The 57259-nt window shown below is 63.9% G+C and carries 53 protein-coding genes; 27 read left to right on the top strand and 26 right to left on the bottom strand.

The genetic code is table 11. The features are described from left to right. The first annotated feature begins 8 nt into the window (after window positions 1-8). Genes G513_RS26160 through G513_RS20620 form a run of 3 tightly spaced genes read left to right on the top strand, consistent with a single transcriptional unit; the run spans window position 9 to window position 2576 of the window. On the top strand, window positions 9-125 hold the full coding sequence (locus G513_RS26160; RefSeq protein WP_245563072.1) for a hypothetical protein: 117 nt from the start codon (window positions 9-11) through the stop codon (window positions 123-125). Then, the gene (locus G513_RS0100765; RefSeq protein ID WP_022974913.1) at window positions 122-1729 is read left to right on the top strand and encodes an acyl-CoA carboxylase subunit beta; all 1608 of its coding nucleotides are present in this window, start codon (window positions 122-124) and stop codon (window positions 1727-1729) included. Before G513_RS26160 ends, G513_RS0100765 begins: the two co-directional genes overlap by 4 nt. 49 nt (window positions 1730-1778) lie before the next feature. After that, window positions 1779-2576: an enoyl-CoA hydratase/isomerase family protein gene (locus G513_RS20620; protein WP_022974914.1), complete on the top strand. Its 798-nt coding sequence runs from the start codon at window positions 1779-1781 to the stop codon at window positions 2574-2576. 12 nt (window positions 2577-2588) lie between these two features. On the opposite strand, the gene G513_RS24515 is transcribed toward G513_RS20620, so the two are convergent. Beyond that, complete coding sequence (locus G513_RS24515; RefSeq protein WP_022974915.1) at window positions 2589-3491, bottom strand: helix-turn-helix domain-containing protein; 903 nt, start codon at window positions 3489-3491, stop codon at window positions 2589-2591. Window positions 3492-3640: 149 nt separating this feature from the next. On the opposite strand from G513_RS24515, the gene G513_RS0100780 reads away from it, so the two are divergent. Genes G513_RS0100780 through G513_RS0100790 form a run of 3 tightly spaced genes read left to right on the top strand, consistent with a single transcriptional unit; the run spans window position 3641 to window position 5289 of the window. Continuing rightward, the gene (locus G513_RS0100780; RefSeq protein WP_156891328.1) at window positions 3641-4417 is read left to right on the top strand and encodes a hypothetical protein; all 777 of its coding nucleotides are present in this window, start codon (window positions 3641-3643) and stop codon (window positions 4415-4417) included. A gap of 35 nt (window positions 4418-4452) precedes the next feature. Further along, window positions 4453-5010, top strand: coding sequence for a cytochrome c oxidase subunit 3 family protein (locus G513_RS0100785; protein ID WP_022974917.1), 558 nt, complete (start codon window positions 4453-4455; stop codon window positions 5008-5010). A 3-nt stretch (window positions 5011-5013) separates the two neighbouring features. Further along, window positions 5014-5289 (top strand): cytochrome C oxidase subunit IV family protein, encoded by a 276-nt coding sequence (locus G513_RS0100790; RefSeq protein WP_022974918.1) that lies wholly within the window; start codon window positions 5014-5016, stop codon window positions 5287-5289. 73 nt (window positions 5290-5362) lie between these two features. On the opposite strand, the gene G513_RS0100795 is transcribed toward G513_RS0100790, so the two are convergent. Together G513_RS0100795 and G513_RS0100800 are read right to left on the bottom strand one after the other, a co-directional pair. After that, complete coding sequence (locus tag G513_RS0100795; RefSeq protein ID WP_022974919.1) at window positions 5363-6433, bottom strand: 2Fe-2S iron-sulfur cluster-binding protein; 1071 nt, start codon at window positions 6431-6433, stop codon at window positions 5363-5365. A 128-nt stretch (window positions 6434-6561) separates the two neighbouring features. Beyond that, entirely contained in the window at window positions 6562-7095 is a 534-nt protein-coding gene (locus G513_RS0100800; protein WP_211219588.1) for a MarR family winged helix-turn-helix transcriptional regulator, read from the bottom strand. A gap of 318 nt (window positions 7096-7413) precedes the next feature. Here G513_RS0100800 and G513_RS0100805 point away from each other — a divergent pair, with 318 nt between their 5' ends. Further along, window positions 7414-8283: a ribonuclease T2 family protein gene (locus G513_RS0100805; protein ID WP_022974921.1), complete on the top strand. Its 870-nt coding sequence runs from the start codon at window positions 7414-7416 to the stop codon at window positions 8281-8283. Between the two features lie 19 nt (window positions 8284-8302). Here G513_RS0100805 and G513_RS0100810 read toward each other — a convergent pair whose 3' ends face one another. Continuing rightward, a complete protein-coding gene (locus G513_RS0100810) occupies window positions 8303-8650 on the bottom strand; it encodes a hypothetical protein (protein WP_022974922.1) in 348 nt (115 codons plus the stop codon). 113 nt (window positions 8651-8763) lie between these two features. Further along, window positions 8764-9498 (bottom strand): class II aldolase/adducin family protein, encoded by a 735-nt coding sequence (locus G513_RS0100815; RefSeq protein ID WP_022974923.1) that lies wholly within the window; start codon window positions 9496-9498, stop codon window positions 8764-8766. A 129-nt stretch (window positions 9499-9627) separates the two neighbouring features. On the opposite strand from G513_RS0100815, the gene G513_RS0100820 reads away from it, so the two are divergent. The 11 genes from G513_RS0100820 (at window position 9628) to mhpD (ending at window position 19700) form a co-directional block, all read left to right on the top strand. Further along, window positions 9628-10533: an acetaldehyde dehydrogenase (acetylating) gene (locus G513_RS0100820; protein ID WP_022974924.1), complete on the top strand. Its 906-nt coding sequence runs from the start codon at window positions 9628-9630 to the stop codon at window positions 10531-10533. A gap of 14 nt (window positions 10534-10547) precedes the next feature. Continuing rightward, entirely contained in the window at window positions 10548-11582 is a 1035-nt protein-coding gene (gene dmpG, locus G513_RS0100825; RefSeq protein ID WP_022974925.1) for a 4-hydroxy-2-oxovalerate aldolase, read from the top strand. Window positions 11583-11590: 8 nt separating this feature from the next. Then, window positions 11591-13297: an AMP-binding protein gene (locus G513_RS0100830; protein WP_022974926.1), complete on the top strand. Its 1707-nt coding sequence runs from the start codon at window positions 11591-11593 to the stop codon at window positions 13295-13297. 42 nt (window positions 13298-13339) lie between these two features. Continuing rightward, window positions 13340-14674: an aromatic ring-hydroxylating dioxygenase subunit alpha gene (locus tag G513_RS20630; RefSeq protein WP_051144303.1), complete on the top strand. Its 1335-nt coding sequence runs from the start codon at window positions 13340-13342 to the stop codon at window positions 14672-14674. Then, the gene (locus G513_RS0100840; RefSeq protein ID WP_022974928.1) at window positions 14671-15171 is read left to right on the top strand and encodes an aromatic-ring-hydroxylating dioxygenase subunit beta; all 501 of its coding nucleotides are present in this window, start codon (window positions 14671-14673) and stop codon (window positions 15169-15171) included. The genes G513_RS20630 and G513_RS0100840 overlap by 4 nt, the downstream gene beginning before the upstream one ends. 154 nt (window positions 15172-15325) lie before the next feature. Next, on the top strand, window positions 15326-16231 hold the full coding sequence (locus G513_RS0100845) for a VOC family protein (protein ID WP_022974929.1): 906 nt from the start codon (window positions 15326-15328) through the stop codon (window positions 16229-16231). After that, a complete protein-coding gene (locus G513_RS0100850) occupies window positions 16228-16989 on the top strand; it encodes an SDR family NAD(P)-dependent oxidoreductase (protein WP_022974930.1) in 762 nt (253 codons plus the stop codon). The genes G513_RS0100845 and G513_RS0100850 overlap by 4 nt, the downstream gene beginning before the upstream one ends. A 33-nt stretch (window positions 16990-17022) precedes the next feature. Beyond that, a complete protein-coding gene (locus tag G513_RS0100855) occupies window positions 17023-17337 on the top strand; it encodes a Rieske (2Fe-2S) protein (RefSeq protein ID WP_022974931.1) in 315 nt (104 codons plus the stop codon). Further along, complete coding sequence (locus G513_RS20635) at window positions 17324-18055, top strand: TetR/AcrR family transcriptional regulator (protein ID WP_022974932.1); 732 nt, start codon at window positions 17324-17326, stop codon at window positions 18053-18055. Before G513_RS0100855 ends, G513_RS20635 begins: the two co-directional genes overlap by 14 nt. After that, complete coding sequence (locus G513_RS0100865; RefSeq protein WP_022974933.1) at window positions 18052-18912, top strand: alpha/beta fold hydrolase; 861 nt, start codon at window positions 18052-18054, stop codon at window positions 18910-18912. Before G513_RS20635 ends, G513_RS0100865 begins: the two co-directional genes overlap by 4 nt. A 5-nt stretch (window positions 18913-18917) precedes the next feature. Beyond that, entirely contained in the window at window positions 18918-19700 is a 783-nt protein-coding gene (gene mhpD, locus G513_RS0100870; protein WP_022974934.1) for a 2-keto-4-pentenoate hydratase, read from the top strand. Between the two features lie 24 nt (window positions 19701-19724). Here mhpD and G513_RS24520 read toward each other — a convergent pair whose 3' ends face one another. The 8 genes from G513_RS24520 to G513_RS20660 form a co-directional block, all read right to left on the bottom strand. Next, window positions 19725-20525: an ADYC domain-containing protein gene (locus G513_RS24520; RefSeq protein WP_022974935.1), complete on the bottom strand. Its 801-nt coding sequence runs from the start codon at window positions 20523-20525 to the stop codon at window positions 19725-19727. Window positions 20526-20805: 280 nt separating this feature from the next. Beyond that, on the bottom strand, window positions 20806-21075 hold the full coding sequence (locus G513_RS0100880; protein ID WP_022974936.1) for a hypothetical protein: 270 nt from the start codon (window positions 21073-21075) through the stop codon (window positions 20806-20808). Window positions 21076-21381: 306 nt separating this feature from the next. Further along, window positions 21382-24144, bottom strand: coding sequence for a protein kinase domain-containing protein (locus G513_RS24525; protein WP_169560476.1), 2763 nt, complete (start codon window positions 24142-24144; stop codon window positions 21382-21384). Between the two features lie 185 nt (window positions 24145-24329). Then, the gene (locus G513_RS0100890) at window positions 24330-24629 is read right to left on the bottom strand and encodes a hypothetical protein (RefSeq protein WP_022974938.1); all 300 of its coding nucleotides are present in this window, start codon (window positions 24627-24629) and stop codon (window positions 24330-24332) included. A gap of 371 nt (window positions 24630-25000) precedes the next feature. Beyond that, complete coding sequence (locus G513_RS24530) at window positions 25001-27742, bottom strand: protein kinase domain-containing protein (RefSeq protein ID WP_022974939.1); 2742 nt, start codon at window positions 27740-27742, stop codon at window positions 25001-25003. A 180-nt stretch (window positions 27743-27922) separates the two neighbouring features. Beyond that, window positions 27923-28222 (bottom strand): hypothetical protein, encoded by a 300-nt coding sequence (locus tag G513_RS0100900; RefSeq protein ID WP_022974940.1) that lies wholly within the window; start codon window positions 28220-28222, stop codon window positions 27923-27925. 283 nt (window positions 28223-28505) lie between these two features. Beyond that, the gene (locus G513_RS24535) at window positions 28506-31280 is read right to left on the bottom strand and encodes a protein kinase domain-containing protein (protein WP_022974941.1); all 2775 of its coding nucleotides are present in this window, start codon (window positions 31278-31280) and stop codon (window positions 28506-28508) included. Window positions 31281-31368: 88 nt separating this feature from the next. Continuing rightward, window positions 31369-33012 (bottom strand): cytochrome P450, encoded by a 1644-nt coding sequence (locus G513_RS20660; protein ID WP_022974942.1) that lies wholly within the window; start codon window positions 33010-33012, stop codon window positions 31369-31371. 100 nt (window positions 33013-33112) lie between these two features. On the opposite strand from G513_RS20660, the gene G513_RS24540 reads away from it, so the two are divergent. Beyond that, window positions 33113-33766: a winged helix DNA-binding protein gene (locus G513_RS24540; RefSeq protein WP_169560477.1), complete on the top strand. Its 654-nt coding sequence runs from the start codon at window positions 33113-33115 to the stop codon at window positions 33764-33766. 12 nt (window positions 33767-33778) lie between these two features. Here the strand turns inward: G513_RS24540 and G513_RS0100920 are convergent, their stop codons facing one another. The 10 genes from G513_RS0100920 to G513_RS0100965 all read right to left on the bottom strand — a co-directional run bounded on the left by G513_RS0100920 (window position 33779) and on the right by G513_RS0100965 (window position 43399). Continuing rightward, window positions 33779-34219, bottom strand: coding sequence for a PaaI family thioesterase (locus G513_RS0100920; protein ID WP_022974944.1), 441 nt, complete (start codon window positions 34217-34219; stop codon window positions 33779-33781). After that, window positions 34216-34680 (bottom strand): PaaI family thioesterase, encoded by a 465-nt coding sequence (locus tag G513_RS0100925; RefSeq protein WP_022974945.1) that lies wholly within the window; start codon window positions 34678-34680, stop codon window positions 34216-34218. Before G513_RS0100925 ends, G513_RS0100920 begins: the two co-directional genes overlap by 4 nt. Before the next feature lie 49 nt (window positions 34681-34729). Continuing rightward, on the bottom strand, window positions 34730-35965 hold the full coding sequence (locus G513_RS0100930; protein ID WP_022974946.1) for an AMP-binding protein: 1236 nt from the start codon (window positions 35963-35965) through the stop codon (window positions 34730-34732). A gap of 293 nt (window positions 35966-36258) precedes the next feature. Further along, window positions 36259-37050, bottom strand: coding sequence for an anti-sigma factor (locus tag G513_RS0100935; RefSeq protein ID WP_022974947.1), 792 nt, complete (start codon window positions 37048-37050; stop codon window positions 36259-36261). Beyond that, window positions 37047-37619 (bottom strand): RNA polymerase sigma factor, encoded by a 573-nt coding sequence (locus G513_RS0100940; RefSeq protein ID WP_022974948.1) that lies wholly within the window; start codon window positions 37617-37619, stop codon window positions 37047-37049. The genes G513_RS0100935 and G513_RS0100940 overlap by 4 nt, the downstream gene beginning before the upstream one ends. Before the next feature lie 26 nt (window positions 37620-37645). Next, window positions 37646-39202, bottom strand: a complete 1557-nt coding sequence (locus G513_RS0100945) for a hypothetical protein (protein ID WP_022974949.1) — start codon at window positions 39200-39202, stop codon at window positions 37646-37648. A 106-nt stretch (window positions 39203-39308) separates the two neighbouring features. After that, window positions 39309-40409, bottom strand: coding sequence for a hypothetical protein (locus G513_RS0100950; RefSeq protein ID WP_022974950.1), 1101 nt, complete (start codon window positions 40407-40409; stop codon window positions 39309-39311). 4 nt (window positions 40410-40413) lie between these two features. After that, window positions 40414-41718, bottom strand: coding sequence for an OmpP1/FadL family transporter (locus tag G513_RS0100955; protein WP_022974951.1), 1305 nt, complete (start codon window positions 41716-41718; stop codon window positions 40414-40416). Window positions 41719-41845: 127 nt separating this feature from the next. Continuing rightward, complete coding sequence (locus G513_RS20670) at window positions 41846-42217, bottom strand: DUF2834 domain-containing protein (RefSeq protein ID WP_022974952.1); 372 nt, start codon at window positions 42215-42217, stop codon at window positions 41846-41848. Window positions 42218-42328: 111 nt separating this feature from the next. After that, window positions 42329-43399 carry a 2Fe-2S iron-sulfur cluster-binding protein gene (locus G513_RS0100965; protein WP_022974953.1) on the bottom strand — a complete coding sequence of 357 codons (1071 nt, stop codon included), beginning with the start codon at window positions 43397-43399 and terminating at the stop codon, window positions 42329-42331. A 381-nt stretch (window positions 43400-43780) separates the two neighbouring features. On the opposite strand from G513_RS0100965, the gene G513_RS0100970 reads away from it, so the two are divergent. Both G513_RS0100970 and G513_RS20675 read left to right on the top strand, forming a co-directional pair. Next, entirely contained in the window at window positions 43781-44893 is a 1113-nt protein-coding gene (locus tag G513_RS0100970) for an NAD(P)-dependent alcohol dehydrogenase (RefSeq protein ID WP_022974954.1), read from the top strand. A gap of 64 nt (window positions 44894-44957) precedes the next feature. Continuing rightward, the gene (locus G513_RS20675; protein WP_022974955.1) at window positions 44958-45728 is read left to right on the top strand and encodes a hypothetical protein; all 771 of its coding nucleotides are present in this window, start codon (window positions 44958-44960) and stop codon (window positions 45726-45728) included. A gap of 70 nt (window positions 45729-45798) precedes the next feature. On the opposite strand, the gene G513_RS20680 is transcribed toward G513_RS20675, so the two are convergent. From G513_RS20680 to G513_RS0100990, 3 genes are all read right to left on the bottom strand, one after another. Continuing rightward, complete coding sequence (locus tag G513_RS20680) at window positions 45799-46392, bottom strand: MarR family winged helix-turn-helix transcriptional regulator (protein ID WP_022974956.1); 594 nt, start codon at window positions 46390-46392, stop codon at window positions 45799-45801. 150 nt (window positions 46393-46542) lie between these two features. After that, window positions 46543-47739, bottom strand: coding sequence for an acetyl-CoA acetyltransferase (locus G513_RS0100985; protein WP_022974957.1), 1197 nt, complete (start codon window positions 47737-47739; stop codon window positions 46543-46545). Window positions 47740-47764: 25 nt separating this feature from the next. Beyond that, entirely contained in the window at window positions 47765-49204 is a 1440-nt protein-coding gene (locus G513_RS0100990) for a 3-oxoacyl-[acyl-carrier-protein] synthase III C-terminal domain-containing protein (RefSeq protein ID WP_022974958.1), read from the bottom strand. A 203-nt stretch (window positions 49205-49407) separates the two neighbouring features. On the opposite strand from G513_RS0100990, the gene G513_RS0100995 reads away from it, so the two are divergent. From G513_RS0100995 to G513_RS20685, 6 genes are all read left to right on the top strand, one after another. After that, the gene (locus G513_RS0100995) at window positions 49408-50265 is read left to right on the top strand and encodes an HpcH/HpaI aldolase/citrate lyase family protein (protein WP_022974959.1); all 858 of its coding nucleotides are present in this window, start codon (window positions 49408-49410) and stop codon (window positions 50263-50265) included. Window positions 50266-50341: 76 nt separating this feature from the next. Then, window positions 50342-51079: a CoA transferase subunit A gene (locus G513_RS0101000; RefSeq protein WP_022974960.1), complete on the top strand. Its 738-nt coding sequence runs from the start codon at window positions 50342-50344 to the stop codon at window positions 51077-51079. Beyond that, entirely contained in the window at window positions 51079-51729 is a 651-nt protein-coding gene (locus G513_RS0101005) for a 3-oxoacid CoA-transferase subunit B (RefSeq protein ID WP_022974961.1), read from the top strand. The genes G513_RS0101000 and G513_RS0101005 overlap by 1 nt, the downstream gene beginning before the upstream one ends. A 694-nt stretch (window positions 51730-52423) precedes the next feature. Beyond that, the gene (locus tag G513_RS0101010; protein WP_028474988.1) at window positions 52424-53815 is read left to right on the top strand and encodes a DUF1329 domain-containing protein; all 1392 of its coding nucleotides are present in this window, start codon (window positions 52424-52426) and stop codon (window positions 53813-53815) included. A 66-nt stretch (window positions 53816-53881) separates the two neighbouring features. Continuing rightward, complete coding sequence (locus G513_RS0101015; RefSeq protein ID WP_022974963.1) at window positions 53882-54880, top strand: WD40/YVTN/BNR-like repeat-containing protein; 999 nt, start codon at window positions 53882-53884, stop codon at window positions 54878-54880. Window positions 54881-54967: 87 nt separating this feature from the next. Beyond that, a complete protein-coding gene (locus tag G513_RS20685; protein ID WP_156891334.1) occupies window positions 54968-57070 on the top strand; it encodes a DUF1302 family protein in 2103 nt (700 codons plus the stop codon). Window positions 57071-57259 lie beyond the last annotated feature (189 nt).

Raw genomic sequence — 57259 nt, forward strand, 5'->3', positions numbered from 1 at the left:
GCATGAAGATGGAAACGACGCTGGTTGCGCCACGAGATGGCGTCGTCGCAGCCGTGAACTTTGCTGCCGGCCAGAGCTTCGATCGCGATGCCCTGCTGCTGAGCCTGGAGCCGGTCACCGCATGAAGCGCATCGAATCACAGCTCAACACCGGCTCGGCCGAGTTCCGCGCAAACGTCGCCCACAACCGGGCAATTGCCGATGACCTGAAGGCGCGCCAGCAGGCCGCGCGTCATGAGCGGCCGCAGCGCGATATCGATCGCCTGCGCGCGCAGAAGAAGCTGCTGGTTCGCGAGCGCATCGCGCTGCTGCTCGATCCGGGCACACCGTTCCTGGAGCTTTCAACGCTCGCGGCGGGCGAGGCCTACGACGGCAGCGTGCCGGGCGCCGGCTGCGTGATCGGCATCGGCATCGTTGCCGGCCGTGAAGTGGTCATCAATGCCGGCGATGCCAGCGTCAAGGGCGGCGCCTGGTATCCGCTGACGATCAAGAAGACCGTACGCGCACTCGACATCGCCATCGAGAACCGCCTGCCGGTCGTCCATCTCTGCGATTCCGCCGGCGGCTTCCTGCCCTTGCAGGCGGATTTCTTTGCCGACAAATACGCGGCCGGCCGGATCTTCCGCAACCAGTGCGCGTTATCGAAGATGGGCGTGCCGCAGGTCGCTGTGGTGCTCGGCCATTGCACGGCCGGCGGCGCCTATGTGCCGGCGCTGTCGGACTACAGCGTGATCGTCCGCGGTACGGGCGCGATCTTCCTTGCCGGTCCGCCGCTGGTGAAAGCCGCGACCGGTGAGGAAGTCACCGTCGACGCGCTTGGCGGTGCCGACATGCATACCTCGGTGTCCGGCACGGCCGACTACCCGGCCGCCAGCGAGGAGGAAGCGATCGCCATCGCCCGCGACATCGTCGGCAACTTCGCGAAAGCGGAGAAGACCAAGGTGCAGTGGCAGACGCCCGAGCCGCCGCTGCACGATCCCGAAGAGCTGTACGGCGTGCTGCCGCGCGACATCAAGCAGGGTTTCGACATGCGCGAAATCATTGCCCGCATCGTCGATGGCTCGCGCTTCCATGAATACCAGCCGGCCTACGGCAAGACACTGATCTGCGGTTATGCGCATCTCTGGGGCTACCGGATCGGCATCCTCGCCAACAACGGTGTGCTGTTCAACGACAGCGCGCTGAAGGGCGCGCACTTCATCGAGTTGTGCAACCGCGATCGCACACCGCTGCTGTTCCTGCAGAACATCACCGGCTTCATGGTCGGCCGCGAGTACGAGCAGCGCGGCATCACCAAGGACGGCGCCAAGATGATCATGGCGATGTCCAACGCCACGGTGCCGAAGCTGACCGTGATGTGTCACGGCTCGTTCGGCGCCGGTAATTACGGCATGAGCGGCCGCGCCTTCGATTCGCGCTTCCTGTTCTCCTGGCCGCAGAGCCAGACTGCGGTGATGGGTGCCGAGCAGGCCGCCAATGTGCTGGTCGATATCAAGATCCGCCAGCTGGCGCGCACGGCGCAGAAGCTTGCGCCGGAAGACATCGCGGCGATCCGCGAGCCGGTGCTCGACGAGTACAAGCGCAAGTCCAGCGCGTACTGGTCGACGTCGGAAATCTGGGACGACGGCATTCTCGATCCGGCCGATACCCGCCATGCGTTGGCGATGGCGCTGTCTGCCGCGCTGAACGCGCCGATCGAGGAAGCACGCTACGGCGTGTTCCGGATGTGATCGCTGCGGCCCCGATAACTAGAAGAACACTCAAGGAATTCTGCGAGACATGAGCGATGAAACCAGCAATCTGGTGCTGATCGAAGAACGTCTCGACGGCCGGGTCGCCCTGCTGACCCTGAACCGTCCGGATGCGACCAATGCCATCGACGATTCGATGGCGCTGGCGATCGAAGCCGCGGTGGCACGCGTCAAAGCTTCTCCGCGCGTTGAAGCAGTGCTGCTGACCGGTGCCGGCCGGGTGTTCTGCTCGGGTGGCGATGTCGGCGTGTTCAAGGCCGCGCTCGGCAGCGGTGACGACGGCGAGCTCGCGCGCTTGCTCGATCGTCTGGCCACGCGCATCCACGGCGCGCTGGAAGCTCTGGTCAACGCCGGGCCGCTGCTGATCGCGGCGGTCAACGGGCCGGCGACCGGTGCTGGCCTGGGTTTCATCTGCGCCTGCGATTTCGCTTACGCCAAGCCTTCCGCGACCTTGCGTCCCGGCTTCTCGAAGCTCGGCCTGTCGCCGGACACCGGCACCACGCAGTTCCTGCCGCGCATCGTCGGCGCCCGCAAGGCGCTGGAAATCCTGATCCGCGGCGATGCGATCACGCCGGAGGCGGCGACCCAGCTCGGTATTTTCAACGAAGTGATCGACGGCGAAGATGCCGCGTTCATCGACACCGTGCTCGAACGGATCAAGCCGCTGATTGCTTCCGGTCGCGCGGCCGGTGAAACGCGAAGGTTGATCCGCCAGACGATGTCGCAAGGCCTGCACGAGCAGCTGGCGGCGGAGCAGGCGTCGCTGGTGGCGCTGGCGTCCAGCCCGCTGGTGACCGGGCGGCTGAAGAAAGCGCTCGGGCTCTGAGGGCCGACGAGGTCAACGCTGCTCGCGGAAGCGGCGCGGCGTCGAGCCTGTCAGTGCGTGGAAGGTGTCGGTGAAGTGCGACTGGCTCGAGAAGCCGGTCTCCTGGGCGATGCGGACCAGATCGAACTCGGTGTTCTGTAGCAAGTGCATCGCCGCTGCTACTCGTCTCTGAGTCAGATATTGATGGGTGCTCATGCCGGTCGCGCCGCGGAAGCTGCGTGTGAACCCGGCGCGGCTGACGCCGGCTCGCCTTGCCAGTTCGTCGATCGGCAATGCCCGGCTCAGATTGGCTTCGACGTAAGCGAGCAGATCTGCCAGCGGTGTCGTGCCGATGCGCTGGCCGGCCGTCGCGGCGGCATCGGCGACGTGGCCCGCCGCCGGCAGCGTCTGCGCCTGTTCGGCGAGGTGGCAGAGCAGGGCATCGGCGAGTTTGGCGATGTAGTTCGGCGATGGCGGCTGGGGCGCGCGCGCCGCACGCAACAGCGCTTCCATGCTGGCGGTGACATAGGCGTCGCGGAACGCGAAGCGCGGCATCGTGTGGCTGCCCAGCGAGGGCAGGGCGCCATTGCCGGCCAGACCGTTCTGCAGCGGCACGTGCAGGGTCATGACGTCGATGCTGCCGCCGGTGTTGAAGGCGGCGCTGCGGCCGGGCGGCAGGATCGTCACCAGGCCGGGAATGGAGCAGGCGCGGCTCAGACCCCGCTCGGTCACCGCTCGGACCCGGCGCGAGCCGCCGAGATGCAGGGCAACCACCAGTTCGTCGGTCTCCGGTAGTTCGAAGCCGTCCATGTCCGGCGTGCGCCAGTCGTAGATGCCGATGGCCGATCCGTTGCCCGCTTCGGCAGCGACACCCGGCGCCACGCCGAAGGCGCTGCGGAAGGCTTCTGCGGCGTGCGGTCTGGTCGGCGTCGTCATGGCTTCTCTGCTCGAACCGTGCGTAGCCGATTCTGACATGGCAGCAAGGACGATTCTGATAGACCGCGACCGCGCCGCTGCCGAAACTCCACCTCGGGTCAGAAACCCGACCGACGCCCGGCGCCGCATTCGAACGAGGAGCAAACACGATGAATCCGACACAACCGAATCCCACTGATTACAGCATGTGGAAGCTGATGGCCTGGACCGGCCCGGTCTTCTTCATCGGCTTTTTCTGCATGTGGGGCCTGCTGGCTAGCAATTTCCCGCCGATGGCGGCGAACACCAGCGCCCAGGACATGTGGCAGCACTACAAGGATCTGCAGACGCCGATCATGATCGGCATGTCGGTGTGCATGGTAGTCGGCTCCTGCTACATGACGTTCGGCGCGGCGGTGTCTCGCGTCATGCGCCGCATCGAAGGCGGCGAAGGCATGCTCGCCAACATCGAGATGACCGGTGCAACGATCACCTATTGCCCGATCGTCATCGCCTGCGGCATCTGGCTGACCATCGCGTTGCAGATCGACGTGCTGTCGCCGGAAATGGTCCAGACGATGTACTACCTCGCCTGGATGATCGTCGATCTCGCCTACATGGTGACCAGCTGGCAGATCATCGCCGCCGCCATCGTGTTCCTGCGCGACAAGCGTGAGAAGCCGCTGGTGCCGGCCTGGGTCTGCTGGTGGGGCTTCGTCACCGTGGCCTCGTTCTTCCCGGTGAGCCTGATCCCGTTCTTCAAGACCGGTCCGTTCGCGTTCCACGGCATGTTCAACTTCTGGATCGCGTTCCCCACCTGGTACATCTGGATCGTGTCGATGTCGGTGTTCATCATCAAGGCCGTGAATCGCATCGAGATCGAGGACGGCGCCGCCAGCCCGAGTGCGGTACGTGAGCAGACGGGCTCGCTGATCGGCGCCCGCTGAGGCATTCTCGCTGCATGTCGACTTCTCCCGTTGCAGTGACCCGACGCCTTCCCGGAGTGGAAGGCGTCTGGGTGTTCGTGCTTGCCGACATGTGCTTCTTCGGCGTGCTGTTCGTGTCGTTCATGCAGGAGCGGATCAAGCAGGGCGCGTTGTTCGAAACCGCGCGCCACACGCTGAATCCGGACTTCGGTGGCATCAACACACTGATCCTGCTGACCAGTTCCTGGTTCGTGGTGCTGGCCGTCGATGCCGCGAAGCGTGACCGGATCAGCGCGATTCCGAAGCTGCTGCTGGCGGCGATGCTCTGTGGCATCGCCTTCGGGATCTCGAAGGCGATCGAGTACGGCGGCAAGCTAGCGGCCGGCATCACGCCGATGAGCAATGACTTCTACATGTTCTATTTCTCGCTGACCGGCATTCACTTGCTGCACGTGATCGGCGGTTGCGTGATGCTGACGGTGTTCTGGCTGAAGGCACGCAAGGGCGAGTTCGACAGCCGCAACCTGAAGGTGCTCGAATCCGGCGCCACCTACTGGCACATGGTCGATCTGCTGTGGATCTTCCTGTTCCCGCTGCTGTATTTGCTGAGATAGGTCATGGCGCTGCTGACGAAACCCGCGACCCTGGTCTGGCTGTTCCTGATGGCCGCGACCTGCGTGACCACCTGGGGCTTGTCGAAGGATCAGTTCACCGCCAGTGTAGCGACGCTCTCGATCATCCTGATCGCGGCGATCAAGGTGCGGCTGGTGCTGCTGCACTTCATGGAACTGCGCCATGCGCCTTTGCCCTGGCGGCTGCTGCTCGAAGCCTGGGTACTGGTGGTCACCGGCGCGATTGCCGGCTTCTACCTGCATACCGCGCCTTTGGCCTGATTGACCGATTCACTCGCTGCAACGAAAAAGGCCCGGCTGATTCAGCCGGGCCTTTTTTTGTTGCCGAATTGCACTACGGCATTTTTGCGGAATGACTTTCGTCAGTGAACTTGTCGTAGAAGATGGCATCGAGCTTCATGCCGGCTTCGGTCATGGAGGACATGCCGGCGTCGATCATGCCGGGGGGGCCGCACATATAGCCTTCGGCGGTGGACCAGTCGATATCGGGCAGGGCATCGGTGATGAACTGCGTGACCAGGCCGCGAGCACCCGTCCAGGAACTGTCCGCCGGCTCATGCGACAGCACTGGCAGGAACACGAACTTGCCATTCCAGTTCTGGGCGATCTGCTGGATCTGCTCCAGCCCATAAAGATCGGCTTGCGTCCGCGCGCCGAACAGGAAGGCACAAGGCCGCTGGACGCGATCCTTGCGGCCGGCTTCGAGCACCGATAGCAACGGAGCCAATCCCGAACCACCGGCGATGCAGACCATCGGTGCGGTGCCCGGATGAAGATGGAAATTGCCGTGCGGGCCTTCCACATCCATCGTCACCTCCTTGAACTCACCCTTGAACAGCGCCTCGGTGAACGCCCCGTTCGGCACCTTGCGGATGAAGAACGACACCTGACGGCGGCCATCGCGATCCGGCGCATCGGCAAAAGAATAATTGCGGGCCCGCTGAATGCCCGGCACCTTCAGATTCGCGTACTGCCCGGCCACGAACTTGATCGGCCGATCGAGCGCGATGGTGATCTTGACGATGTCGTGGGTCAGCGTCTCGGTCGCCGAGATCTTGCCGGTGAACGACTCCACCGGTGGCGCATCCAGCGCCTGACTCTCGACTTCCACCTGGGTCAGTGCATCCTTCGGAATCGCCTGGCAGGCCAGGATGAAACCGGCAGCGATCTCCTGCTGCGACAGCGTGTAGCCGAAGTCGGTCAGCGCTGAAACACGACCGGACTTGAGCTTGCACTTGCAGGAGCCGCAGGTGCCCACCGTGCAATTGTGCGGAAACGGCACGCCGTTCTTGAGCGCAGCCTCGAGCATGGTTTCCCCGCTCGGCACTTCGTAGCGCGCACCAAACGGCGCCACTTCCACAAACTTCGCTTCCTTCGCAGCAAACAGCGATTTCAGAAAACCCATGACGCTCTCCGCAAGGCTCCGCGCGACGGGATAGTGCAAGGGGAGCGGAGCAGATGGTATGCAGGCATACGAAGAAGCGCAACGCGTTTTTGCGGCTTTTGCCGTCGTCGACGACGGGCGGTTAACACTCAGTCCTCGTCCAGGGACTGGTTGCCGTTATCTAGGCCCATCCGCGACAGCGAATGCTTGATCTGGCCCAGCAGCCGGGACAGCGTCTGGTGATCGTCCAGGCTGAGTGCGCCGAGCGCGCGCTGGTTGAAACGATCTTCCTCGATGGTCATGGTCTTGATCAGCGGCTGCGCAGCGCGGGTCAGGTAGACGCGCTTGACGCGCTTGTCCAGCGGATCGGCGCGGCGTTCGACCCATCCGCTGTTCTCCAACTGATCGACGACGGTGCCGAGGCTGGCCTTGCCCACTTCCAGCACATCGGCGAGTTGCGACTGCATCATGCCGTCGTGGCGCGACAGATGTGCCAGCACCCACCAGCGAGCGCGGGTGATCTTCAGCGGCTTCATCAACTGGTCGTAAGCCGAACGGCGCAGACGCGACACGTCGTGGATCAGGAAGCCCAGCTTGATCCATTGCCGCGAAAGTTCTTCGCTTGGAGGATGAAGCAAGCTGGCATCGCCAGATTCTTCGCCGGGCAGCGGGGTAGAAGACATCGGCGGCTCGGCTGGGGACAGGGGCGTCGTCGAGGCTTCCGAAGCCTTCGAGGCCTCCGCTGGCGGGGCCTTGGTGTTGCGCGTCCTCATCGCAGGTTTTCCCAATTGAATCGGCAGCGCCTGATGATCCGGTGAGCGATTTCCCGCCACCTGAACTCCCGTCTGAATCATGGCCAACCGTATGGTTCAATACTACAACGGTTCACAGCTGAATCACTTTGCCGAGCGTGCATTTCAGCGTTGATTCGATTGACTTGGGGTTCGCCCCTGGCCGATTCTCCGCGGGATTTGATACGACGCCATACGACAGGAAGCTTGATGAAGTCTCGACTGCTGCTGCGCCCCATTGCTGCCACTGTGCTGACGCTCGCCCTGTCGGCCTGCGGTTTCATCCGCCCTGTTGCCGATCCTGCGACCGAGCAGGCTGCCGAATCTGTCGCTGACCCGGCGGCCAACCCGGCGATTGACGGCCCGGCTGCGGCACCGGAAGCCGCGGCTGTGGAGCCGATTCCTGGTGCTGATGCTGTTGCCACGCCTGACGCAGTGCCGGCTCCTGAAACCGCCGTGACGCCTGAAACGCCAGCGACCCCGCCAGCGGGCGTTCCCGAAACCGTGGTCATCGAAAAGCCGCCGCCGCGCGCGGGCTGGCTCGCCCGCTTCTTCTGGAGCCCGGAATATTGCGACAAGAACCGCGGCAGCAAGGAAGTGCAGTGCGGCGTGCCGCGCCAGGGTTTCGTGCTGCGCGATCTGGTCCACGTCGTCAACGACAAGGACGTCGACGAATGCCCGAATGGCTCGTTGCTGATGTCGCCGGAGATGCTGGCGCAGATGGCTCGCTTCACCAAGAACAAGGTCGAGACGCGCACATCCTGGCGCTTGTATGGCCGCTGCTCGGGACTATCGGAAGTCGATTACGCCTCGTGGTCGGAGTTCGTCGATCGCCGCATGAGCTGGCCTGAGAACCTGGTGCCCGGCGGCAGGGATGTCAGCACCACGGCAGCCGAGATCGTTGCCACGCTGGCGCAGGACAACCCCGGCCTCACCGCCGAAACCGTGGTGCTGCAGTGCAATCGCGCCTGGCTGAAATCCGTCGATCTGTGTCTCGACGAGAACTTCCATTACGACAAGGCTTCCTGCCCGCGGACCAGCAGCTGCGGCAGCAACATCAAGGTGCTTGGCAAGCCTTGATGCTGCTCGCAGCCTGTGGTTAGAACGCCGCGTTGTAGAGCAGATACAGGCCCAGTGCACCGGCGCTGCCGTGCACCGCGACCATGGCCAGCGGCGTTCTGCCCTTGAACAGCACGCGGAACAGCAGCATGCCGCCGATGAAGCCGCCGAGGAACACCACCAACGCCCACCAGGCGAGCGTCGGCGTGGCGTCGCCGCCCTTGAGGTTCGAAGTGAACAGGGTGGCCAGCGCCGCGAGTCCACCGAGGCCGTGAGCGGGCCCCAGGAAACCTGGAATGCGGATACCGAAGGCAATCATGGCCGCCATACCGATACCGCCGGCGGCAATGGCTGCGAAGAAATAGAACGCAATCTGGATCAATGGCATGGCTTGCTTCTCCCTTAGCGCGGCCCGGACTCGATGTCGGGCCTTAGTTGTGATGAAAGGTTGATGCTGGCTGCTGCTGGTCACGAATGCCCCATGCTTTCGCTGGGGCATGCTCAGGTTAGCGGTACGGCCTCCGCATCGCCAAAACTCAGGTGTTCCCACATCCGCTCGTAGACTCTTCCGGCCACTACCTGCCGGGCAATGGTTTCGTCTGCTGTCAGCAGGGTGTGGTCGCCATCCTGGCCCATCTGCATCAGGCCGGTCTCGACTCGTGCAGCTTCCTCCAGGAACCAGGACAGCGCCACCGCTTCGACGATGGTCTTGCCGACCACCACCGCGCCGTTGGCACGCATCACCAGCGCATTGCCCTGGCCCAGCGTGTCGGCCAGACGGGCGGCGGCTGCGTCATCACGCAGCAGGCGGGGGTCATCCCAGAGCACCGGGCCCTGGCCATCCGGACGCGCGAAGTAGGCGCCGAAGCCGTGCCGCGCACGCGGCGTCCGCTTCAGCAGCGCGAGCAGGCCGATCTGCGGCGGCATGATCCGGCACACCGCAGCAATCTCCGGCCGCCGGGCGTAGACCTGCTGATGGATGCGCACCTCGCCAAGCACGCCGTCCGGCAACGGGCCGCTGACCGGCACGACGGTGCCGGCATCGCTAGTCAGGATGCTGCCCATCGGCTTCGCGGCGCAGACCAGGAAATGCTCAGCATCGAGCCGCAGGCTGCAATGGCCATAAGCGTGCACGAGGCCGCCGCGCGATAGCGCGCGGGCGGCGACGCGCAGCTCGGCCTGTTGCGCGGCGCTGGCGATCGGAGCTGGAAAATTCGTTTGTGGCACAGCGGTCATAACCTTCATTTCCTTTCGGGACGGGTGCTTGTGATCGCAACTTACAATCAGTTCAGCCGGAATGTTGAAAGCGCGTCCGAAGCATAGTACGGTGCCTCACGAATTTTGACGATACGGAAGAACAGCCGCGTGAAAAAGATCCGCTGCGCGATCATCGGCCCTGGGAACATTGGGACGGACCTGCTGTACAAGCTGAAGCGTTCGAGCGTGCTGGAGCCGGTGTGGATGGTCGGCGTCGATCCGGAATCGGAAGGCCTGGCGCGGGCGCGGGAATACGGCCTGAAGACCACGGCCGACGGTGTGGATGGCCTGCTGCCGTTCGTGGCCAGCGACAACATCCAGATCGCCTTCGACGCCACCAGCGCCTACGTCCACAAGCAGCACTCCGATGCGCTGACCGCGCTCGGCGTGATGATGATCGACCTGACGCCGGCGGCAATCGGCCCGTTCTGCATCCCGCCGATCAACCTGAAGGCTCATGCCGGCAGCCGGCAGATGAACGTCAACATGGTCACCTGCGGCGGCCAGGCGACGATTCCGATGGTCTACGCCGTATCCCGCGTGCAGAAGGTGTCGTACGCCGAGATCGTCGCGACGGTGGCCTCGAAATCGATTGGCCCCGGCACCCGCAAGAACATCGACGAATTCACCCGCACCACGGCCGCTGCCGTGAAATCAGTCGGCGGTGCCGAACGCGGCAAGGCGATCATCATCGTCAACCCGGCCGAACCACCGTTGATCATGCGCGACACCGTCCACTGCCTGACGGTGGACGCACCGAAGCAGAAAGAGATCGAAGCCTCGGTGCGCGACATGCTCGCCGAAGTCCAGAAGTACGTGCCCGGCTACCGGGTCATGAACGGCCCGGTATTCGACGGCAACCGGGTCACCACCTTCCTGCAGGTGGAAGGGCTCGGTGACTACCTGCCGAAGTACGCCGGCAACCTCGACATCATGACCGCCGCGGCCGCCCGCACCGCCGAAATGTTCGCCGAAGAAATCCTCGCCGGGCGCATCACGCCCGTGGCGGCCTGAAGGAAGCACGATCCATGAATCTCAAAGGCATCAAAGTCAGAACGCATGACATGTCGCTGCGCGACGGCATGCACCCGAAACGCCACCAGATCAGCATCGAACAGATGCAGAAGATCGCCACCGACCTCGATGTCGCCGGTGTCCCGCTGATCGAAGTCACCCATGGCGATGGCCTCGGCGGCGGATCCGTCAACTACGGCTTCGCCGCCGCCAGCGACGAAGACTATCTCCGCGCCGTGATCCCGCTCCTCAAGCAGGCCAAGGTCTCGGCCCTGCTGATTCCGGGCATCGGCACGGTGGACGACCTCAAGGTCGCTGCCGACTGCGGTATCCACACCGTCCGAGTCGCCACCCACTGCACCGAAGCCGATGTCAGCGAACAGCACATCATCGCCGGCAGAAAGCTCGGCCTCGACACCGTCGGCTTCCTGATGATGGCGCACATGTCCGAGCCGGAAGCCCTGCTCAAGCAAGCCAGATTGATGGAAAGCTACGGCGCCCAATGCATCTACGTCACCGACTCCGCGGGTTACATGCTCCCGGACGACGTCAGCGCCCGAGTCGGCCACCTGCGCCAGCATCTCAACGCCGACACCGAACTCGGCTTCCACGGCCACCACAACATGGCCATGGGCATCTCCAACAGCCTCGCCGCGATCGAAGCCGGAGCAAGACGCATCGACTGCGCCTGCGGCGGCATGGGCGCCGGTGCCGGCAACACGCCACTGGAAGTGTTCATTGCGGTGGCCAACCGGATGGGCATCGAGACCGGGGTCGACCTGTTCAAGGTCACCGACGTCGCCGAAGACCTGGTCACCCCGATCCTCGACTTCCCGGTGCGCATCGACCGCAACTCGCTGACTCTGGGCTACGCCGGCGTCTATTCGAGCTTCCTGCTGTTTGCCCGAAGAGCCGAGGCCAAGTACGGCGTGCCGGCCCGCGAAATTCTCATCGAACTGGGAAGACTGAAGATGGTCGGCGGCCAGGAAGACATGATCGAAGACACCGCCATCAATATGGCGCGTGAACGTGGGTTGAGCGCCGCCTGAGCCTATCCGTGACCACGCCGACTGCCACCTTCCGCGCCGCCCGCGATCTGCTGCTGCGCCATCGCGACGACTATGCGACGGCGATGGCCGAGTTCGCCTGGCCGGTGCTGCCTGAGTTCAATTGGGCGCTCGATCACTTCGATGAACTGGCGCTTGGAAACCAAGCCTGCGCGCTGTGGATCGTCGACGAAAGCGGCGCCGAACTGCGGCGCAGTTTCGACGAACTGCGCGTCGCTTCAGATCGCAGCGCTAACTGGCTGCGCAGCCTTGGCGTGCAGCGCGGTGATCGGCTGCTGGTGATGCTGCCGAACCGGGTCGAGCTGTGGGAGATCATGCTCGCGGCGATCAAGCTTGGCGCGGTGCTGGCCCCGGCGACGCAGATCCTGTCGGCGGCCGATCTGCAGGACCGCATCGAGCGCGGCGACATGCGCGCGGTGATCTGCGATCCAGCGAGCCTTGCGAAGTTCGAAGGTATTGCCGAAGGGCGACTGAAGATCGTCGTCGGTGGCGAAGCTCCCGGTTGGACTTCGTATGTCGATGTCAGCAAGGCGTCGACGAACTACCAGCCCGATAGCGTTACCAAGGGCAATGACGCCTGTGTCCTGTATTTCACGTCGGGCACCACCTCGAAGCCGAAGATGGTGCTGCACACGCAGACCAGCTATCCGGTCGGCCATCTGAGCACCATGTATTGGCTGGGCCTGAAGCCCGGCGATGTGCACATGAACATCAGCTCGCCGGGTTGGGCCAAGCACGCCTGGAGCTGTTTGTTCGCGCCCTGGCAGGTCGGTGCGACGATCTTCATCTACAACCAGGGCCGCTTCGATACTGCGAAGACGCTGAACACGCTGGTGCGTTGCGGCGTCACCAGCTTATGTGCGCCGCCGACTGCCTGGCGCTCGCTGATCATCGAAGACCTGAAGGCTTACCCGGTGAAGCTGCGCGAGCTGACCAGCGCCGGCGAGCCGCTGAATCCGGAAGTGATCGAGCAGGTGAAGAGCGCCTGGGGCATCACCATCCGCGAAGGCTTTGGCCAGACCGAATCGACAGCGATGCTCGGCAATCCGCCGGGTCAGCCGGTGCGTTACGGCTCGATGGGCAGGCCGCTGCCGGGCTATGCGATCGACCTGCTCGATCTCGATGGCAACAAGGCGGGCGAGGGCGAGATCTCGGTGCGCCTGTCGCCGCGTCCTACGGCGATCATGGCTGGCTACGCGGGTGATGTCGCAAAGACCCAGAAGGCGCTTGGCGGTTCGCACTACGGCACCGCCGATGTCGCGTCCATCGACGCCGATGGTTACTACTGGTACGTCGGTCGCACCGATGACGTGTTCAAGAGTTCGGACTACCGCATCTCGCCGTTCGAGCTGGAAAGCGCGCTGCTTGAACATCCGGCCGTCGCTGAAGCTGCCGTGTTCGAAAGCCCGGACCCGAAGCGCCTCTGCGTGCCGAAGGCCTGCGTGATCCTGGCGCCGGGCCATGTACCGAGCGCCGATACCGCGAAGACGATCCTGCTGTTTGCGCGCAGCCGTCTGGCGCCGTACCAGAAGGTGCGCATCATCGAATTCTGTGACTTGCCGAAGACGGTCTCCGGCAAGGTGCGCCGCAATGAATTGCGCGCCACCGAAGCGGCGCGTCGTGCGGCCGGCGAGCGCGGCGAACATGAATATCTGGAAGCCGATTTTCCCGAATTGCTCGATGCAAGACGCGTCTGATGTCGAGCTGTGTACTAGCCAAGGTCTGAACTGGAACCTGCCATGAACGCACCCGCCCCCCCCAACACTAGACCGATCCCCTTGTCCGAGCTGCCGGTGGTCTGGAGCGACAAGGAAAAGCACCGTTTCAAGGTTGCGCGGCGCAGCTTCGTCGATCCCGAGATCCTCAAGGCGGAGTACGACACCATCTTCAACAAGTGCTGGCTCTATGTCGGCCACGAGTCGGAGCTGGTCAAGAACGGCGACTTCGTCACCCGCATCATCGCCAAGCGGAGCGTGCTGTTCACCAAGGACGCGACGGGCAAGATCAATGCGTTCTTCAATGCCTGTCCGCATCGCGGCGCGCAGGTCTGTCGCGAGCGCAAGGGCAACGCCAAATCGTTCCAGTGCTTCTATCACGGCTGGGTGTTCGGATCGGATGGCAAGCTGAAGAGCCAGCCGGGCAGCGAGTGCTATCCGGATGACTTCAACGCCGATGGCCAGGCCAATCTGGTGTCGGTGCCGCGCATCGATTCCTATCGCGGCTTCTGGTTCATCTGCTTCGATCGCGAAGTGCAGTCCTTGCCGGACTACCTGGCCGGTGCCAAGGAGTGGATCGACATCGTTGCCGATCAGTCGGAAACGATGATGACCCTGGTCGGCGGCACGCAGGAGTATCAGATCCGCGCCAACTGGAAACTGCTGACCGAGAACTCCATTGACGGCTACCACGCGATCAACACCCATGCGACCTATGTCGATTACCTGAAGAACTCGCAGGGCTCGATGAGCCCGGTGCCGTTCGAAGGAACCGGTTACGACCTCGGCAATGGCCATGCGGTGATCGAGTACCGCGCGCCCTGGGGCCGTCCAGTCGCACAGTGGATTCCATTGTGGGGCGATGAAGGCAAGGTCGAGTTGGAGAAAGTCCATGCCCGCCTCGTCGAACGCTTCGGCAAGGAGCGCGCGGATCGCATCGCGTTCTCCAACCGCAACATGTTCATTTTCCCGAATCTGGTCATCAACGACATCATGGCGATCACCGTGCGCACCTATTACCCGACGGCGCCGGACGCGATGCAGGTATTCGGCTGGGCGCTGGCGCCGAACGAGGAAAGCACCTGGGCGCGCAAGTATCGGCTCTCGAATTTCCTCGAGTTCCTCGGCCCGGGCGGCTTCGCCACGCCGGATGATGTGGAGGCGCTGGAGCAGTGCCAGCGCGGTTTCGAGTCGATGCTCGAAGCGCCGTGGAGCGATATCTCCAAAGGCATGAAGAAAGAGAAGGTCAACTACGACGACGAACTGCAGATGCGTGCCTTCTGGACTCGCTGGCAGGAATGCACCAAGGCCCGTGCCGCAGCCCCGAGCGTGGTGCCGAACCAGGGAGACCAGGCATGAGCCAGCTGACTCTCGCCAACGTCACGCGCGAGCAGGTCGAGGACTTCATGTTCCTCGAAGCGGAGATCCTCGACGAATGGCGTCTGAAGGAATGGCTGACCCTGTTCACGACGGATGCCACCTACAACGTGCCAGCCACCGACGTGCCGGCGAACGCCTCGCCGGACGGCACGCTGTTCTATGTCGCCGATGATCGCTTCCGCCTGGAACAGAGAGTCGAGCGTCTGCTGAAGCGCACCGCGCATGCCGAGTTTCCACGCTCGAAGACGCGCCATCTGGTCAGCAACGTGCGCATTCGCGGCCGGTCGGACAGCGAACTCGATGTCGGCGCCGCGGTGCTGACCTATCGCACCAAGATGGGCCTGACCGAAACCTACATCGGCAGCTATCGCTATCGGCTGGTGGTCGAGGAAGGCCGCCTGCTGATCCGCGAAAAGCGCTGCATTCTCGACATGGACGGCCTGAAGCCCAATGGTCGCATCAGCATCATTCTCTGAGACATGGCCATGAACCTACTGCGCTCGGCAGCTCGGCACCGTCCGGTGCTCGAAATGCTCACGTGCTGTCACGCACGCTCCGCTTTCTGCGCTCCGGGCTGCACCTACCTGCCGTCGCTCGCGACGGTTCCTGACCACGTCTGAGGCGCGCTCGATGACCATCCCCTTCCGCTACCGCCGCCTCGGCTACGTCGCGCTGAACGTCACCGATCTGGCGCGCAGCACCACGTTCTATCGCGATCTGGTCGGCCTCGATGTCAGTGATGCCACCGAACAACGGGTGGCGCTGCGTTGCGCGCGCGATCACCACGCGGTGCTGCTCTATCCGGCGGCAGCGCCTGGCTTGAAGCGGATCGGCTTCGAACTGGAGTCGTCTGCCGATCTCGCCAAGGCACGGACTTATCTGACCGAGCAGGGCTATGCGATCGAGGACGTTTCGGCCGATGAGCTGAAGGATCTGCGCACGGTCGCTGCACTCCGCTTTCGGCTGCCGGACAGCGGCCTGTGCATCGAATACTTCGTGCAGATGATGCACATGGCCACGCCGTTCGAAGCGCGCCTGACCAGGATCGAGCGGCTGGGTCATGTGGTGATCAACACCAGCAGCTTCGACACCATGCTCGGCGCGTTCCGCGACCAGCTCGGCTTCAAGGTGTCGGATTTCGTGCCGGGCTTCGCCGCGTTCCTGCGCGCCTGGCCGAATCCGCTGCATCACTCGCTGGCGGTGCTGACCGGGCCGGATCATCACCTGAATCACGTCAATTTCATGGTCAGCGATATCGACGACATCGGCCGCGCGATGAACCGCATGAAGGCGGCCAACGTCGAGATCGTCTTCGGCCCGGGGCGGCATCAGCCGTCGGAAAGCATCTTCCTGTACTTCCTCGATCCGGACGGCATGACCGTCGAATACAGCTTCGGCATGGAATGCTTCCCGGAAGACGGCGCTCGCGAAGCGCGGCTGCTGGAACCCGCACCGAAGACGCTCGATACCTGGGGCAGTGTGCCGACGCCGGCCTTCGGCAAGATCGGCCAGATCGAACAGGGAATCGAAGCGTGAGCGGTCGCTTCGAAGGCCAGGTTGCCGTTGTCACCGGCGCCGGTCGCGGCATCGGCTATGCCTGCGCGGAGCGCTTTGCCAGCGAAGGCGCGAGCCTGGTCATCGGTGATCTCGACCAGGCGCAGGTCGATGCGGCGGTTGCCAAGCTGGCGAGCGAATTCGGGGTGAAGGTTGTCGGCGTTGCCGGTGACCTGTCCTTGCAGGAAGTGGCGGAACGAACTATCGGCGCAGCGAAAACCCACTTCGGCCGTCTCGACATCCTGGTCAACAACGCCGGCGGCGGCATCCTGCGGCCGTTCCTCGATCACACGCCGGACACCTTGCGCGCCACCATCGACCGCAATCTGTGGACCTGCATCTGGTGCTGCTGGTATGCATTGCCGCTGATGCGGGTGCAAGGCTTTGGCCGCATCGTCAACCTCGGTGCCGATTCGGTGCGCAACGGTCTGTTCGACCACGCCGCCTACAACGCGGCCAAGGGCGGCATGCACGGCATGACCACCGGCCTGGCGCGTGAGTACGCGCGCGAAGGCATCACCGTGAACACCGTGGCGCCCTGCGTCGTGCAGACTCCGCAGCTCGATGAAGTCGCCAAGCGCGATCCCGAACTGGTGCGCAAGGTCATCGATGTGGTGCCGATGGGCCGGCCCGGCACGATGGACGAAGTCGCGTCGATGGTCGCCTATCTGGCCAGCCGCGAAGCGGCGTTCGTCACCGGTCAGGTGATCAGCGTCAACGGCGGCACGACGATGCTCTGATGCTGTGCACTTCTTTCATCACGTTCTGAACTCATGACCAACACCCTGGCCACCATTACGGAATCCGAACTGCTCGACGGCGAGATGAAGAGCGCCTTCCTGCCCGATGGCACGCGCATCGCGCTGTTCCATATCAACGGCGGCTTCTACGCGACGCAGGACACCTGCACGCACGAGAACGCTTCGCTGAACGACGAAGGCACAGTCGATGGTGATCGGGTGACGTGCACCTGGCACTACTGCGAGTTCTCGATCGTCACCGGCGAAGCCCTGAACTCGCCGTGCAGCGAGCCGCTGCGCACCTTCCCGGTCAGAGTGATCGACGGTGTGCTCCATGTCGATTACTGAAAAGATGCTGAAGCTGCGCAAGCCGCGTGCGACTGCTGCGCCGGCCGAGAAGGCGGTGCGAGCACCTGCAGTACGTCGTCGTACCCAGACCGAACGCTCGGACGAAATGCGCATGCGGCTGGTCGAAGCCTCGGCGATCGTGCTGCGCCGCAAGGGTTATGCGGGCTTGCGCACCGATGAAGTGGCACGGGTCGCCAAGGTATCCAGAGGCGCGCTGCAGCACCATTTCCCGAGCAAGGACAGCCTGGTCGTCGCCACTGCCGAACATCTGCTGCAGACCAGCCTGGCCCGTGGCCAGCGCCGCGCCAGCACGGCCGAGGCAGTCGACGATCCGATCGCAGCGATCATCGAGGACGGACTCGAATTCTTCCTCGGTGCCGATTTCACCGTGGTGCTCGATCTGGTGCTCGCCGGCAGCAAGAGCCGCGCGATGCGCGATCGCATCTACGAGCATGCGAAGACCAATCGCCTCGGCGTCGAGGACGCCTGGCTGGCGCTGCTGGTCGCCAAGGGCGTGCCGGTGGACAAGGCCGAAAAAGTGCTGTGGCTGACCATCAGCGTGATCCGCGGCTTCGCCGTGCGCGCGCTGTGGCAGCAGGACGACGCTCTGTTCCGCAGCCTGCTCGACGAATGGAAGCTGATCATCGTCGGCCATTTGCAGAACCTCACCAACAAGACTGGCGACAAGAACCCAACCGCATCCGGAGCAAAAAAATGAGCCTGTGGAATGATTTTGTGGGGGCGGAAATCCGTTATGTCGATACGCCGACCTACGGCCGCATCCGCGTCGCCGAAGCGGGCCCCAAGGGTGCGCCCGTGATCCTGTTCCAGCACGGCATCGGCGGTCATCTGGAGGCGTACTGCAAGAACCTGGTCGCGCTGTCCGACGAGTTCCGCTGCATCGCGTTCGACTACGTGGGCCACGCGCTGTCGAACCGCATGGTCATGGAGTACACGCCGCCGGTGCTCGCCGAGCAGGTTCGCGAATTGATGGACGCGATGGGTGTCGATTGCGCCCATCTGTCCGGCGAATCGCTGGGCGGCTGGGTGTCCGGCTTTTTCGCGGTGAAGTATCCGCAGCGGGTGCTGAAGCTGATGCTGAACACCGGCGCCGGCATTCCGATCGTTTCGGAGAAAGGCCGCGCCGACATGCTCGACCTGATGGAGCGCTCGAAGAAGGCGGCCGGCCTTGCGCCGACCTTCGAGATGGTCAAGCACCGCATCGAATGGCTGATCCATCCGAACAACCACGCGCGTCTGGTCACCGACGAACTGGTCAACTTGCGCCTGCGCTACTACCTGATGCCGGAAGGTCGTGAAGTGACACCGATGGTCAACCGCATGCTGCCGCGCCACGACGAATTCCTGGTGCCGCTCGAAGCGATCAAGGCGGAGACCCTGCTGCTGTGGACGCGCGACAACCCGATCCATGATCTGGAATGCGCGCGCGCTGCCCATTCCCGCATTCCGAACTCGACGCTGTACGTGATGGAGGCCGACGCCGCCCACTGGCCGCAGTACGAAGATCCGGAAGAGTTCAACCGCGTGGCTCGCGCGTTCTTCGCCGGTCGCTGAACACGATGAGCGACTCTCTTCATCTCGGTATCGCCCAGCGCCTGCGTGCGGCCTACCGTACCGGCGAGCCTGTGGCGCCGATCCGCGATCTGCTCGCTCCCGGCGATGTTGCTGCCGCCTACGCGATCCAGGAACTGAACACCGAAAGCTGGCTGGGCTCCGGCCGTCGCCTGGTCGGCCGCAAGATCGGCCTGACCTCGGTCGCGGTGCAGAAACAGCTCGGCGTCGATCAGCCCGACTTCGGCATGCTGTTCGCCGACATGGCGGTCTGCGATGGCAAACCGGTGGCGCCGGGCCGCGTGCTGCAGGCCAAGGTCGAGGCCGAGATCGCCTTCGTGCTCGAACGTGATCTGACCGTCGAGCAGGCCACGGTCGCCGATCTGATGCGCTCGATTGCTTACGCGACTGCCGCCATCGAAATCGTCGGCAGCCGGATCGCCAACTGGGACATCCGCCTGGTCGATACCGTGGCCGACAACGCATCGAGCGGACTGTTCGTGCTCGGCAACACGCCGTATCGACTGGCCGGGCTCGATCTGCGTGTCTGCACGATGCAGATGACACGTGGCGAAGAAACCGTATCGACCGGCGTTGGCCACGCCTGTCTCGGCCATCCACTGAATGCAGCCTTGTGGCTGGCGCGGAAGATGGTTGAAGTCGGCCGGCCGCTGCAGGCCGGCGACATCATCCTGTCCGGCGCACTCGGGCCGATGGTGGCTGCCAAGTCTGGTGAAATATTCGAGGCCCAGATCGATGGGCTCGGTTCGGTGCGCGCCGCCTTCGCGTAGGGCCGCCCTGGGAATCGCGGTGGCTTATTGCTCGGCCCCCAGCTTCGAACGATTGAACAGCAGCGCCCCCAGCCTGGCCGCTGCGTCTTCGGTACAAGGCGCCGCCAATCGCGGAACCGCTTTCCACAGGGCTTCCGTGGTGATCACATCGGCCCAGCGGGTGTGCGCCACGCAGACCGCACCCGTCGGTGACCAGCCGGCTTCGAAGCCGAAGCTCGGATCGGCCTTCGATTCGGATGACTGAATGCCGATGCGGTCGTAGACATCGATGTTGGTGCCGTTCTTGGTATGCGGCTCGCCGTCGCCGGCGTAATCCGCGCGCACCATGTGAACGCAGGCGGCGTGATACGGCGTCAGGTCTTCGCCTTTGGGGCCGAGCGCCCAGGGTTTGTAGCCGAAGCGGATGCACTTGCCGACCGCACCCGAAGCACAGGTCAGCGTGATCGCGCCCTCGCGGCCGGGGTGATGCTCCGGCAGGCTGATCGGAAAGCCCCAGGTCTCGCCGTAGAAGTTTGGCTGGCAGGCCGGCTGCCATTCGCCCTTGTCGTTCTGCACCTGGAACTCGTGACGCAGGATGTCCGGGTCCTGCGGGTCCGGCTTGATCGAGGCGAGCTTGATCGACGCCAGCTTGCCGCCCTCGATGCCCATGTGCACGACCGCCCCTTGCATCTGCTGACCCCTCAACACCCGGCCATCGGCCAGCTTCAGCACGAAGGCGGTGTGCTCGGCGCTCATGTCCGGTGCGGTCACTGTCTGTGGCGCTGCCTGGGCGGCTAAGGCCAGCAGCATCAGCAAGGAGCAGTGGCGCAGAGGATTGAAGTTCATGAGGCGCTCATCAAGGATCGTAGGTCGGTTCAAGGCCACGCAATGCGGCTTGAGTACAACAACAATGTCACCCGGCCGGAACCGAATAGGCAACCGTACCGTCGCCGCCTTTTCCGGATGGCGCGCCAGATCCGCTCCACACGCATGACGCCGCGGGCTTGAGCGACCTGCAGACGTCGGGAGCAGGTCGGTTCAAGCGAAGCGGAACCGGCAGGCACCGCCTCAACGAGAAAGCCCGTCGGCAGGCCGACGGGCTTTTGAGGGTAGGGCCGCGCAGGTTTTATTCCGGCAGCGTGACGGCGACAACGGTGCCGGCTTCGATGCCGGTATTGAAAGTACCGTTGAGGTAAAAGCCGTTCTGTTTCCTGCCATTCAAGACGAAGCCGTTCAGGACGAAGCCATTAATCTGGATGCCGTTGATCTGGATGCCATTGATCTGAATGCCATTGATTTGAATGCCGTTCGCCCTCATGCCAGCCTCGGCAGAGAAGGAAGCGATGGCGGCGGTGGCAAGGCAGAGGGCGGCGGCGAGGGTCTTGAAGGTCTTCATGGTGAGGCTCCGGTAGGGTGTTGCGAGGGCGGTTGTGTGCCGGTTCAGCCCGGCGACGAGACGAACTTTCTGCCTCGGCCCCCAGAACATCCTCTTGTCTCGTTGAAGACATTCCAATTTCTTGCACACTTTTATCAAATCCATATAAATCAATTTCTTGCGGAATCATTTGAAGACCGCTTACCGCTTTGCAGGCGGTCAGTCTGGCGCAGGCCGGTTCAAACGAAGCGGAATCGACAACTCGCCGAGGGCCGAAAGCCCGGCCGCGCCGCACGCGAAGGGACGCGGTTTGAGCCGACCCGCGGGCTACTTCAGCAGTGCCTCGGCCTGCCGGGTTCTCGGATCGTCCGGCCCGAGGGCGGCAAGCAGGATGGCGTGGCCGGATTTCAGCAGCGGCCCGGCTTCCTCTGGGTTTCCCCGGACTTGCAGGAACTGGCCAAGCAGGAACTCATCCCAGCCCACCAGCCATTCGCCCTGGGTCATCGCAGACCTGGCTTCATCGAGGTTCTGCCGCAGCAGGCGCTCGGCGATGCTGTTGTCCTTCAGCAACTGGCTGATCTGGGCCAGCTTCTCTCGCAGGCGCAGGGTTTCGTAGCCGGTGGGTTTCTGCTTCGGCTCGATCCGCGCCAGCGCCTCGCGGATGACGGTCTGCGCTTCAGGCAGGCGCCCGAGTTGAATCAGCGTGGTGGCGAGATCGAGGGCGACCGGGCTGTAGTCGATGGCCCGCAAGGCATCGCCCCGCTTCTGCCAGAGAGCCAGCAGGTCTCGTTGTTCGGGGAGTGCAGCCTCGGCATGACCGAGCAGGAAGTTGGCACGGGCGCGGCTTCGGTGGTCGATCAGGGTCAGCCGATTCTCCGGGCCGTAAATTCGAAGATCCCGGGACAGATACTTTTCGATCAGTGGCAGGGCTTCTTCGGCCAGTCCGACGCCCAGCATCGAGCTGACGAGCACGCCATTGCTCTGCGTCATCCACAGGCTGTCTTCGCCGTAGATCCGCCGCAGCCCCGCGTTCGCCGTACGCAGCATCGGCAGTGCTTCGGCGTGCCGCTCGACATGACCCAGCATGATCCCCCGGTAGAGCAGCATGCGCAGCGTGACCAGACTGTCCGGGCCGAAGCGCGCCTGAGCATCGCGATAGAGGCGGTCGATGGTCGGATCGCAACGATTGACGAACATCGCGAAATAGCCCGAGACGCAGCGCAGGATCGCAACCGAGCCCGCAGCGTCGGCCGCGATCTCGGGATGCGGAGTTCCGGCCGCTTTCTCCACGTCGGCAATCCGTTGCGACCAGATCAGCAGGTTGGGTACGTCGAGCTGATTGATATACATCTCCCGCAAGGCAGTCCGCGCCGCCTGGGTTTCATCGGCAGCCTCGCCCTGCTGGGCTGACAATTCCTTCTCGGCGATGGTCAGAAGCCGCTGCGCCGGCTCGCTTTCGCCCATCGCGGCGTAGGCGCTGCCGATCACCCGGGCCAGCGTGGCATGCACTGCGGGCTGTTCCTTGAACTGCTGGTCGAGTTGCTGCTGCGCCCGGTCGAGCACCTCGCGCATGGTCACGTCGCGACGGCCGGCGATGACCGGGTTGGCGGCGCTGAGCAGATCGTCGGTCATGAACGCGGTGACGGCGGCTGATTCCCTTGCCGCCGCGGTGGCTTTCTTTTCCGCGGCGCGCGCGCCGAGAAACTGCCAGAAGCTCAGGCCCATGCCGACCACGGCAACGGCTGCCAGCGCCATCCACAAGCTGCGCCGGGCGCGGGCGCGATCGAGCGCGGCCTTCGTTTTTTCAGCTTCGGCTGCGGCGGCCTGTTCACGCATTCTTGTCTCGCGCCGCGCCGGCAAGCTGCGCAGGCGCAGGGCGAGGGCCGCAGCATCGGCCAGCCGTTGCTGCGGATCGCCGGAGGCCGCGTCGCCGATATCCTCGATCAGCAGCGGATCGTCGATCCGTCGTTCCCAGCCTGGTGATAACGGCCGGCGCAGATCGCCGACAACGAGCTGATAGAGCACCACGCCGAGCGCGTAGACATCCGAGCGGATGGTCGGCGGGCTGCCGTCGAGCAGTTCCGGTGCCAGGTACTGCGGTGTGCCGCTGCTGGCGTCGACGAGGGTCTGGGTGAAGCCGAGCTGGGCGATGTCCAGCGAGCGCAGGCGGTCGCGATCGATCAGGCGGGCGCTGCCGAAATCGGAGAGCTTCACTTGCAGCGGCGCGGATGTGCCCTCCGGCTTGCTGCTCGCATGCAACAGCAGATTGGAAGGCTTCAGATCCTTGTGCAGCACGCCAACGGAATGGGCGGCTGCCAGGGCATCGGCGGCCTGCGCCAGCAGTTCCAGGCGCTGATCCAGCGGCATCGTGCCGATGCCGTGGGTATCGGCCCAATCGCTGAGACTGCCCTGGTTGCACCAGTCGGTGGCGATGAAATACGGCGCTTCGTCGAGATTCCAGTCCAGCACTCTCACCAGATCGGGCCGCTCGCCCAGGCTCTGACGCATCAGCTGCGACAGGGTGATCTCGCGCTTCAGTGCCGTGAGCGCCAGCCGGTCCCGCGCGAACTTGAAGACGCGATTTTCACGCGTCGACGAGGCCATGCCCAGCCAGACGTCGCCGCCACCGCCGGCACCCAGCCGCGTTCGCAGAACCCAGCCGCTACGGAATGGCAGCGGATCACCGTCCTTGAAATCGAGTGCCGGCTCGGGTGCCGGCAGGCTGGCGATACGGGCGTCCTCGCGCAGCACTTCGGCCATGAACCGGTAGCCGTAGCCGTAGACGGCCTTGATCAGCGTCTGCGACTGCTCGTCGCCAAGTGCCATGCGCAGCTTGCCCATGGCATTGGTCAGGCTGGAGTCGGAAACGATACGGCCGGGCCAGACCGCCTCGAACAATTCTTCCTTGGTGATGACTTCGCCGGGGTTGCGGACGAAATGCATCAGGATCTCGGTCGGTTTGCGTGGCAACTCGATCACCGCACCACCGACGCTGACCTCCATCGTCCGCTCGTCGAGCACCACCTCGCCGAAACGCCAGCGTGGAGCGTCTTCTTTCCCTGCCCGCCTTGACTCGGTTTTCTGGCCCACGCGCTCGCTGTAATGAAGGACAGGCGCGGGATCATCGAACGCGGTTACGGCGGCGGTCAATGGTGGCCGGGTTGGTGTCGAAGGTCCCCTCAGGGTGGTTCAAGCGAACCGGAATCGACAGGTGCCGCACCAGAGAAAAAGCCCGTCGGCAGGCCGACGGGCTTTTGAGGGCAGCTCGCGCGGGTTTATTCCGGCAGCGTCACGGCGACGACGGTGCCGGCTTCGATACCGGTGGTGGTGGTGCCATTCAGCACGAGGCCATTCAGCACGAGGCCATTCAGCACGATGCCATTCAGGTTCAGGCCGTTGATGACAAAGCCATTCAGAACGATGCCATTCAGAACGATGCCATTCAGGACGATGCCATTCAGGTTCAGACCGTTGATGACAAAGCCATTCAGCTTCATGCCAGCCTCGGCGGAAACGGAAGTAAAGGCGGCGGTGGCGAGGCAGAGGGCGGCGGCGAGGGTCTTGAAGGTCTTCATGGTGAGGCTCCGGTAGGGTGTTGCGAGAGTGTTTCGAGAGAGGTTCAGTGCCGGTGCTGCCCGGCGACGAAACGAACTTTGAGCGCGACCCGCCGCAACAACCTGTCATCCGCTAAACATCATTTAAACATCTCATACACCGTTTCTGATTTCATATGAATCAATGAGTTGCCATCATTTTTCAACTGCTGGGAGCCGGCCAGATCCGGTTCCCAGCGAGGTTTTCGCCGTTTGAAGTTCCCGTGAACACGGAATTCCCTGCGGTGTGTGCAGGTCGGTTCAAGCGAAGTGGAACCGACAGCGCGCTTGCGGCGATTGATCGGGCCGTGCTTGTCGGCTCCGCCCGCAGAAGGAGGCAGGCCCGAGCCGTCCTACTTCAGCAGCGCTTCGGCCTGCCGAGTTCGTGGGTCGTCCGGCCCGAGGGCGGCGAGCAGGACGGCACGGCCGGATTTCAGCAGCGGGCCGGCTTCGTCCTGGTTTCCCCGGTCGTGCAGAAACTGGCCAAGCAGGAACTCGTCCCAGCCCAGCAGCCACTCACCTCGCGTCATCGCGGCCCGGGCCTCGTCGAGGTTCTGCCGCAGCAGGCGTTCGGCGGTGGCGTCGTCCTTCAGCAATTGGCTGATCTGAGCCAGTTGTTCACGCAGCCGCAGGGTTTCGTAGCCGGTGGGCTTCTGCTTCGGCTCGATCCTAGCCAGCGCGTCACTGACAACCGTCTGCGCTTCGAGCAGGCGATCAAGTTGAATCAGCGTATCCGCAAGGTCGGTCACGACCGGTCGATAATCCTGGGCGCGCAGGGCGTCTCCCTTCTTAAGCCACAGTGCCTGCACCTCCCGTTGTTCAGCGAGCGCTGCCTCCTTATGACCCAGCAGGAAGTTGGCGCGGCTGTGGCGTCGCCGGCCGATCAGGCAAACCCGATGCTCGGGGCCGTAAATCCGCAGGTCTCGGACGAGGTATTTGTCGATTTGCGGCAGCGCTTCTTCCGCCAGACCGACTCCCAGCATTGCGGTGAGGAGCACGCCATCACTCTGGGTCATCCACAGGCTGTCCTCGCCGTAGATTCGGCGCAGGCCTTCGTTCGCCGTGCGCAGCATGGGCAGTGATTCGGCATCCCGCTCGTTGTAACCGAGCAGAATCCCTCGGTAGAGCAGCAGGCGCAGCGTGGCCAGACTGTCCGGACCGAAGCGCGCCAGGGCATCGCGATATAGGCGGTCGAGTGTCGGGTCGCAGCGGTTGACGAAAATCGAGAAATAGCCGGCACTGCATTGCAGGGTTGCGACCAATCCCGCCGCATCGGCCGCGATTTCTGGATGCGGGGTGCCCGCAGCCTGCTCGACGTCGGCGATCCTTTGCGACCATTTCATCAGGTTGGGAAAGTCGAGCTGGTTGATATACATCTCCCGCAAGGCGGTCCTTGCCGCCTGGGTTTCATCGGCAGCCTCGCCTTGCTGGGCCGACAGTTCCTTCTCGGCGATGGTCAGCAGCCGCAGCGCCGGCTCGCTATCGCCCATGGCGGCATAGGCGCTGCCGATCACGCGCGCCAGGGTGGCATGCACGGCGGGCTGTTCCTTGAATTCCTGATCGAGTTGCTGCTGTGCCCGGTCGAGCACTTCGCGCATCGTCACATCGCGGCGACCGGCGATGACCGGATTGGCGGCGCTGAGCAGATCGTCGGTCATGAACGCGGTGACGGCGTTGGCGCGCCGGGCCTCGCTGCGTGCCTGGGTCAGGAAATATCCGGTGATGGCGAGGCCGAGCACCAGACTGGCGGCCAGAGCCAGCAGCAGACCCCGGCGGGCGCTGGCGCGATCAAGTGCGGTCTTGATTCTTGCCGCCTCGGCAGCAGCGGCCTGCGCCTGCGCCCGCGCATCGCGCCGCGCCGGCAAGCTGCGCAGGCGTTGGGCGAGGGCGGCGGCATCGGCCAGCCGATGCTGCGGATCGCCAGCGGCGGCAGCACCGATATCCTCGATCAGCAGGGGATCGTCGATGCGCCGCTCCCAGCCCGCCGACAACGGCCGGCGCAGATCGCCGACCACCAGCTGATAGAGCACCACGCCGAGCGCATAGACATCCGAGCGGATGGTCGGCGGGCAGCCGTCGAGCAGTTCCGGCGCCAGATACTGCGGTGTGCCGCTGCTGGCGTCGACCAGCGTCTGGGTGAAGCCGAGCTGGGCGATGTCCAGCGAGTGCAGGCGGTCGCGATCGATCAGGCGGGCGCTGCCGAAATCGGAGAGCTTCACTTGCAGCGGCGCGGATGTGCCCTCCGGCTTGCTGCTCGCATGCAACAGCAGATTGGAAGGTTTCAGATCCTTGTGCAGCACGCCAACGGAATGGGCGGCTGCCAGGGCATCGGCGGCCTGTGCCAGCAGTTCCAGGCGCTGATCCAGCGGCATGGTGCTGATGCCGTGGGTATCGGCCCAATCGCTGAGACTGCCCTGGTTGCACCAGTCGATGGCGACGAAATACGGCGCTTCGTCGAGATTCCAGTCGAGCACTCTGACCAGATCCGGCCGCTCGCCGAGGCTCTGACGCATCAGCTGCGACAGGGTGATCTCGCGCTTGAGTGCCGTGAGCGCCAGCCGATCCCGCGCGAACTTGAAGACGCGATTTTCACGCGTCGACGAGGCCATGCCCAGCCAGACGTCGCCGCCACCGCCGGCACCCAGCCGTGTGCGCAGGACCCAGCCGCTGCGGAACGGCAGCGGATCGCCGTCCTTGAAATCGAGCGCCGGCTCGGGTGCCGGCAGGCTGGCGATGCGGGCGTCCTCGCGCAGCACTTCGGCCATGAAGCGGTAGCCGTAGCCGTAGACCGACTTGATCAGTTCCTGGGCTTGTTCATCGCCCAGGGCAGTGCGCAGGCGGGTGATGGCATTGCTCAGGCTGGCATCCGAAACGATGCGGCCAGGCCAGACGGCTTCGAACAATTCCTCCTTGGTGATGACTTCGCCCGGGTTGCGGACGAAGTACATCAGCAGTTCGATGGGCTTGCGCGCCAGCTCGATCTTCTCGCCGCCGACGAGAACTTCCATCGTCCGCTCGTCGAGCACCACCTCGCCGAAACGCCAGCGGGGAGCGTCTTCCTTCGCTGGCTGATTCGGCTCGACTTTCTGACCCACGCGCGCTCCCTTTTTGGTGCGCGATCATCGAACGGGGCGGCGACGGTGGTCAATCGTGGTTTGGCTTGGTCGATCGCAACTGTTTCGCAGGGTTGGTTCAAGCGAAGCGAACCGACCTTCACCGCCCAAAGAAAAGCCCATCGGCAGGCCGACGGGCTTTGGGGGTACGCCGCGCAGGGTTTACTCCGGCAGCGTCACGGCGACAATGGTGCCGGCTTCGATGCCGACAACGGAAGTGCCATTCGGGAACAGGCCATTCGGGAACAGGCCGTTCGGGAACAGGCCGTTGGGAAACAGGCCATTGACGGTGAAGCCATTCATAGCCAGGCCATTCAAGGACAGGCCATTCAAGGACAGGCCATTCAAGGACAGGCCATTGAGCATGATGCCATTCGTCCTCATGCCAGCCTCGGCGGAGACGGAAGTGAAGGCGGCGGTGGCGAGGCAGAGGGCGGCGGCGAGGGTCTTGAGGTTGTTCATGGTCAATCTCCGGTAACTAAGGTGGGTTGCGAAGGTGGTGGTTGCGCCGGCCGGCTGATGGACTGGCCCGGCGACAGGACGAACTTTCTGCCTCGGCCGCAAAAACATCCTCGTGTTTCGCAAATTTGATTCTCATGACTTTCTCATTTCGCTCGAAGCCTTTGGAATCAAGGCCTTGCCAATGCAGATCGGATCAAGCGAAGTGGAACGGTTGGCGCGCAGGGTCTGTTGATCCGGCATTGCTGTCGGCTCCACCCGCGAAAAGCTGCCGGTTTGAGCCGACCTACGGGAGCAGGGCGGCGGCCTGGCGGGTTCGGGGGGCGTCCGGCCCGACAGCCGCGAGCAGGATGCTGTGGCCGGATTGGAGCAGCGCAGTGGCTTCGTCCCGGTTTCCCCGAGCCAGCAGGAACTGGCCGAGCAGGAACTCGTCCCAGCCCAGCAGCCATTCGCCGTGGGTCATGGCGGCCCGGGCCTGGTCCAAATTCAGCCGCAGCAGGCGCTCGGCCGTGCTGTCGTCCTTCAGCAACTCGCTGATATGCGCCAGCTGTTCGCGCAGCCGCAGGGTTTCGTAGCCGGTGGGTTTCTGCGTCGGCTCGATCCGCGCCAATGCCTCGCGGATCACGGTCTGTGCTTCGGGCAGGCGGTTCAGCTGAATCAGCGAGGCGGCAAGGTCGAGCGCGACCGGGCTGTAGTCCACGGCGCGCAAGGCATCGCCCTTCTTCAGCCAGATCGCCAGCAGGTCCTGCTGTTCGGCGAGTGCGGTCTCCGCATGACCCAGCAGGAAGTTGGCGCGGGCGCGGTACCGGTGTTCGACCAGGGCCTGCCGATGCTCGGGGCCGTAGATTCGCAGCTTGCGGGCGAGCTGCTGTTCGATCCGCGGCAGTGCTTCTTCGGCCAGACCGACTCCCAGCATGGCGGTGGCGAGCAGGCCCTCGCTTTGAGTCATCCACAGGCTGTCTTCGCCGTAGATCCGCCGAAAACCCTGGTTCGCCGCGCGCAGCAAGGGCAGCGCTTCGGCATACCGCTCGGTATAAGCCAGCATGGTGCCCCGGTAGGCCAGCAGGCGCAGGGTGGCCAGACTGTCCGGACCGAAGCGCGCCAGCGCATTGCGATAGAGACGGTCGGCGGTCGAATCACAGCGATTGACGAAAACCGAGAAATAGCCTGAGGTGCATTGGATGATCGCGACCGTCCCGGCAGCGTCCGCCGCGATCTCTGGATGCGGCGTCCCGGCTGCCTGCTCGACTTCCGCGATCCGCTGCGACCATTTCATGAGGTTTGGAAAATCGAGCTGATTGATATACATCTCCCGCAAGGCAGTCCGCGCCGCCTGGGTTTCGTCGGCAGCCTCGCCTTGCTGTATCGAGAGTTCCTTTTCGGCAATGGTCAGCAACCGCAGCGCCGGCTCGCTTTCGCCCATCGCGGCGTAGGCGCTGCCGATCACTCGTGCCAGCGTGGCGTGCACGCCGGGCTGGTCCTTGAACTGCTGATCGAGTTGCTGCTGTGCCTGGTCGAGCACCTCGCGCATGCTCACATCGCGGCGGCCGGCGACCACCGGGTTGGCGGCGCTGAGCAGATCGTCGGTCATGAAGGCGGTGACGGCGTTGGCGCGCCGGGCCTCCACCCTTGCCCGCTCCAGGAAAAACCCGGTGACGGCGAGGCCGAGTACCAGACTTGCCGCAAGCGCCATCCACAGGCTGCGCCGTGCGCGGCTTCGAGCCAGCGCGGTGCGCGTGCGCTCGGCTTCGGCCCGTGCGGCCTGCTCGCGCGCCAGTGCTTCGCGCCGTTCGGGCAAGGCGCGCAGGCGCGCGGCGAGTTGTGCGGCATCGGACAGCCGTCGTTGCGGATCGCCTGCCGCTGCGGCGGCAATGTCCTCGATCAGCAGCGGGTCTTCGATCCTTTGCTCCCAGCCGGCGGTGAGGGAGCGGCGCAGATCGCCTGCGACAAGCTGGTACAGCACCACGCCGAGCGCGTAGACATCGGACAGGATGGTCGGTGGGCTGCCTTCCAGCAGCTCCGGCGCGACATACATCGGCGTGCCGGTACTGGCGTCGATGACGATGGTCCGGCTGAAGCCGAGCTCGGCGATGTTCAGGGTATCGAGGCGATGGCGATCGATCAGGCGGGCGCTGCCGAAGTCGGATAGTTTCAGTTGCAGGGCTTCGCTGGCCGCGCCTGCCGGATCCGCCTTCGGCTTGATCCGGCCGGCTTCCGACTTGTGGAGCAGCAGATTCGAGGGCTTGATGTCCTTGTGCAGCACGCCGACCGTGTGCGCCGCAGCCAGTGCTTCGGCTGCCTGGGCGACCAGTTCGAGGCGCTGATCGAGCGGCATTGCGGTAATGCCACCGTGGGCCTCGGCCCAGTCGCTGAGGCTGCCTTCGCTGCAATGATCGATGGCGATGAAGTACGGCGCTTCGTCGAGATTCCAGTCGAGCACCCGCACCAGATCGGGCCGTTCGCCGAGGCTTTCGCGCATCAGGCGGCTCAGGGTGATCTCGCGCTTGAGCGCAGTGAGCGCCAGATGATCGCGCGCGAACTTGAAGACCCGGGTTTCTCGCGTGGACAAGGCCATGCCCAGCCAGGCATCGCCACCACCGCCGGCCCCGAGCCGTTGGCGCAGGACCCAGCCGCTGCGGAACGGCAGCGGATCGCCATCCTTGAAATTCAGCGCCGGCTCGGGCGCCGGCAGGCTGGCGATGCGGGCGTCCTCGCGAACGACCTTTCCCATGAAGCGATAGCCGTAACCGTAGACCGACTTGATCAGCTGCTGCTCATCCTCATCGCCCAGCGCCGTGCGCAGGCTGCGGACGGCATTGAACAGCGAGGTTTCGGAGACGATCCGCCCCGGCCAGACGGCGTTGAACAACTCGTCCTTGGTCACCACTTCGTTCGGATTGCGGACCAGGAACATCAGCAGTTCGAGCGGCTTGCGCGGCAGCTCGACCTTCACACTGCCGATGCTCAGCTCCATCGTCCGTTCATCGAGCACCACCTCCCCGAAACGCCAGCGGGGAGCGTCTTCCTTCGCTGGCTGATTCGGCTCGGCTTGCTGATCCACGGGTGCTCTGGGTGACCAAGGATGGGCCGCGGGATCATCGGACGCGGCTGAGGCCATGGTCAATGGCGGCCCTGCTCCGGCTCCCGGCTTATGCGACTTCCTCCGCCTGTGCTGTGAACGCCGCCACCGCTACGGCAGTGTTCATGAAATCACGGAAGCGCAGCCAGCGGCCGTTGCGCAAGGTGATGACGTGCACGAAGTCGGATTCGATCGTGCCGCCGGTGGCCTTGGCGGTCAGGCGCAGATGGCCGGTGACGATCACCTGATCGTTCTGGGCGATGAATTCCTCGGCATCGAATTGATGGATGTCGACCGAAGCCAGCACTGTCTCGAAGAAGCGTCGTGCTTCCTTGCGGCTGCGATAGTCGCCGGCGTAGGGGATCACCGAGGGGCCGTAGAACTCGATCCGCACCTCGTCGTCGAGCAGTTCGAGGATCGCCGGCACGTTGCCGCTGCCGAAGCGGACGAACACTTCCTTGACCTGGGCGATGTTGGCTTCTTCGAGCTTGCTGCGACGCTTGACCAGCCGCGCCGGAATCGAGGTGTGGCTGTGCTGCAGCAAGGTGGCGGTCTGCGGCACGGCCGGCGACGAACCGGGCTGCAGGCTCGCGTAGCGATCGAGCACGGCGTTCAGCAGGCATTCCACTTCGAGGTTGGCCAGCGGCGCGCCGAGGCAGTAGTGGATGCCGTGGCCGAAGCTCAGCTGGCCGCTGGCATTGGTGCGATCGAGGCGGAACTCGTAAGGCTCGGCGAATACCGCCGGATCGTGATTGGCGGCCGCGAAGAACAGCGCCACCCATTCGCCAGCCTTGATCGCCTTGCCACCGATCTCGACATCCTTCGTCACCTTGCGGAACAGGCGCTGCGGCGGGCCGGTGCGGCGCAGGGTTTCCGACTGGAAGCGGCCGATCAGGCTGCGATCGGCCTGCAGCTTTGCGTACAGCTCGGGGCGGCTGATCAGCACCTGCAGACAGTTGGTCGCGTAGTACATCGTCGTTTCGCTGCCGGCGACCACCAGGGTGAAGCAGAAGCGCCAGACCTCGTCGTGGCTCAGGCGCTTGCCGTCGGCTTCGGCGATCAGCAGGGCGTCGATCAGATCGTCGTTCGGCGCGGCACCGCCGGCAAGTCGCGCGGCGCGTTCGCTGACCGTCTGCTGGAAGTAGCCGACCATCTCGACATTGCTGGCGTTGCGTTCTTCGGCAGTCATCGCCGCCGACAGCATGAAGGCGTTCGACCAGAGCTGGAACTTCTCCGACATCGCCGGCGGCAGGCCGAGCAGACGCAGCATCAGCCGCGCCGGCAGGTGCGCGCAGACTTGGGCAACGACGTCGATCTCGCCATCCGGCAGCGCATCGAGCAGATCCTTGACCACCGCTTCGATGTCCGGCCGCAGCTCGCGGATGCGGCGCGGCGTGAATGCCAGGCTGACCAGCTTGCGCAGGCCGGCGTGCTCGGGATCGTCGTGGTTGACCAGCATCAGGGTCGGCGCGCCGGTGCCCTGCTGGAAGTTCGCGGACGAGAACGTCTGCGGATCACGAGCCGCCGCCAGCACATGCTCGTGCTTGAGCAGCGCCCAGGCCTGCAGCGGCGCGTCTTGCCCAGGCACGGTGCCCGGCGGCCAATCGGCATAGCCGGCGACCGGCGAATCGGCGCGCAGGGCATCGTAGGCGGGATAGGGATCGGCGATGATGGCCGGCGTCGCGAGATCGCGGGGATTGATGGTGAGGCTCATGGTCCTTCCTCCAGAAGCACGTTTTGATTTGATCGAGTTCTGACTCGATCTTGATTGTTGAATAGATGAAACTATGTCTCAAGGACACAATATGCGCACGGTGAGCGGGCGGTCAACAGGGGCGACGCCGGATGGCGAGGAGAGCGGCCGCAAGCCAGCCGCGAAAGCAGTCCGGAAATCAGCTGCGAAGCCGGCCGCAGCGTCGTCTGCAGCGGCTGCGGAATCGCCGGTATCGGACTCGGCGAAAGAGTTTCTCGACCTGTTCTATCCGGTGCACTACAAGGTCGGCATCGGCATCGAGGACGCGCTGCGCGGCGGCCGTCTCACCCGCCATCAGGTGGCGATCCTGTGGCTGATCCGCTCCGAAGGCGAAGGCGGGCGCAGCATTTCGCGCAAGGAGATCGAGCGCTCGATCACCCGCTGGTTCGAGCTGCGCAATTCGGCGATCTCGAAATCACTGCGGGCGATGGCGCGCGAGCCGCTGGGCTTGCTGGACATCCTAGAACACCCGACTTCCGGCCGTGAGCGTCAGGTGGTGCTGACCGCCAAGGGCGCGCGCGAGATCGAGCGCATGGTCGAACAGGGACGGCGCTTCATCCAGACCATGGTCGACCGGCTGGCTGCCGAGGAAGCTTCGCAGGGCGTGCATTTCCTCGGCAGGGTCAGCGCGATCATCGACCTGATCCAGCCGAAGACCCGCGTGGGCGCCAAGGTCAAGGCGGCGGTGAAGAAGCGCGCAGCCAGCAAGCGCTGAGCGCGTGTCGATTCAGTCGACCAGCACGAACTGCAGGGTCGCAGCGGCAATCGGCTGATCGGCGCGATCCTGCCAGGCCGTCGCCCGCACGTTGGCGAAACGCCGGCTGCGGGTGACGACAACGGCCGAAGCCTGCACATCGATCAGCCGGGCCGAGCGCAGATATTCGACGGTGCAGCTGAACAGCCGCGGCAGGCGCAGCGAACGCGTGGCCAGCATCAGCTGGACGCTCGCCGTGGTCTGCAGCAGCGAACCGATCGCGCCGCCGTGCAGCGCCGGCACTTTCGGATTGCCGACGATCTGTTCGGCGTACGGCAGGCGGACCCGCAGCTGCTCGTCGTCGACACTGAACTCGAAACCCATCTTGCGCAGATAGGGAATGCTCGCGAACAGCGGCTGCATGGCGTCGAGGCCATAGGAATTCACTGCCGTGTCGTTGCTCGTCGCGCTCATGCGGCGGCTCCGGCGGCCGGTTTCGCGCTGGGCGGAAACACCGCGAAGCTGCCGGTGGCGACGGCGACCGGATCGGTGCTGTCGCCGTCGTGGGCGATGGCCCGCACGGTCGCGACATGGTCGGTGATGGTCAGGCACCAGGCGTCGCAATGGATGTCCGCACCAGCCTTGGCGCGGCGCAGGAAATCGAGCCGCAGATCGAGCGTCGCGGTGCGGCGCAGATCATCCAGCTGGGTCAGCACCACCGAGCCCGCGGTGGCATCGAGCAGCACGGTCAGCGTGCCTTCGTGCATCTCGCCGGTTGCCGGATTGCCGACGAGGTCGGCCGAGTAGGGCAGATCGAACGACAGCTTGCCCGGCGAGCAATGGCTGACACGCATGCCCAGCGCTTCGTTGTGCGGCACGCGGGTGATGAAGAAATGCTGCTGCTCGTCGGCAGTCATGCTGAACACGGGATTCATCGGGCGGAGCGTTTGAGGATCAGGCGGCGATTTTACGTCGCGCCGGCGCTCAGGCTTCGATGGCGACCGGCGTCGGATCAATCAGCAGGCCGCCATCGGCCGTCACCGCGGCGCGTACGCCGCAGGCCACCCAGTCTTGCTGACGTACCACGGCGCTGGCATCCGGCTGCTGCCAGTAGCCGCGCAAGGTGGTCGGGCCTCGGGCGTACAGCTCGCCGAAAGCGCCGCGCGAAGCTTCGCGGCCATCGTCGGCAGCGACCCTGAGTTCGAGATAGGCGATCGGCTGGCCGACTGCTGCAGCCGCTGCGGAGACCGGCAGCGGCTGCAGGGTGGCGATGCCGCACAGCTCCGGCGTGCCCCAGGCCGTCATCAGCCGGGCGGCGGGGTAGCGCGCGGCGAGGGCGGGTGCCGCGCCGCTCAGACCAGGGCCGAACTGCAGGTCCAGCGTGCTGCGGACGATCAGGATCTGGCCGAGGCCGGCGAGCGGTGCAGCGTCGGCCGCTTCGCCCAGCAAGGCCTGCAGTGCCGGTGCGGTCAGCAGCAGATCGGTCACGCCGTGTTCGCTGATCGCGGCGCCAAGCCCGTGATCAGGATTAGCGAACACCTGGGCGCTGCCACGCAGCAGCAGGCTGCCGCTGAACACCAGATTCTCGGCGGCGGTCGCGGTGATCGCCTGCAGGCCGATGCCGGCATCGCGGAAGCTGCCTGCGGCCGCCAGCGCCAGACTGGCAAAGCACAGGCTGTGATGCGACAGCTGGCTGCCGAGCCAGCGGCCGTCGTCGGTGCGGTGGTAGCAGAGTGCGGCGGTGGCGTCGCCGCCGATGTCGCGATCGCGCATCGGATCGGCGGCGATGATCAGCGCGTCGTGGACCTTGGCGAGATCCGGGCAGGGGCCATCGCCGCAGAACACCATCGCGCGAATGTAGGTGCAGTGGTCGAACAGCGCTTCGGACTGCGCCGCGTAGCGATCGTCGAGCACCAGGATCGTGGCCTGGGAATCGTTGATCAGTGCGCACAGGCCATCGAAGGCGAGACGCGGATCGGCATGCGCGGCGATGCCGCCGGCCCAGGCGATCGCGTACTGCGTTTCCAGCACCCGGTCACTGTGCGCGGCAGCGATTGCGACGACATCTCCATTCGCCAGGCCGAGGCCGATCAGCGCATTGGCAAGGCAGGAAACGCGGCTTTCAAGCTGGCGGAAGGTCTTGCGTCGACCAGGGCCGATGGTGGCAATCGCGTCCGGATGCAGGTGAGCAGCGCGGCGCAGGGCATCGGTCAGTTTCATCAGGTAGGGTCTGTTAGCGGTTACTTTGGTCGCTGCGTTGCGAGTCAAAAAGCCGCCGGGCGAGGCGCGAACCGCAGGCCATAGCCACTTATGACCAAGGTTCGCAGCGAAGTCCCGGCGACTTTTTGGCCGCAACCCGAAGGGGCGGGGCCATTTTTGCCCATTGCTGCCTTACTCGTCGCGCCAATGGGTCGGCCATTGACCGCTTCTCGTTCGTTGCACTAGGCAAAAATGACCTCCGCCGCAGCGATCAAAGCAACTGCTAACAGACCCCCGAGGCTCGGTCAGGGCCGTCAGATTGCCTCGTCTCGCTCGGTGCGGTCGAGTACCGCGCCGCTGGGCAGGCCGGTCGGCGAGCCTCCGGACGGTTCCAGACTGATCGCGAACACCAGGCTCTGGCCACTTTCGAAGTCCGGCGGCACCGTGACGGTGACGGTGGAATCGCGCTCGGTGCCGAGGATCGCCAGCGGCATCGGCGTGCTGCCGTTGCGCAGCCACCAGAGCTGGACGGTGCCGCGGCCGACGCTGTAGAGGTCGTCGCTGGCGACGATCGACAGGCTGCGGTGATCCGGCGACAGGCTGATCATCCAGCCCATGCTCGAGGTCGGAATACCGACCCTGGCGAGATAGATCGGCAGCAGGCTGTCGGTGTTCGCAGCCTCAGCGGAGTTGCCTTGCTGCGGAGACGCCGGAAAGCTCAGCCGGCCGCCGACTAGGCCGATCGCGCCAAGCACCAGCATCACGCCGATCACCGAAGCCGCGGCCAGGAAGCCGACGCTGCGGCGCAGCGCCTCATGACGCCGCCGACGCGGCGCGGCTGCGATCGGCGCCGGTGCTGGCTGCAGGAAGGGCTCGGCCTCGAAGGCTCGCGCCAGCAGCTGCGCGCGTACCGGTAGCGGTGGCTTGACGGCGTCGATCTGCAGCGCCAGCGGCTGCAGCAGGTCTTCCCAGAACTGCACGGCTTCCTGCATCTGCGGATGACTGATCAGCAGCCGCTCCAGCCGCCGCCGCGCCGGCCCACGCAGGGTGCCGAGCACGTACTGCGAGGCCAACAGGCTGACCAGCTCCGGCTTGTCGTAATTCATGGTCCCTCCATGCAGCTGCGCAGGCGTACCAGACCGCGCCGTATCCAGGCCTTGACGGTGCCGAGCGGTTGGTGGAGCCGATCGGCGAGTTCCTGATTCGAATGCCCCTCGTAATAGCCGAGCAAAAGGCATTCCCGTTGCGCCGCCGGCAGATGGGCAAGGCAACGTTGCAGTTGCTCGAGATCGATCAAGGTCAGTGCTTCGGTTTCAGGGCTCTTCGGCACTACGGCCGCATCGCGCAGATCGGACGCATTTTCGGCGAGCCGCCCGGCGCGATCCGCTTGCGCGCGCAGCAGATCCAGCGCCCGGTAGCGAGCGATGCCGATCAACCAGCCGTAGGGATCGCCGCGCTCGGCCGCATAGCCGTCGGCGTGCTGCCAGACGCGGATGTAGCAATCCTGCAGCGCGTCGGTGGCCCACTGCGGGTTGCGCAGCAGGCGCAACAGCGCGCCGTAGACATAGGGGCTGGTCTCGTCGTACAGCGCTGCGAATGCGGCTTTGCTGCCGTGCGCAACCTGTTCGAGCAGGTTGCGCACGCGGTCGAGATCTTCCGGGCTATGCCGGCCCATGCGGGGATTGAATCCCGTGGCGGGTCTCAGCGCGCCGCATCGCCGGCCGACATCGCCGACGGCGCACTGGCACCGACTTCAAGCTGCGCCGGAATCGGCGGTGCCGGCAGCGGCACGAACACGGTTTCCAGCAGATGGGCATCGTCGAAATGCCGGCGGCCGATGTAGTCGACCGGCAGATGGGCGAGGTGGCGCAGCCGTCCCGGTTCGGCGATACCGCTGGCCAGCATCCAGCCCGGCGCTTCGGAATCGGTGCCGGGAACGAAGCCGGCGGTGTCGAACAGGCTGCGACTGCCGCCACCGGGCAACGGCAGTCGATACAGATCCTCGTAGCGCTGCAGCTGATAGCGACGGGTTTCGGCTTTCGCCAGTGGCGTGGCGGCGGATTGAACCCGGCGCAGTTCACCGTTGCTGCTGGCCAGCAGCAGGCGCGGGTTTTCCGGCGCCAGACCCTCCTGCGGCAGGAATGGCGGCTGGCCATCGACGGCCGCCTGCCGCTGCAGACGGGTTTGCACCGGGAACCAGAAGTGTTCGCTGCCGGACGCCCGCAGCGAGTCGTAGGCCAGCGGTTTGAGGAATTCGTCCAGAGTCACGCGCCAGATCAGGCCGTCGATCGGCGCTGCGTCCTTGGCGACGCTGGCACTGGCGGGGCGGTTGAACCAGAGGAAATAATCGACCTGTATCAGGCTCATCTGGCCGAAGCGGACGAAGCCGATCTGGTAGTTCACCGTCGGCTTGCTGGTGTCGACCGTGAGGCCGGATGCAGTCCAGGTCGGTGCGCCCAGCAGGCCGGCCTTGCCGTCGGCAGCGCCGGCCAGTTGCGGTGCGTAGGCTTCGGCCACGGCACGCCACGCGGAGTCGACCAGGCCGGGCAAGCCCAGTTCGTCTGGCGAGGTGTCGTAGATGTGCTTCGGCACCAGGCTCAGGTCTTCAATCTGATCGACCTGCCATAGCACTTGCGGACCTTCGCCGATCAGGGCTTCGGCCGGCTGGGCGAATTCGGCGCGCACGGCTTTTTCGAAGCGGTTGATCTTCGAGCGCAGCAGCGGCGTGCTGAGCGGATAGAGGCCCAGCAGCTGGGTCTTGGTCGAATAATCGTCCGGTACCGATGCGCTCTCGCGGACCAGTTCGAAGTTCGAAGGAATCTCCATCTCCAGGCCGGCCAGCCCCTGACTGCAGACCAGGAAATCGAAGCGCAGGATCGCTGCTTCCCGCGAGGTCATGCCCAGGTTCTCGTACTCGAACTCGCGCGCTTCCTGATCGAACTCGCGCATCCGACGCACCCAGCCGGCGGCTTCGTCGAAGGTGCCGAGCTGATCGCGATACGAGGCCATCAGGCGATCGGTGCGCAGATAGGGAAAGCCCGGCACTCGATGAAACGCCGGATTGCGAACGCCTGCGGCGTCGATCCTGGCGTCCATGGCCGCGTACTTCTCGCGGCAGCCACTGATGTTCTTGAACAGGCCGACCAGTTGCTCCGGCGGAATCTCCACCGGCTTCTTCTCTTCCTTGCAGCCGCCAGCGAGGGTCGTGAGGCTGAAGCAGATCAGCAGCAGGGCGCGGCGGTGCAAGGTCGTTCGCATGGTTGGCGATCTCGGTTCATTCAGACGTGTATGGCATCCAGTACGTATGAATACCAATCTGGGATGAGCTTTTGCTGCACTTTGTGCTTAGGGGGCGAGCCCTCGATCAGGGCTTCTTGGCCGCTGCCGGCACCGGTACCAGGCGCCATTCAAGCGTCGTTTTCGCGGTGCCGCTCCACAGGCCCAGCCAGATCGAAACGCCATTCAGCGAAATGCTCAGCGGCAGGTCCGCGCTGGCCTTGCCGCTCAATGGAGCCTGGCGCAAGGTGACGTCGACCCACTCCATGACCGCACCCGGCATCGGCTGCGATTCAGTGGTCTTCTGCGTCCGGCCGCGTTCGGTGTACTCGGTGACGCCTACTGTCGACGGAAAGAACACGTTCTCCACGCGCATGCCGCGCTTCGGATCCTGAGTGTCGATGACGATCAGGTAATGGCTGCACAGACTCAGGCCGTCGCTGATGCGATCGACCGTGTCGGCCGAGCGGCGCTCGGAGAAGTCGACGAACTTGTCGACATCCTTGTTCCAGCGCTTGCCATCGATGGCCATCTTCAGCTGGATATGCGAGTGCGAAGGGCAATCCTTGAAGGGTTCCAGGTACAGGTACTGGCCGGGTATGTTTTCGTCTTCCTCCAGCGCTTCCGGATATTCGAGCGCGGCGTAGACGGCGGCGTACTCGAGATTCAGTGCACCGGTGCAGGTGGCCACGCCGTTGCACTTCTGGATATCGACCTGGAAGCGGCGGTCCATCGCCAGCTTTTCTTCGGGCGTGGTCGGCAGCACCAGCTTGCCGCCGCGGGCTTCGATGGCCTGTTTGGCTCGACGGGCGAGATGGATGACCTTGGCTTCGAGCCGGGTGTCGAGATCGGCGTCGAGCAGATCGCGAACTTCCAGCACGCCATCGGAGTGCAGGGTGGTCACCACTTCCCAGCGCTGCTGGGTGGTGGCTTTGGAGAACTGCTCGCCCGGATGCTTGGGATCGTTCTTGGCCCAGTCCTGCACGGCATCGATGGTGACCGTGGCTTCAAAGCGGTAGTCGACCGGCACAGCCGGTTTCGGCTTCGCTGCCGGTGGCGCGGCCGCGGGCCTGGTCTGCGCCTGGGTGGGCGCTCGAGCCGGAGCGGGCGCTGCAGGCGCAGCCGCCAGCGCCGCACCTGCGAACAGCGGCAGGATCGCGAGGAGCAGCAAGGGCTGGCGTTTGTTCATGAGTTCAACTCCCGGCGCCTGCGCGCGATTTGCCGAAACGTCTGCCGTACGAGATTCCGATATTGAAGCACTTGAAGTCGATGTCGGCCTCGCCGCCGCCGAAGGCGTCCGGAATCGAGTCCTTGCCGCGTACCGTGTTGTGTTCCGTGGTCGCCATCACGAAGCTGACTTCCGAGTTGGTCGTCAATCCGAGTGTCCCACCGACGCCGAGGTTCCATTGCGGCGTGGCCGGCGCCAGGCCATTGAACAGGGTCTGCGAGCGCGGCAGCAGGCTGGTCGCGTAACTGACGCCTGCGCGCAGGGTGACTTGTGGCGTCGCCAGATACTGGAAGCCGAACTTGTAGACGTTCTGGTCGCGCCAACCGAAGCCGGGACCATCCTTGGCGCCGAGCGGCACACCGGCGAATAGCAGATCGATGGTGTTGCCGAAGCCGTTGCTGCCTGAGTAGTCGTAATGCTGGTACTCGACAGCGAGGCGCCAACTTTCCGAAGGCCGGGCTTCGAGCGCGCCGCCGAAGATCGCCGGCAACTCCAGTCGTCCGCCGTCAGGCAGCAGGCCGCGGTACTGCTCGATGCGTTGCTGCCAGGCCTTCGAGCGGTACGACAGTCCGCCGCTCAGCCAGGGCGTGATGGTGCCGGTCCAGCCCGCCGTGAAGCTGACGCCGAAGCCGCCATGCTGGCCCTGGTTGCCGACGAAATCAGGCGCCACCGACATCGAAGCGAACGGCGCCGTGCCTTCGGTGGAAAGCGAGGTGTGCTGCAGGTTGGCCGAGAGGCCGATCGACTGGCCAGGAATGATTTCGTGCGCCAGCGCCAGCGAGATGCCGGCCACCTTCAGCGTGTTCAGTGCGGTTGCCGAACGCGCTTCCACGTCCGCGCCCTGGCCCTGAGCAAAGCGCGCGTAAGGACTGCGCGGATAGTCAGGACCGATGCCCGCGGCGAACGCGGCGGCACCGAACGCCCAGTGCTCCGCGATCGGTATGGTGAGGCCGAGCTGCGGAATCGGGAACAGGGATTTGCCAGAGGAATCGTAGTACTCGTCCGGCCCCGCGGCGTTGCCCCGGATCCGCGTGCCGCCGCTGACGATCAGCAGATCGTTGCCGAGGTCGAAACGGCTGCCCTGGCTGATCGCCAGCGCAGGGTTGGCGCTGAGCACCGTCGATTCATCGACGCCGACATAGCTGACGCCGCCCATACCCATCGCCTTGACGCCATTGCCCTGCTCGTAGATGCCCAGCGAAGCCTGGGCACAGAAGCTGACCAGCAGACCGGCGAGACCGACTGCAGTTGAACGTTCGGTATTTGTCATTGACACGAATCCGTGTGGAGATAAGACGCCGGCGCTGCCAATAGGCGAAGGCCGGCAAGCAGCGGTTGGCTGCAGCAACTCGATGCGCTCCATCTCGAGCACATCGAGGCTTTGGCTAGCAAAGGTTTCAGCCAGCGACCGGCACTTCACCCGCTTTCAGCTTGCGGTCGAGAAAGCGCTCGCGGGCGATCAGGTACACCGGGAAGGTGAACGACACGCCGATGTACGACAGCGCCACGAAGAACCAGCCCCACTTGGTGCCCATGCCGATGCGCTTGGCATCGAACACCACCCAGATCATGAACACCACCCAGGCGATCAGCATGTCGATGGACAGGAATGCCGCGGTGCCGCCAGCCTTGATCGCGTCGCCGAAGAAGGCGGTTGGATCGAGGATGTTGCCGCCGTTGCGCATCCAGTCGAAGGCATGCGGCCAGGTGGTGAACAGGGCGATCAGACCGAGGATGAAGAAGAGGCCGTACTTGATATTGCTGCGCATGTCGTGATCCTTCGCTCTGTGCAGATGGTGGAAAAATGCGCGGCGCCGGCGAGCGCCGTCAGTCTGGAGAGATGCCTCTGCAACGTGCAGCGAGCGTGATGCCCCAGCGCGCTACGGCATTTTTGCGGAATGACTTTCGTCAGTGAACTTGTCGTAGAAGATGGCATCGAGCTTCATGCCGGCTTCGGTCATGGAAGACATGCCGGCGTCGATCATGCCGGGCGGGCCGCACATATAGCCTTCGGCGGTGGACCAGTCGATATCGGGCAGGGCATCGGTGATGAACTGCGTGACCAGGCCGCGAGCACCCGTCCAGGAACTGTCCGCCGGCTCATGCGACAGCACTGGCAGGAACACGAACTTGCCATTCCAGTTCTGGGCGATCTGCTGGATCTGCTCCAGCCCATAAAGATCGGCTTGCGTCCGCGCGCCGAACAGGAAGGCACAAGGCCGCTGGACGCGATCCTTGCGGCCGGCTTCGAGCACCGACAGCAACGGCGCCAATCCCGAACCGCCGGCGATGCAGACCATCGGCGCAGTGCCCGGATGAAGATGGAAATTGCCGTGCGGGCCTTCCACATCCATCGTCACATCCTTGAACTCACCCTTGAACAGCGCCTCGGTGAACGCCCCGTTCGGCACCTTGCGGATGAAGAACGACACCTGACTGCGGCCATCGCGATCCGGCGCATCGGCAAATGAATAATTGCGGGCCCGCTGAATGCCCGGCACCTTCAGATTCGCGTACTGCCCGGCGACGAACTTGATCGGCCGATCGAGCGCGATGGTGATCTTGACGATGTCGTGGGTCAGCGTCTCGGTCGCCGAGATCTTGCCGGTGAACGACTCCACAGCCGGCGCATCCAACGCCTGACTCTCGACTTCCACCTGGGTCAGCGCATCCTTCGGAATCGCCTGGCAGGCGAGGATGAAACCGGCAGCGATCTCCTGCTGCGACAGCGTGTAGCCGAAGTCGGTCAGCGCTGAAACACGACCGGACTTGAGCTTGCACTTGCAGGAGCCGCAGGTGCCCACCGTGCAATTGTGCGGAAACGGCACGCCGTTCTTGAGCGCAGCTTCGAGCATGGTTTCCCCGCTCGGCACTTCGTAGCGCGCACCAAACGGCGCCACTTCCACAAACTTCGCTTCCTTCGCAGCAAACAGCGATTTCAGAAAACCCATGACGCCTCCTCAGAACCGCTCCATCCTCTGGAATCGGCGGCGCCGATCGGGAATGTTTGTCAGTGCCCGGATAGTAAGGCACCATACGATTGCCGGCAACAAAGCTTTGGCGGCGTTGAAGATTCTTGTGGCGCAAGCCCGTGTATGGGCTGGAAATGAATAAAAGAGTCGCACTCGAACACGGGTCGCGATCGTGCGGAGGAGCTGCCAGATGCTGCGCAAAACGAGTTGCACGATGGCTGGTAATCCGCCCGCCGACCCTGACCGAAAGTCCGGGCCACGATCGTCGCGACCAGCGTCCTAATCAATTTCGCCGACTGATCCAGTTCGCACCAACCTTCCCCCAATCCGTCAGCACCAGAACACCGAGAGGAGACACTCATGACTGCATCGCTTACCGCCACCGCCGCGCTGGTCCGCCAGGTCGGCGGCCCGTTCACGATCGAATCGATTTCCGTCGCTGCACCGCGCGAGCATGAAGTGCGCGTGCGCATGGTCGGCGTCGGCATGTGCCACACCGATCTCGTTGCCCGTGACGGCTTCCCGGTGCCGATGCCGATCGTGCTCGGCCATGAAGGTTCGGGCGTCGTCGAATCAGTCGGCTCGGCCGTCAAGACCATCAAGCCCGGCGATCACGTGGTGCTCAGCTTCAACTCCTGTTCGTCCTGCCCGAGTTGTGACGACACCCAGCCGGCCTACTGCTACAACTTCCTCGCCAACAACTTCGCCGGCGTTCGTCCGGCTGACGGCACCACGGCCTTGAGCCAGGACGGCACCCAGATCGCCGGCAACTTCTTCGGCCAGTCTTCGTTCGGCAGCTACGCCGTTGCCCACGAGCGCAACACCGTGGTGATCGACAAGGATCTGCCGTTGGAAATCATGGGTCCGCTCGGCTGCGGCATCCAGACCGGTGCTGGTGCAGCGATCAATTCGATCAAGCTGAAGAAGGGCCAGTCGCTGGCGATCTTCGGCGGTGGTGCGGTTGGCCTGAGCGCGCTGCTCGGCGCCCGTGCGATCGATGCCGGCACGATCATCGTCGTCGAGCCGAACGAAGGTCGCGGCAAGCTGGCGCTGGAACTCGGTGCCACTCATGTCATCAACCCGAAGGCGACGCCGGACGTGCTTGCGAAGATCAAGGAGCTGAGCGGCGGTGGTGTCAATCACGCGCTCGACACCACCGGCATTCCGGCGGTGATCGGCGTCGCCGTCGAAACCATGCTGCCGAACGGCATGCTCGGCTTGATCGCCGTGCCGCCGCCGGAAGCGATGCTGCCGGCAAACATGATGAGCATGCTGATCCGTGGCGTCGGCGTGAAGTACATCACCGAGGGCGATGCCGACCCGAAGACCTTCATCCCGCAGATGGCGGCCTGGTTCAAGGCCGGCAAGTTCCCGTTCGATCGCCTGATCACCAAGTTCAAGTTCAGCGAGATCAACGAAGCCGCGCACGCTTCGGAAAAGGGCGGCGCGATCAAGCCGGTCATGGTGTTCTGAAGTCGGGCTGCCCGCAGGGCCAGCTTTGCAGTCATCGAATCAGCATCGAGTACAGGGGGAAATCATGCAAAAGCAATCAAGCATCGCTTCGCAGAAGATGGGCTTGTGGTGCACGTGGATATTCGCTGCGCTGACCGTCGTCGGCTGGCTCGGCATTGCCCATTTCTATGCGCCGTTTCCGGCCGACAGCGGCCTGGATGCCACCAAGACCTGGTTCACCGAGGAACATCGCTGGGGAACGATCATCGGCTGCACGATCTTCTATATCGCGGCGGGTTTGCTGACGCCTGGTTCGATCCAGTTCTCGATCATGCTGTCGAAGATCGAAGGGCGCTGGCCGCTGTGGTCGATCACCGCCGGGGTCTGCGGCATCTTCATTTCGCTGATCATCTTCTTCAACTGCTGCGCCTGGATCGTCGCGGCCTATCGCGTCGAGTTCGGGGCTGATGTCGTCCAGTCCTGGTACGACTGGTCGTGGTTCGCGTTCCTGCTCGGCTGGATTTATCTCGCCATCGAGATGATTGCGACCGCGATCGTCGAGCTGCAGGACACCCGGGAGCAGCCGATGATTCCGCGCTGGCTGACCTGGTACACCTTCGCCGGTGCTGCCTCGCTGGTGACCGCCGCCGGTCCGGCGTTCTTCAAGAGCGGGCCGTTCGCCTATCACGGCCTGCTCGGTTTCTACCTGCCGATGGTGGTCTGGGGCAGTTACCTGACCCTCACTACCTGGTACATGTACAAGGAACTGGATCGCGAGGCAGCGGAGGAGCAGGTGCTGGCGCGGGCTCAGACGGCTGCAGCCAGATCTCCGGCTGGTGCTGCGCTGTCCCACTGAGCTGAATGAGGTTTGCCGAAGGCGCCCCGATCGCAAGGTCGGGGCGCCTTCTTGTTTTACGTCCCGCCGATCAGCCGGGCTGGTTGTTGAGGCTGCCGGCCACCCGGCCCAGAGACTGCTTGACCTTGGTCAGCGAACTGAACAGCGCGGCGCGCTCGTCCAGCGGCAGATTGGCGAACACCCGGTCGTTGAATTCCACTTCCAGCACCGTCATCCGCTTGATCAGCCCCTGGGCGGGCTTGGTCAGATAGACGCGCTTGGCGCGCTTGTCGGTGGGGTCCGGGCGGCGGCTGATCCAGCCATTGCTTTCCAGACCTTCGACGACCACGCCGAGGCTTGCCTTGCCGACTTCGAGCACATCGGCCAGCTGGGTCTGCATCATGCCGTCGTGCCGGGACAGATGCGCCAGCACCCACCACTGGGCGCGGGTGATGCCGAGCGGCTTCATGAACTGGTCGTAGGTGTTGCGGCGCATCCGCGATACGTCGTGCATCAGAAAGCTCAGACGGATGGCGTCGCGGGCCACTTCATCGAGTTCCGGCGGCACCGGATCGATGCCGAGCGTTTTGCCGGTGCGTGTCTGGCTGCCGTTGTCGCTGCGCGCCGTAGGGGATGCGGATGCCGGGGCGGTCACTTTCCCCGCCTTGCTGCGTGAAACGGCCATGTTCAATCCTGTGGTATCGATACAGACAGTGTGTACTGTCACGATCCAAGAATAGCGTGATCAGTCCGAATCACGAATCGGTTTTCTCGAGCATAAAAAAAGCGCCGGATCTCAGCGAGAGATCCGGCGCCGGGTGTTGCGCAGCAATGCTTACATCAGGCCGACGATGCTGATCGCCGCCACGCCGTTGTAAGGCACGCCACCGAGGTTGTGGGACAGGCCCAGCGTCGGGTTCTTCAGCTGGCGTTCGCCGGCACGGCCGAGCAGTTGCAGGTAATGCTCGTAGACCATGCGCAGACCGGTCGCGCCGATCGGGTGGCCGAAGCACTTCAGGCCGCCGTCGATCTGGCAGGGAATCTTGCCGTCGGCGTTGTAGACGCCATCGAGCACGTCCTGCACGGCGTGGCCGTCTTCGGACAGACCGAGGTCTTCCATGGTCACCAGCTCGGTGATCGAGAAGCAGTCATGCACTTCGATCTGGCTGAGTTCCTTGCGCGGATCGCGGATGCCGGCTTCCTTGTAGGCGGCGGCGGCGGCCATGCGGGTATTCGGCACGCGGGCGCCGTCCCATTCGGTCATGCCGGATTCGCGGCCGCTGCTTGAAGCGAGCTGCAGCGCCTTGATGGTGACCAGATCCTTCTTGCCCAGCGCGCGAGCGATTTCCGGTGTGGTGACGATCGCCACCGCCGCGCCATCGCTGACGCCGCAGCAGTCGAACACGCCGAGCGGCTCGGCGATCATCGGCGCGTTGAGGATGGTCTCCATCGTCACCGCCTTGCGCAGATGCGCCTTCGGGCTCTTGACGCCGTTCTGATGGCTCTTCCAGGACACGGTGGCCAGCGCGCGCTTCAGCAGCTCGCGGTCGATGCCGTACTTGGCGCGGTAGCCGGCGGCGAGCTGGGCAAAGCCGGCGGGTGCCGAGCAGTACGGCATCCACAGATCGTTCAGCGTGCCTTTGCCGGGCACCGGCAAGCCGCCGTAGCCGGTGTCCTTGAGCTTCTCAACGCCTACCGCCAGCGCGATGTCGACTGCGCCGGAAGCGACGGCGTAGGTCGCGCCGCGCAGCGCTTCAGTGCCGGTAGCGCACATGTTCTCTACTCGAGTCACCGGGATGCCCTGCAGGCGCAGCGCGGTGGTCAGCGGGATCGCCGAGTTGCCGACGTTGACCGAGTCCAGTGCCGAGCCGAACCAGGCCGCGCCGATCTGGCTGCGATCGATGCCGGTGTCGGCCAGTGCTTCGGTGAATGCTTCGTTGATCAGCTGCTCGCTGCCCACGTCCCAGCGCTCGCCGAACCGCGAGCAGCCCATGCCGAGGATTGCGACCTTGTCCTTGATACCGGTTGCCATGTCTTTTCTCTATTTTCCGGGCGTCTTATCGAACGGGAACCGCTTTCCAGAAATAGCGGCTGTAGTGCCGCTTGCGGTCACGCGCCTTGATCCGGAACTGCATCGACAGACGCGTGCCGACATCGATGCCGGCAGCGCCGACTTCGACGATTTCCATCAGCAGGCGCGAGCCGACATCGAACTGCACCAGGCCGACGTACAGCGGCGGCGCCAGATAGAACTGCAGCCAGTCGGCGCTGAAGGTGGCGACCTGGCCCAGTTCGTCGGCGAAGTTGAACGGCGTCTGCGAATCCGGTGCGGCGCAGCTGACGCAGTTCGGCAGACGCGGGAACTGCACCGTGTTGCAGACCTTGCAGCGGCCGCCGACGAAGGCATTGATCTGATCGGCCGAGCGATAGTGCTGGGTCAGTGCTGCCTTGACATCGGTCTCGGCGCGCATGCCCCATTCGAGGTCGATCTCGCCCTCGAACGAGGCCATCTTCATGTACGAGGTTTCCGGGATGCGCGCGGCAATCGACTTCGCCAGCCCGGTGGCCGGACGATGCGAGCCTTCGCCCATCTCGAAAGCCAGTACTTCGCAGCCCTGGCCGAACGCGGCGACGACGATCAGATCACCCGGCCTGGCGTTCTCCAGCGCGTGGATCAGCTGCAGCGGCGCGTGTGCCGTGCCGCAGTCGCCGACGGTGCCGGCGAGATCCGGAATGATCTGCTCAGGCGCAATGCCGAGCGCCTTGGCGACCAGCTTGTCGGAGCCTGAAGGCGCGCCGGCCAGGCCGAACCACTTGACGTCGGTGGCGGCGCGGCCGGTCTTGGCGAGCAGACGCTTGACCGCAGCCGGAATGACCTTGGCCACGCCTTCGTCGCGAATCCAGCGCTCCTCCCAGTAGTAGTCGTGCTTCTCGCCGGTGGCGCGGAAGTGGTCGACGAACAGGTGCGAGACCGATTCGCGGCCCAGATACTTCGCCAGCGAAGCGTCTTCGCCGACCTGGATCGCCGCGGCGCCTGCGCCGAACTGCATTTCCTGAGCACTGCCGGGCTTCGCCGAGCGGCGATCGGCAGCGACGACCAGCGCATCGCCTTCGGCACCGGATTCCAGCGCCTGGGCCAGCGCGCTCAAGCCGGCACGGGTCGAGCCGGCGAGGTCGCTGCACTGAGTCGAGGTCGACAGATTCAGCGCGCTCGCTACGATCACCGCGTTCTGCAGATCAGCGAACGGCGCAGTGGTCGAGGCCAGGGTCAGCGCGGCGGGTGCTGCGCGGCCATTGTCACGAACGGCATCGCGGGCGGCAGCGACGGCGAGGGTGATCGCGTCTTCGTCCCAGCTGCACAGGGCGCGCTCGCCCTTGGCCTGGCCCTTGAGACCGGGGAGCGCCCAGGCGTGAGCCTCGGCAATCGCTGCGCGGCTGATGCGCAGACGTGGAATGTGGGCACCATAGGAGACGATGCCCCGGGTTGAACGACTCAAGACGATGTCTCCGTGAGGACTCGATTCAAAGGTGGCTGCAGCGGCCTGTCACAGCAGCAAGGTGACGGCAGCGAGCCGGTATGCAAATAATAGTACGGAACCATACTATAAATCGATGTGGTGGATCGCCCGATCGAGGGAAAACCCTTGTCCGGCAATCGTTCAAGCTGTGCAAAATCCATAAAACTGCCGACCAAATCACGATGAAATCGATCCTGTTCGTGCCCGCCGACAACGAGCGCAAGCTTGCCAAGGCGGTCAGCTGTGGTGCCGATGCGCTGGCTTTCGACCTTGAGGATTCGGTATTGCCGGATCGCAAGCCGCTGGCTCGTCAGCTGCTCGTCGAATACCTGAAGACCTACAGCGGTGCCAGCGAAGTCTGGATCCGGGTCAACGATCTCGCCTCAGGCGAACTGCTGCGCGATCTCGCGGCCGTGGTGGCGTCGAAGCCGGTCGGCATCGTGCTGCCGAAGGTGTTCGGGCCGGAAGACATCACCGCGGTCAGCCACTATCTGGACATGGCCGAAACCCAGGCCGGCTTGCCGCTCGGCGGCATCGCCATTCTCGCGGTGATCACCGAGACGCCGGCGGCCGTGCTGCGCATGGGCGAGTTCACTCGTCACAGCTTCCCGCGCCTGAAGGCCTTGATGTGGGGCGGTGAAGACCTCAGCTCGGCGATGGGCGCCGGTGATCCGCGTCAGGCCGACGGCCGCTGGCGGCCGGTCTACGAGCACGCCCGCATCCAGTGCCTGCTTGCGGCCCATGCGCTGGGTGTCGAGGCGCTGGACACCGTCTACGTCGATTTCCGCAATAGCGACGGCTGCCGCGCCAATAGCGAGGGTGCTCGCTACGATGGCTTCACCGGCAAGTGCGCGATCCACCCGGACCAGGTTCCGGTGATCAATGCCGCGTTCTCGCCCAGCGAGGAAGAGATCGCCTTCGCCCATCGCGTGATCGCGGCTTTCGAGACGGGCGCGGGCGCGGTCCAGCTCGACGGCAAGATGCTCGACGTGCCGCATCTGAAGGCGGCGCGTCGCCTGCTGGTTGCGGCCGGCGCCTGAACCCAATCCGGGCAGCGGGCTCGTGGGTGAGCCGGTTGCCGTAGCACTGCATCAACGACGAGGAGAACGCAGCTCGATGGCAAACAAACTCTATCCCGATGCCGCCAGCGCGCTGGCCGGGATCACCTTTGACGGCATGACCGTCATGTCCGGAGGCTTCGGCCTCTGCGGCATTCCCGAGAACCTGATCGTCGCGCTGCGCGATTCGGGCGCCAAGGATCTGACCGTGATCGGCAACAACGTCGGCTGCGACAACCACGGCATGTGGCTGGTGCTGGCCAACAACCAGATCAAGAAAGTGCTGGCCAGCTACGTCGGCGAAAACAAGATTCTCGAGCAGCGCTACATGACTGGCGAGATCGAGATCGAATTCAACCCGCAGGGCACCCTGGCCGAGCGCATCCGCGCCGGTGGCGCCGGCATTCCGGCGTTCTACACGCGTACCGGCTACGGCACCAAGGTCGCCGAAGGCAAGGAGACGCGCGAGATGATCGGCACCGACGGCAAGCTGGACTGGTACGTGATGGAAACCGGCCTGACCGCCGATATCTCGCTGGTCAAGGCCTGGAAGGCGGATACCGAGGGCAACCTCGTCTACCGCAAGACCGCGCGCAACTTCAATCCGATGATCGCCACGGCCGGCCGCATCACCATTGCCGAGGTCGAGGAAATCGTCCAGCCGGGCGAACTCGATCCGAACCAGATCCACACGCCGGGCATCTTCGTCCAGCGTCTGGTGCTGGGCACTAACTACGTCAAGCACATCGAGCGCGTCACCACGCGGCCGCGCGCAGCAGCACAGGAGAACAAGTAATGGCCTGGACCCGCGATGAAATGGCCGCGCGCGCTGCGAAGGAACTGCGTGACGGCTTCTACGTCAACCTCGGCATCGGCATTCCGACCCTGGTCGCGAACATGATCCCGGACGGCATGCAGGTCACCCTGCAGAGCGAGAACGGCATGCTCGGCATGGGCCCGTTCCCGTTCGAGGGCGAGCAGGACGCCGATCTCATCAACGCCGGCAAGCAGACCATCACCGAACTGGCCCAGACCAGCTATTTCTCGAGCGCGGACTCGTTCGGCATGATCCGCGGCGGCCACATCCAGCTGTCGATTCTCGGCGGCATGCAAGTCTCGGCCACTGGAGACCTCGCCAACTGGATGGTGCCCGGCAAGATGATCAAGGGCATGGGCGGCGCAATGGATCTCGTCGCCGGCGTGCCGCGCGTGGTCGTGGTCATGGACCATCGCGAGAAGGGCGGCGATGCCAAGTTCAAGCAGGCCTGCTCGCTGCCGCTGACCGGCAAGGGCGTGGTCGATCTGCTGATCACCGATCTCGCCGTGTTCGAAATCGATCGTCGCGGCGGTGGTGCCGTACTTACCGAGATGGCGCCCGGGGTCACCTTGGACGAGTTACGCGCAGTGACTGAAGCGAGTTTCACCGTCGCCCTGCAGGCGAGCTGATCAGTCGCTGGCCCCGTCGTTCTCCGGGTGAGACGGCGGGGCCGCCACGGGCCATTTTCATGTAGGGCGAGTCATCGATAGTTGCGGTGAAACCTCGGTTCTGTGCAGGATTACGGCCCTGAGGTGCCCAGGCGTTCACGTTGCACTGCAACAAGTCGAACAAGAGTTTTCCGTTGCCAGCCGCTGGTCGGGAGGGCTGAAAACTTTTCGGCAGGAGCGCTTGCAAATCAAATTTAATATGGCACCATACGATTACGGTGACACCTGAAACGTGTCGGCAAGAGGACATGCAGCAATACGGTCTACCTAGATTCCGGAAGCATCGGACCGGACCAAGGAACGGTAGGCACCAGGTGCCATCAGCATGCGAACGACGGATGACAAGGTCGGCGCAGCGTGAATGAAGTGGTTGCAAGTGCGCACGGAGAAAGCAAGCAGATGATTCCGAATGAGCGGGCCTTGAATCCCGACCTGAAGCCTGACCTGTCCCGGGAAACCCCGAGTGACTCCATTCGTGAACTCCATTTCTGCTGCATTGCCGCAATTTCAACAGCTCGCGTCTAAATACTAGTAATGAGCCGTACCTAAGTTCGGGGACGGCTGATGGCACGTGTTCGATGTTTCGTGCCTGCAAAAAATAACGATCAGGCGTTCTCGCCATCCAGAGTTGCAACCATTTGTTAGGAGATAAATGATGCGCATCAGGAAATATGATTTCGATTTCTCGCGCCGGAAGATGATGCAGAACGTGGCTGCCGGTCTCGGCGGCGGCGTTCTGGCTCCGGTCTGGCCGACGATCGCCGCCACCGGCGAAGTCTCCAAGGCTTACCCGGATGAAGTGACTTCGATCGAAGTCAACACCAAGGGCAAGGTCAAGGTCGGTGACACGATCACCGCTGCCAACGTCGAGTACGTCAAGCATCTGCTTGATCCGATCTTCTTCGAGCAGATCTCGAAGCATGGCCGCAAGGTCAAGATCCGCGCTCCCACCAAGAACATGACGGAGTTGTTCCCGCATGCCTACATGGAAGCCACGCTGAAGAACTACGGCAAGGCCAAGTTCGACGCGACCGGCAACGTCGTGGAAGCGGCGACTGGCGATCCGTGGATCGGCGGCAACCCGTTCCCGGACATCAAGACTGGCGACGAAGGCATTGCCAACCTGACCCTGAGCTGGGGCCGTCATGACATGTCGCAGTACGCCGTGCGCGACTTCGACGTCAACCCGGACGGTTCGCCTGCCTATACTTACGACTTCTTCTGGACCGAGCTGAATACCACGGCTCGCACCGGCAAGGACAAGTATTTCCAGGGCAAGAAGGACATGCTGCGCTACCAGTCGGTGTTCTTCACGTCGCCGCAGGAACAGGCCGGTGCCTCGTTCCTGGTGCCGTGGTACTACGACCAGCGCAAGTTCCCGGAAATCTACGGCTACCTGCCGCAGTTCCGCCGCGTTCGTCAGTTCCCGGCGAATCAGCGCTTCGAACCGCTGGTTCCGGGCATCACCTTGTTCCTGTCCGATGCCTGGGCAGCTGGTGATCCGATGCGCACCTGGGGCAACACCAAGATCGTCGGCCGCGAACCGCATCTGGCGGCGCTCGGCGGCAACTTCCGCGGCGAAGAGCACCCGAACTGGGAAAACTCCAGCCGTCATGGTGGCGCCAAGGGCCAGACGTTCATGGACTACACCATGGAACTGGTGCCGGAATGCGTCGTCATCGAATCGGAGCCAACGGGTTACCCGCGTGCGCCGGTCGGCAAGAAGAAGATCTGGGTCGACGTCCGCAACGCGATGGTGATTGCGTACATCACCTACGATCGCCGTGGCGCGATCTGGAAGCAGGTGGATCCGGCGTTCGGTCCGCAGGTGCAGGGCAAGTTCGTCAACAAGGATGAAACCGGTCACCCGAACTGGTCGTGGACGTCGGTGCACATCCATGACATCCAGTCGAACCGCATGTCGCTGCTGAACCACGTGAAGCAGATCTCCGGTGGCTACTCGAGCAACTACTACAACCCGGACGAAAAGGCCGTGTACGAGAAGTTCTGCACGCAGTCGGCCATCGCGCGACTCGGTACGGTCTGATTTTTCTGTAAGGGGATTGCACTCTCCGGTCGGCTACGGTCGACCGGAGAGCTTAGGGAGAGTGTCTTGAAGGCAAAAATCATCGGCGCTATCTGCGCCGCTGCGGTCAGTGCGGTCGCTCTGGTCAGCGTGGCTGCAGAGCAGGGCAAGGAAGGCGGCGTCATCAGCCTGAAGGCTTCCGGCATTCCTCACTCGGCGTTATTTGGTCTCAGTTTCGATAACGGTACTGGCGTTGCTGTCGGTATCAATGGTTCGGTGCTCACCTCGAAAGACGGCGGTGAGACCTGGGAGCCGGAAAAGCAGGACGCGACTGATCTCGCGCTGCTGGCGGTTGCCCGTCGCGGTACCCATACGATTGCGGTCGGTCAGCTCGGCTCGGTCATCGTCGAGTCGGCTCCCGCCACCTGGAAGAAGATCGACGCAGGCACCGAAGCGCGGTTCCTGTCGGTCAGCGTCAACACCAGCGGCGTTGCTGTTGCCGGCGGTGAGTTCGGTCTGCTGCTCGGCTCGAATGATGGCGGCGAAACCTGGGCCAGCATTGCGCCCAACTGGGCCGACTACGCCGACGCGAATGTCCCCGGCACCGGCGAACCGACGGTCTATGCAGTTTACGTATCGGAAGCCGGCGCGATTACCGTCGCTGGCGAATTCGGCCTGATCCTGCGTCGTGATCCCGGCTCGGAAAAGTGGCGCGTCCTGAATCCGGTCACCGGCGGCACGCCGACGATTTTCGCGATCCATATTCCAGAGCAGCCCAATGGCAACAGCTACGCCGTTGGCCAGGCCGGCGAGATTCTGATCTCCACCGACAATGGCGCGCGCTGGTTTCGCAACAAGGCGGATACCACATCGAATTTCCTGGGCGTGACCGTGGCACCCGGCGGGCGGGTTGTCATTACCGGCATGCGTGTGATGGCGGCCAGCAGCAATGGCGGCATCAACTGGAAGTTCATTGAAGAAGGCGATACGACCACGGACTGGTATCAGGCCGTGCGTACGGAAAAGAACACGGGGCAGGTGATGGCCGTGGGACACGCGGGACGAATCATCCGAATCAACGGTTGACGTCACTGCGAAAAGGCCGACGACCGCTCGCTGGGTGCGAGTGTGCGATCGGCAGGGCGATCGGGAAACACAGCGGGGGATAACAACATGAAGGTTTGCAACACGAAGTATTGCGGATTGATCGCGGCCGGCATCGCCGCTTTCGCGAGCGGCGGCGTGCAGGCTGCGGGCGGCGCGGGCTCGAAGTTTCTCGGTGCCGATTTCTCGTACAACGGCTTCATTCGTTTCGACGTGGCGTTCAGCACCGACGACCGCGTTCAGCAGGCCAACCAGTTCGGCGATCTTGCCAACGGCGTGCCGATCCGGCGCACCCCCGGCAACCCGGCGCTGAACTACGCGGTTCCGCTGCAGCCAACCGATGCGCTGATCGGCCCAGGCGGCGTTATCCCGCTGTCCGGCATCGGCGTGCTTCCGCCGACGCGTGGTGTCAGCAATCAGGTGGGTGTCAACGACACCATCACCCGTTATGTGCCGCTGAAGAATCAGCTGCTGAACTATCACCTGCTGCGTTTCGAGCTGACCCCGACCCTGTCCTGGGGCGACTTCTCGCTGATCACCCGCCTGCGTGCGGTCTACGATCCGGACGATCTCGGCTACAACGATTTCGACTACCGCAACTACGACGACATCAACGGCGGCATTCAGGGCGGCGAGTCGCGTCAGTTCCACACCACGCCGGACAAACTCGGCTATCAGGTTGAAGGCAACAAGAACCCGATCTTCTTCGAGCGTTCCGGCCGCAACTACATGGTCGATCTGCCGGCGTTCTTCGTGCAATGGAACAGCGGCAACACCACGGTGCGCGTCGGTAACCAGACGATCGCCTGGGGTCAGCTGCTGTTCTTCCGCATCATGGATACTGCCAACGGCCTCGATCTTCGCCGCCACCTGATTCTCAATCGTGCGGTCGAGGAATATGCCGACTCCCGTGCCTCGGCACCGGGTATCCGCATCACCCAGCAGATCACCGATCAGCTCTCGGCGGACTTCTTCGCCCAGCAGTTCATTCCGTCAGTGCTGAACAACGTCAACACCTCGTACAACGTGGTGCCGTCGCAGTTCACGATTCATGACCGCTACGACCAGGGCGGCTACAACAAGAACGTCAACTACGGCATTCGCTTCAAGGCCGAGTTCGGCAACTACAACCTGCAGGCGATGGCGACGCACCGCTATAACCCGCTGGGTGCGATTCGCTGGACCAAGTCCGACGTTATCAAGTCCCTGCCGAACTCCAACATCCTCGGTGCGGCCTTCAACCAGTACTGCAACCTGGTGCTTGGCACCGGCGGTCAGGGTTGCGGTCCGATTCTCGCCAATACGCCGTTCGAAGCCTCACCGGCCGGCGTGTTCAGCGCTGAAGAGTGGTTCAACTACGCGGGCTACATCAAGCTCGACGCCCTCGATGGTCTTAACAAGGCCGTTGACGATTTCGATGCTTCGCAGATGCTGCTCGCTCGCAACATCGGCCAGAATCCGGATGCCGCCGCGAACGAACTGAGCGCCTTCTTCAGCGCTGGTGAAGGTCTGCATGGTCACATCGAACGTCAGTACTTCGCCGAAAACGTCTTCGGTCTCGGCGGCGGCTTCGTGACCGAAGCGGAGCCGGGTTCGATCTTCGACCAGATCATCATGAATCTGGAAACCACGTACACGCCGAAGCGCGTGTTCACGGCGATCGATCTGCGTAAGGAGTTCGACAAGCGCGAAGAAATCCAGGTTGGCTTCGTGGCTGAGAAGTATCAGCGCTTCTCCACCGAGTTCCCGGCCACCTACATGGTGTTCCAGTACCTCTGGCAGAAGAACAGCGATCTCGTGGGTCTCTTGCTCGATGGCTACGGCAGCGAGAACTACAGCAATCAGGGCATCAAGCTCGATCCGCACGTGCCAACCAGCACCACGCCGAAGATCAGTCCGGGTATCAGTGCCGGTGCCAACTATGTGGTGTTTGCCGCGGTGCAGCCGTTCCCTAACTACATCTATGAGCTCAGCTTCGCGACGCTCGTCGATGTGCAGGGTGGCGTGCTGTTCCAGCCGGGTCTGCAGTGGAAGCCGCGCGGCAATCTGACTGTGAACATGTTCTACAACTTCGTTCACGACAATGCCTGGGGCAACAACCCCAACAAGAACGTCGTGCATCTGATCAGCCAGACCAATGAACTGGCGATCCGCCTCGGTTACCAGTTCTGATTCCGGTTGGTTGATAACGCTTAAAAGCAGCACGCTACATCAGCTGTCCTGCGTCACGGTCCGGATGGTGAAAGCCATCCGGACCGTTTGTGAAGTTGCTGCAAGGTTCAGTCATGGTCATGGTTCTGATGAACTCTGATTGCGACGGACCCCGCGCTACCGGTATCGCTATCGTCGTTGCGATCCGCG

Origin of the sequence: Nevskia ramosa DSM 11499, assembly GCF_000420645.1 — a bacterium.
In the GTDB taxonomy this organism is placed as follows: domain Bacteria; phylum Pseudomonadota; class Gammaproteobacteria; order Nevskiales; family Nevskiaceae; genus Nevskia; species Nevskia ramosa.

Bases quoted from the DNA above. Each gene is read 5' to 3' on its own strand.
- G513_RS0100940 (WP_022974948.1), bottom strand. From the start codon at position 37,619: ATGGGCCGGCATAGCCCGGAAGATCTCGACCGCGTGCGCAACCTGCTC.
- G513_RS0100855 (WP_022974931.1), top strand. From the start codon at position 17,023: ATGACCAACACCCTGGCCACCATTACGGAATCCGAACTGCTCGACGGC.
- G513_RS20660 (WP_022974942.1), bottom strand. From the start codon at position 33,012: ATGAGCCTCACCATCAATCCCCGCGATCTCGCGACGCCGGCCATCATC.
- G513_RS0100970 (WP_022974954.1), top strand. From the start codon at position 43,781: ATGACTGCATCGCTTACCGCCACCGCCGCGCTGGTCCGCCAGGTCGGC.
- G513_RS0100955 (WP_022974951.1), bottom strand. From the start codon at position 41,718: ATGACAAATACCGAACGTTCAACTGCAGTCGGTCTCGCCGGTCTGCTG.
- G513_RS0100920 (WP_022974944.1), bottom strand. From the start codon at position 34,219: ATGAGCGCGACGAGCAACGACACGGCAGTGAATTCCTATGGCCTCGAC.
- G513_RS0100995 (WP_022974959.1), top strand. From the start codon at position 49,408: ATGAAATCGATCCTGTTCGTGCCCGCCGACAACGAGCGCAAGCTTGCC.
- G513_RS0100965 (WP_022974953.1), bottom strand. From the start codon at position 43,399: ATGGGTTTTCTGAAATCGCTGTTTGCTGCGAAGGAAGCGAAGTTTGTG.
- G513_RS0100985 (WP_022974957.1), bottom strand. From the start codon at position 47,739: ATGGCAACCGGTATCAAGGACAAGGTCGCAATCCTCGGCATGGGCTGC.
- G513_RS0100865 (WP_022974933.1), top strand. From the start codon at position 18,052: ATGAGCCTGTGGAATGATTTTGTGGGGGCGGAAATCCGTTATGTCGAT.
- G513_RS20630 (WP_051144303.1), top strand. From the start codon at position 13,340: ATGAACGCACCCGCCCCCCCCAACACTAGACCGATCCCCTTGTCCGAG.
- G513_RS0100845 (WP_022974929.1), top strand. From the start codon at position 15,326: ATGACCATCCCCTTCCGCTACCGCCGCCTCGGCTACGTCGCGCTGAAC.
- G513_RS0100890 (WP_022974938.1), bottom strand. From the start codon at position 24,629: ATGAAGACCTTCAAGACCCTCGCCGCCGCCCTCTGCCTCGCCACCGCC.
- G513_RS0100930 (WP_022974946.1), bottom strand. From the start codon at position 35,965: ATGAAACTGACCGATGCCCTGCGCCGCGCTGCTCACCTGCATCCGGAC.
- G513_RS0100765 (WP_022974913.1), top strand. From the start codon at position 122: ATGAAGCGCATCGAATCACAGCTCAACACCGGCTCGGCCGAGTTCCGC.
- G513_RS20620 (WP_022974914.1), top strand. From the start codon at position 1,779: ATGAGCGATGAAACCAGCAATCTGGTGCTGATCGAAGAACGTCTCGAC.
- G513_RS0100790 (WP_022974918.1), top strand. From the start codon at position 5,014: ATGGCGCTGCTGACGAAACCCGCGACCCTGGTCTGGCTGTTCCTGATG.
- G513_RS20675 (WP_022974955.1), top strand. From the start codon at position 44,958: ATGCAAAAGCAATCAAGCATCGCTTCGCAGAAGATGGGCTTGTGGTGC.
- G513_RS0100950 (WP_022974950.1), bottom strand. From the start codon at position 40,409: ATGAACAAACGCCAGCCCTTGCTGCTCCTCGCGATCCTGCCGCTGTTC.
- G513_RS0101000 (WP_022974960.1), top strand. From the start codon at position 50,342: ATGGCAAACAAACTCTATCCCGATGCCGCCAGCGCGCTGGCCGGGATC.
- G513_RS0100805 (WP_022974921.1), top strand. From the start codon at position 7,414: ATGAAGTCTCGACTGCTGCTGCGCCCCATTGCTGCCACTGTGCTGACG.
- G513_RS0100935 (WP_022974947.1), bottom strand. From the start codon at position 37,050: ATGAATTACGACAAGCCGGAGCTGGTCAGCCTGTTGGCCTCGCAGTAC.
- G513_RS20635 (WP_022974932.1), top strand. From the start codon at position 17,324: ATGTCGATTACTGAAAAGATGCTGAAGCTGCGCAAGCCGCGTGCGACT.
- G513_RS20680 (WP_022974956.1), bottom strand. From the start codon at position 46,392: ATGGCCGTTTCACGCAGCAAGGCGGGGAAAGTGACCGCCCCGGCATCC.
- G513_RS24520 (WP_022974935.1), bottom strand. From the start codon at position 20,525: ATGAACTTCAATCCTCTGCGCCACTGCTCCTTGCTGATGCTGCTGGCC.
- G513_RS0101010 (WP_028474988.1), top strand. From the start codon at position 52,424: ATGCGCATCAGGAAATATGATTTCGATTTCTCGCGCCGGAAGATGATG.
- G513_RS0100945 (WP_022974949.1), bottom strand. From the start codon at position 39,202: ATGCGAACGACCTTGCACCGCCGCGCCCTGCTGCTGATCTGCTTCAGC.
- G513_RS24515 (WP_022974915.1), bottom strand. From the start codon at position 3,491: ATGACGACGCCGACCAGACCGCACGCCGCAGAAGCCTTCCGCAGCGCC.
- dmpG (WP_022974925.1), top strand. From the start codon at position 10,548: ATGAATCTCAAAGGCATCAAAGTCAGAACGCATGACATGTCGCTGCGC.
- G513_RS20685 (WP_156891334.1), top strand. From the start codon at position 54,968: ATGAAGGTTTGCAACACGAAGTATTGCGGATTGATCGCGGCCGGCATC.
- G513_RS0100840 (WP_022974928.1), top strand. From the start codon at position 14,671: ATGAGCCAGCTGACTCTCGCCAACGTCACGCGCGAGCAGGTCGAGGAC.
- G513_RS26160 (WP_245563072.1), top strand. From the start codon at position 9: ATGGAAACGACGCTGGTTGCGCCACGAGATGGCGTCGTCGCAGCCGTG.
- G513_RS0100780 (WP_156891328.1), top strand. From the start codon at position 3,641: ATGAATCCGACACAACCGAATCCCACTGATTACAGCATGTGGAAGCTG.
- G513_RS0100815 (WP_022974923.1), bottom strand. From the start codon at position 9,498: ATGACCGCTGTGCCACAAACGAATTTTCCAGCTCCGATCGCCAGCGCC.
- G513_RS0101005 (WP_022974961.1), top strand. From the start codon at position 51,079: ATGGCCTGGACCCGCGATGAAATGGCCGCGCGCGCTGCGAAGGAACTG.
- G513_RS0100925 (WP_022974945.1), bottom strand. From the start codon at position 34,680: ATGAATCCCGTGTTCAGCATGACTGCCGACGAGCAGCAGCATTTCTTC.
- G513_RS0100810 (WP_022974922.1), bottom strand. From the start codon at position 8,650: ATGCCATTGATCCAGATTGCGTTCTATTTCTTCGCAGCCATTGCCGCC.
- mhpD (WP_022974934.1), top strand. From the start codon at position 18,918: ATGAGCGACTCTCTTCATCTCGGTATCGCCCAGCGCCTGCGTGCGGCC.
- G513_RS0100880 (WP_022974936.1), bottom strand. From the start codon at position 21,075: ATGAAGACCTTCAAGACCCTCGCCGCCGCCCTCTGCCTTGCCACCGCC.
- G513_RS20670 (WP_022974952.1), bottom strand. From the start codon at position 42,217: ATGCGCAGCAATATCAAGTACGGCCTCTTCTTCATCCTCGGTCTGATC.
- G513_RS0100800 (WP_211219588.1), bottom strand. From the start codon at position 7,095: ATGTCTTCTACCCCGCTGCCCGGCGAAGAATCTGGCGATGCCAGCTTG.
- G513_RS0100795 (WP_022974919.1), bottom strand. From the start codon at position 6,433: ATGGGTTTTCTGAAATCGCTGTTTGCTGCGAAGGAAGCGAAGTTTGTG.
- G513_RS0100900 (WP_022974940.1), bottom strand. From the start codon at position 28,222: ATGAACAACCTCAAGACCCTCGCCGCCGCCCTCTGCCTCGCCACCGCC.